Source organism: uncultured Aquimarina sp. (assembly GCF_947492405.1).
GTDB lineage: Bacteria > Bacteroidota > Bacteroidia > Flavobacteriales > Flavobacteriaceae > Aquimarina.
In genome coordinates this window covers 115,343-173,013 of record NZ_CANLMP010000006.1, presented here as the reverse complement: position 1 = coordinate 173,013, position 57,671 = coordinate 115,343, and the positions used below count along the sequence as shown (strand labels likewise).

The window sequence follows — 57,671 nt, the reverse complement described above, 5'->3', positions numbered from 1 at the left end:
GAAAATTAAAAATACTGATATTTTAAAAATAAGTTGAGTTTGATCCTTTGTCATAATTACAAAGTAAAAAGGAATATTGTTAACTGATTACAAATTCAATATTATTTTATTCATAATATATATGGATAAACATTAATTCTTAATTAAGAATTAGTTAAGGGTAGTTTTTTATTCATTTAATGAACTAATTTTATTAATTATAAACTAACTTTATAGAACCAACTTAATTATATTTTCATGAAAAGAATACTTACCCTTATTGTAATTCTTGTGGGATTACAAGTCACAGCCTCTAATGACAAGTATCGATTAACCTTACGAGGAAATCCAGCAACCTCTATAGTAATAGGATGGAATCAAATATCAGGCAGTAATCCTACTGTCTATTATGGAACAACTGATTATGGAACTAATTATAATAGTTACCCTAATTCTAAATCACCGGACAGAACGGTTTCCTATAAGAGCATGAACAATACCTTTGCCAGACTAACCGGATTACAACCTAATACAGCTTATTATTTTGTAGTAAGAGATAGTCAAGGTACTAGTGAACGTTTCTGGTTTAAAACAGCACCTGCAGATAAGAGTAGACTGTCTTTTATAGCAGGAGGTGATTCCAGAAATAATAGAACGCCAAGACAGAATGCCAATCGCTTGGTAGCTAAATTAAAGCCACATGCGGTTCTATTTGGTGGAGATATGACAGATAGTGATTCCAGTAATCAGTGGAAAACTTGGTTTAACGATTGGCAGTTAACCATAGCTTCAGATGGTAGAATGTTTCCTATTATTGCGGCACGTGGAAATCATGAGGATAGTAACAATAGTATATACCATCTTTTTGATGTACCCTCATCTAGTGTATATTATGCTATCACTTTTGGAGACAATCTAGTTAGAACTTATACTTTAAACACTGAAATCTCAATTTCTGGTAATCAAACAACTTGGTTACAAAATGATTTGAATTCAAATGCAAACGTCGTGTGGAAAATGGCTCAATACCATAAGCCCATGCGTCCACACGTATCCTATAAATCCGAAGGAAATAGCCAATATAGCAACTGGGCCCAATTATTTTATAATAAAGAAGTAAAGTTGGTAATCGAATGTGATGCACATACCGTAAAAACCACATGGCCGGTAAGACCTTCTACAGGATCAGGAAGTGATGAAGGATTTGTAAGGGATGATCAAAACGGAACCGTATATGCCGGAGAAGGATGCTGGGGAGCACCTTTAAGATCTAATGATGATAATAAAAACTGGACACGAAACTCTGCAAGGTTTAATCAATTTAAATGGATTTTTATTGATGAGGATAAAATCGAAACAAGAACTATTAGCGTAGATAATGCTTCGCAGGTAGGTTCAGTCTCTAATAACAATGTATTTCAGATTCCTTCTAATCTGGATATATGGAACCCATCTAACGGAAGTGTAGTGACCATAAATAAAGGAACAGTTGTCGATCCAGATCCAGATAACGGTAGCATTGAGGTGTCTATTACCAGTGGAATTGATGATGTAGAAGAACGACAAAATGGAGACGTATATACCAATAGTAGTGACCTGGAACTAGTGTATGATAGCCATAGTAATGCCGGAAATCAAACTATAGGATTACGATTTAGATCTTTAGCTTTACCAAAAAACGCAACAATTACTAGCGCGTATTTACAATTTACTGCGGATGAAAGTAATAGTGCTAATGCAGAATTAGAGATAGCTTTACACAATAGTAGTAATTCTCCCGCTTTTACAACTGCATCAAATAATGTATCCAATAGATCTGTTTTTTCTAATAAAGTAACTTGGGATCCTTCTGCTTGGTCCAGTGGACAAAATGGCTTAGCGCAACGCTCACCTGATCTAAAAAATATAGTTCAGCAACTGGTTAATAAAAGTTCATGGGTGTCTGGTAATAATGCTAGTTTTATTATAACAGGAAAAGGAGTAAGTCTAACGAATACATCTGCAAAAAGAGTGGCTGATTCTTATGAAGGAGGTGCAGGAAAAGCAGCAAGACTTATTATTAATTACACAACGGATGATAGTATTCCTGTGGATATTTGCGAAGGGATTTCTCCTTGGCAAAGTGGTATCAGTTATGCTACAGGAGATAAAGTGACCTATTTAGGTTATTTATACGAGCGTACATCATCAGGTTGGTCTAATTTAGGTGCTTGTGGAACACTACGAAGTAATACGGATGTATCCAAAATACAATTCCCACCATTAGAAGAAGAGGCTCACAACGATTTATTTTTTGTTCTATCTCCTAATCCTTTTACAGATCAGATTAGTATTACAACGTATTTATTTGAAACGGATAAAAAATATACTGTTAGTATTTATACCCTTACAGGAAAGGTAGTTCATAAAGAAGATGTTTCTTCTAAGTCAAAGAATAAGACTATCACGATTTCTCCCAAGATTAGTCAAACCGGAATTTATCTACTTTCTATTAAAGATGAAAACGGAAAGACCATACATACCAAAAGATTGATAAAACAATAAGGAATTACTTAATTATTTGGAATAAACAGCTTCAAAACCGTTAGCTTGTTATATTATATGTTAACGGTTTGTTTATATAACATTTTGATAATCATTAGATAAAGAGTGTTTTAGAATTAATTCGGAAATTTAAATACTAACTTTTAAAGCCATAGTTATTATGAAACTAATAAAGAAAATCATACTGTTATTTATACTGTGTTTTTCATTTTCTTGTGAAACAGAAACCAATAATATAGAAAATGATACATCATCAACTCAAGAGAAAAGTCAAGTAAGTTTTGATGTTGTAATCAAGTTAGTAGATGAATGGTCTGGTCAGGAAATTCCAGCAAGTACATTACCTGGATATGGAGCTACTAACTTAGAAACAGGTGTGATTTATTTTGATTCTCGATATGAAGTTGGGCTTTTCGAAAGTCTTCCAATAGGAACCTATAGATTTGATGCACGTGATGGTTATTTTGATGGAGCGTCTTCTGGAATTGTTGAAGTAAGTTCAGAAAATGAAACTCCGGAGGGTTGGATCGAAGTGACGTTACAATACTGGTCAGAATGATAGACTAGAAGATTTTAATACTTTTCATAATGATAAAAGGGAAGCACAGCCCTGTATTGCTTCCCTTTTTGATATATATTATTGTACAAAAGTAAAATATTCTGCTTTTGAGTTGTTTTACTTTTTTGAATATAACTTTTGTGCAAGTTCAATGTTTATAGAATGATCAATTGGTAAAAAATAATTCAGTTGCCATTTTTGAGTTCGCTCTGCCTGTTTATTTTTAGCTGTATCCCAAGGGGGATATACTCTAAAAGCTCTTTTCCCTTCTTTTTTATTTGTAGAAATAATTCCTTTTTCAATCAATTTAGATTTAGGGAAAACAAATTGACCAAAATGATCGTCATATTTTACATTCACTATAAAATAATCTATCAAATCTGTTTCTTCAAAAGGTTCAATAGGGCCATTTTTTTTACGCTTCCAAAAGGTAACAAACTGTCCAACTTTCTTTGGTGTTATTTTAGCATCCCTACAAACAATTTTAAGATCATTTAAATGAAAATTACAGGCTTTATATTCTTTACTTTCGGGCTCTATACTAAAATTTTTAATCGTTAGCATACAGGGATTGAATACGAATAGTTTTATGTCGACAAGTTCTTTATGAAGATGGTTCAAGTAATTTGTTTTAAAAGAATAATATAGTTGTAATCTGGTTTTAAATCAATGTCGTAATCACCTGCGTTTCGCTATGTAATGTTTTATGTACAGGACATTTATCTGCAATCTGCAGGATTCTTGCGATCTGTTTTTCATCTAGATCTCCTTCCAGTTTAATTTCTCTTTCGAAAGTATCGATTTTGGCAGTTGGGTCTTCACAATTTTCACAATCTTCCATATGTTTTTTATCATAACTAGTGTGTACTTCTACATTTTGCAGATCCCAACCTTTTCTAGCTACATACATTTTAATAGTCATCGCAGTACAAGCTGATAAGCCTGCAGATACGAGTTCGTAAGGAGAAGGTCCAAAATCATGGCCACCCACACTTTCAGGTTCATCTGCCACTATATAATGATTTCCTACTTTCATCTGGGTAGTATATCCTTCATCATTCCCTAAACTTGCTACCACATGATGTTGGCTTTTTAAACTAGGTTCTTCAGGAATATCAACATATCTAGATGACCATCCTGCAATTACGTTACCAGCATAAATAGAATCTTCTTTCCTCATTAATAAATGATCTGCTCCATTCAAGGTTACAAAACTTTTAGGGTGTTTTGCGGCGTGATAAATTTCTTCAGCATTTTTAATACCCACTGTGGTGTCCTGTGGAGAATGCATTACTAATAAGGCTTTATTTAAATTTTTTGCTACGGTCGGTAATGATTTAGTTTCTAGATCATCCAGAAATTGTTTCTTAATAGTGAAATCTCTTCCACTCAGATTTACTACGGCTTTACCATTTGCTTCAATTTCTTCTAAACCGCTTCGTAATAAGTGTTGTACATGAGTAGGATCAGAAGGGGCACCTATTGTAGCTATAGCTTTTATAGAATCAATTTCTGCTGCAGCAAATATAGCTGCTGCGCCACCCAGAGAATGTCCAATCAATAGAGAAGGAGCCTGATATTCCTGCGCTAAAAAATCTGCAGCAGTAACTAGATCTTCTACATTTCCCGAAAAATTAGTATCAGCAAAATCACCTTCACTTTCTCCCAAACCTGTGAAATCAAACCGTAAAACACCAAACCCTTGAGAAGTGAGTGCACGACTAATGTTACGAACAGCTCCCAGGTTTTTATTGCACGTAAAACAGTGCGCAAAAAGCGCAAAATTATGTGGATGTTGATCCGCAGGTAATTCTAAACGCCCAGAAAGTGTTTGACCTTCTGCGTTGGTAAAGGTAATTTTAGAAAGACTCATGTGATAGTTGTTTTTCCTAAATGTCGTTTTTTTCTAGCTTTTCTAACTTTTTTTGGAGGTTAAAAATGTGTTAAAGAAAAAAATGATGCATCATCTTACTATCATACTTCATTTGATGTAGGCGCATTCTTCGCTCCAGCGATTAGCATCCATAAGCAAATTCCGATTTCTCCAATTGCAGATGGTATTCCAATATAAGTGGAGACACCCATATCATAATATCCATCAATCATAAATCCACCGATAAATTCTATGATATATCCAATACATCCAATCATTAAAAAGATACCAAAAAACCTAGGCAAAATTTTGGATTTATATACAAGATACCCAAAAGGAAATAACCACAGCCCCCAGAATACCTGTGCGATCATTATTCCATTATCATATGAATCTAACAATAATATCACTTGAGTCTGTAACTGTTCGGGGCTAAAAACCTTTAAGTATTCTGCTCCACTGATTAAGGTTAGAATATCAAATTTATGGCTGATATTATACAAAGAAACGGGGATGCTAATTAAAGCAAAAGCTACCATCAAAACTGCTTGAGTTTTGTCTACATGAGCTAATAATTTGTAAAGAATTAATGGCAATACTAAAAATGTACTGTAGCATATCAATCCAGCTATGATACTCCATCGGAATAACAATATGCCATCTGTAATATTCTGTGTTGTGGTTGCAGGATCATCGTAAACTATTAATTCTAAAGGAACGTATAGCAAACTAAACATACCGCTAATAATGAGAATCAAGTATACTACACCAGCTAATCTGGCTGTTTTCCTATTTGAAGTCATAATGTGTTTTTACATTATCGACGAATGACCTTTATATTTGTTACGGTACTATGTATTGGTAAGTTTATATTATGATTAAAGAGTTTTTTAATAATAGTATTATAAGAATAAGGATATTGTTTTTATAACACGTAATTGTTAAAGAGAATATCTAATTCTTTTTGAGGGTTAAGACAGATTCCTGGATGTGTTTTTGAGCTTTGGATAATTGTACTTCTACAAGCTGTTAACCATCGAAATCTATCAGATAATTCTAGTTTTCCAATTGCTCCACCAGCTGGCTCACCATTACAGATGAGTTCCCAGGACTTTAGGTATTCTTGTAATAATTCCATATGAATTTCGCTAGAGAAAGCTTTTAATTTGTTTTGGTCAATTAAGTATTTAACTTTCAGAAATTTCTTTTGCTTAGAAAATACAATCACTCCCACATTAAAAAACTCTTCACGCTCTACTTTGGGAACGAATCGGATAATGGCAAATTCAAATGTACATCTATTTGGCATCTTCAGCTTCTTTTACTAGTGTATCAATTTTAGAAAGTCTAGAGTTTATAAACTCTATATATGCAATTCTCATTTCATCAGGTGTGAGTGATTCTGATTCATGAGTCAACCAATCCTGAGGTACTTTTGATACAATTTCGTTGATTTTTTGAGGGGTCATACTTTTTTTGATCTCTATAGCGGCTTTTGTAAGATGATTAGCACGTTCTAATAATACGTGATCTTTAATCGCAGGAAACGTTCTACTTAGATGATTTTCCCATTGTTCCCAATTATGGTGAAAGTAAAAACTGGCTCCATGATCGATAAGCCATAACTCATTTTTCCAGTTAAGTAGGTTTGTGTTTTTTGCAGTTCGGTCGATATTACTAATAATACTATCTAGTAACACAACTTTAGAGGCAGTAATAGAATCTGCAATAGAAACCAATGGATCATACATAATTGCCCCGGATAAAAAATGTAATCCTAAATTAAGACCCACGCTAAATTTAAGCAAGTCTTGGATTTCTTCATCAGGTTCTGTTTTACTAAAAGAATCATCCAGATTCATAAGAACCAATTCAGGAACATTTAATCCTATAGACCTCGCTAGTTCGCCACCAATAAATTCTGAGATCAATACTTTTTTGCCTTGACCAGCTCCTCTAAATTTTAGAACATACAAAAACTCATCATCTGCCTTAACAATAGCAGGTAAAGAACCACCTTCACGCAAAGGTTGTATATATTGCACTACATCTACAACTCTAATATCAATTGTGTTCATAGCGTCTAATATAATAAAAAGTTAAGGCTGTTGGTCTTACTTTTAGGTAGATTTTGGAATGTAAATTATACGAATTGTATAAGAACTAAGTTAAATAACACATGAAGTTAGATAAGATTACTTTCATGTTATACACATAGATTTTTATGCAACTTTCAATACCCTATCTAATACATCCAAATTTTTAATATATTCTGTTTTATGCTTCCAATTAGTGGCTAGTTCTGCCCAAATTTTTTGTCGATCAATTGCTAATTGAATTAGTGGTTTATTCTTTTTGTCAATTTTTCCTTCATCTACTAATTGACCAAATCCAGTTGCGATAACCGAAATGTCGACGGTGTAAATATATTGATGGTCATCAAAATTATCATCTTCTAATTGTTTTTTAACTAGTGTTCTGTCAATTATATTTTTGTTGTATTCTGATAGCTTTTTTTCAGAAACCCCTTCGATAGTCCACTTTATGCAATCATAAGTTTCTTTATACGGATTGTCTTTTTTCCAATTCCTAAATTCATATAAGGCCATATCTCCTTCGTCCGAACCAAATGGAGCTAATTCATCTATACATGACCAAAAGAATTCTTCGGGTATTAATTCGATAGCTCTTTGGTGAGCATTTTCTTTATCAATTCCGTAAGGTTCATTTTCTGTTTCTTGAACCGTTTTCTCTATCTTCTTTTTAGAAATTTCGTTTACTTCTTTCTTTTTTCCGAAAAGATTTTTAAAGAATCCCATAATTTTTTCTAATGCTTTACAATGATATATCACTACGAATATAACGATATCTATAAAGTGTTCAGGATAAGTGACTTTAAAATTTAGAAGTTCCTATGGTTGTAATTATAAGTTAATAGAAGACTTTAACTTTTTTCACTTCGTTTTCTGTATATCTTTAGTAGGTAATTCAGTCTTTGTGTACTTATATCAAGTTCGTTTATAAGTATTTTCTCATTCCTGTTTCTGTGATCGTAGCTTAGGTAATATTGTGATTTTACTCCAGTAGATGAAGGTTCAAAAATGATATTCTCGTTTATTATTTCAGACCATTTTTTAGTACGAGCACCTTTATAGCTAATGCCTTCTTCAGAGAGAGTAAGTTGAACACTTTTATCTTTTATAAGTTTGCGATTATTTCTTATTCCATAAACGGATAGCGTAATAAATCCAATTCCTATGAGATAGCTTAAAGAAAAAAATGCATAGATTCCAAAACCCAAAAATAGGATAGAAAATAGCATGTAGAACCTGCTATTAGATTTAGAATAGTAGATAGTCGTTTCTTTAGGAGCCTTTTTGTTTTCGGTGAATAGACTTTCTAGCATTTTTCTAAACTTACTTATAATGATATGCAATCACGAATATAAACATATCTCCAAAGTGTTCAGAATAACTCATAGTAAAATTTAGGAGTATTAATCGCTGTAAACTTTACATAACAGTGTTCGTGTAGATCAAAAGATCGAAACTCTTATTTTCTCAGAAATCTTTCCAGACACTATATTTTTAAGAGACTTATTGTCAGTCTGATATCTGTAATGTGCTAAACGTCTTATTTATAACGTACATTATGATATGTCGACTTTTTTCTTTTCAATTCATACACATAACAAACGGTATTGTCAAATTTTCTTTCTTCGATAAACTCAAATCCAAGTCTTTCATAAAACTTGTGTGCTTTAACATTAGATTTTAAAGGATCAATTAGAATGCTATCAACAACCTGATTCTGAAAACATCTTTGAATGGCTAGTCTCATCATAGTAGTTCCGTATCCTTTGTTTAGATTATATTCTTCTCCTATCCATATGTCAATTGCTCTTTTATTAGGTTCCACATCTTTCCAATAATGTGTTTCTTCCATGTATGGGTCAATTATCTGAATAAAACCTATAGGTTCTTTGTTTAACTCTGCAATCAACTGTTCTCTCCATTTGGGATCTCTTTTTAGCTCTACTTCCCAATTCCATTCATCATCAGGATCACAGTCAATGACATGCTGTTTAGTATCCCAGTATTTCACCAATTTAAGATCCTTTATTGAAGCTTGCCTTAATTTTATCACAGCCATAGTTTTTTTAATGGAAATTCTGTAATAATATATTTTGGCAGTATCACAGTATATTTTTGTTGTGTTGTTTTAATGTTTATCAGAATCATTAAACTGCCACAATACATTCACTAGTTGCCATTTTCCATTTAGTTTTACAATATGCATATAATCAATCCAATCATCTGCTATGAGTTTTACCGAAGCTGTTTTATCATAAATATCCAGTATGATAACTTCTTTTTTAGGATTCTTCGGAAACTTGTCTCCGTTTAGGTTATAGGTTTCGGAAAGCAGGATCATAGCGTCGGTAAATGTTTCTCTCAGATATTCTTTTCCAGTATTTTTGTTTGTCCAGAAAGTTCTTTTAACCATTCTAGGGTGGGCAGCACGCTCAAATTGTTCAGGTTTCACATTGTGCTGAGATTCTATATAATCCAAAGCAACTTGTCTAATGTCTAAAGAATCTTGTTTAGTTTGAGCCTTAGCATAAGATGTTAACAATAAAAACAACGATATTACTTGGATAATAGATAGTCTCATAAAAAAATCTCTAGGTTATTATTCAATTGCTACTCCAGAATTATCATATAATAATGCAATTCTGATTGCTTCTAAAGCATTATATACTCGAAATTTAAAAGTATCTTCATTAACTTTTAATTCATTAGAAATTGTTTGCGAATGCTGTAGCAGTATATTTAATTCTTCCTTTAGTGCTATTAATTCAGTTTTTTCTACATATAAATTTGAATCTAGTAAGGAATAAATCAAGAAACAGTTCAATTTTTCTAATAATTTAGTTCCCCATACACGAACTCTCCAGTTTTCAGGTCCAAACATATCATTATACGGTGATATACAAGATGCGCTCAAACCTTCTATTTCATTTGTTCTCTTATTTCTTCTATATGGATATACTAATATACTCATATCAATTAGTTACAACATTTCTAATATGTTCTATTTGCGTTCTGACGAGTATCTATGCAATATAGCAAAATGTTTCATGATACGATATGGTTAGAATTGATATCCGATACGTAAGTGTAGATTTATGGCAACTTCTCCTTTATCTTTTGTGAACCCGGAATTTTTAGAAAAGTAATGAATGTAACCAACTCCAATTCCGGTTTCATAGTTAAAATGCTTTCCTATATTTCGTCGAATTCCCCAAGTGGGAATTATAGATAAGTTAGATACTATTCTTGCGTTTTCATCATCTCCAAATTTGATAAGTAGATCGTCTAGACGTAAGGTAGTTTTAAGAGCAAAGAAATTACCGCTATTATTATCTATTCGCTTCGATTTATTGCTACGCTTATTTAGGTTATAATACCAGCGTGGTTCTATTGAAGTAGTTGTTACTAATAAGAAACCTGCATCAGGATAAAAATCATCATTCTCATAAGCGTCCAAGCCCAATTCAGTTCGGAAAGCTATTTGATTAGATAGTTTAAATTCATTGTAAATCCATAATCCCGCAAATCCTGTTTGAATACCGAAAATTGATTTTTCTACACTTGGTTCTTGTTGTTTATTAGTTGCATTTTGTGATTTTACGCCTAGTGTAAGTGCACAAAAAAATAAGGTCAATACGATTTTTTTCATCATTGTTGTTTTTTATAAAGTTGACCACAAATCAATGAATTTATAAGGATTTAGATTGACCAATAGAAGCAATGGTATGTTATAATATGTTAAAAAAGATAGTGCTACCTTTCTGGGATCCTTTTTTATACTCAGAAGGAGAAAGTCCAGTTTCTTTTTTAAAAATTCTATTAAAACTAGTTCTTGATTTAAAACCACATTCGCAGGCAATTCCAAAGAGGTTGTAATTTTTATATGTATCCAGATGTATTTTTTCCTTTACGGCTTGCACTCGATATTTGTTTATTAAATCATAGAATGTAGTATTCATATATTGATTTAACATCGTAGAAAGTATTTTATCTGTCGTAGAAATTTTTTGCGCTAATTTTCCTAATGTTAAATCCTGATCTAAATGAGTTTGATCAGTATCTAAAAGAAACTCGAGTTTGTTCTTTAAGGTTTTGAATTCTTCTTTTTTTGTTGGTGAAATTATTTTGTTTTTTGCCTTACTAATTTCAGCTGTTATTTCATTATTTAATAAAAAGGAGGGTAATAGTACTTTAGATTGGTGTACACCGTAATATCCTAAATAAATAACTAAAATAATCATAGCCAATACAGATAGATAGTCAGCATTCCATCTAAAATCACCATAAAATGATTCATATATCTTGATTCCTAAATCCATACTAATAATGCCTATTGCCGAGATAAGCATAATCCTAATCCAATTAAAATCATGATGTGTTAGGTTAGAATATTTATGTTTTGTTAGCTTTCTGTATTTTGATAATAATCTTAACGAAAGAAATAGATATAACAGAAAATATAGACTATCAATTCTTATAATAGTGCGAATCCAATCAGTATGCGTGTATGCAAGTTCATCTATCTTGAAGATATTGAATAGTATTGTTGGAATTGTAATACTAATGGCAAATAAGAAAGCAGGTATAAAATGGACTAGTATATTCTTTACTAATCCATCTTCCTTTAGAAATAAGGATTTTACATAAAGAAATAATAAAGGGCCTAAAGTTATGGTAGTAATGTCATTAGGAAAAAACAGAAGCCTTATCAGCCAAACAATATTATGTAACAATGCATAAAAATAGAAAGCAACAAAAAAGAGAAGAAAAAAAATTACAATCAATATTTTTTGGGGTAATTCTTTGCTTTTTACTTTTAGTAGTTGGAATATAATCATAGAAATGATAAAGATGCCTCCCACAAAAAAGAAATCTAAAATTAAATCCATAATGTAATATTTATCCTTTTAAATATTAGAAAACTCATTTTGATTATTGAGCTCCTGTAGATATGTTTTCATAGTATACAAGTCTCAAGTTTCTATTTTTTCTCTGGTTCAATCTAATATATCTTCTTCGATGAAATTATATTCGTTATCAATTAACTTCTTTAAATAGGTCTCAAAACTATCAGCGATTACTTTAAATTCATCAGGGTCGTGCAAGAATCTTATAACTTGCCCTTTCTTTCCATTAGTTGATGGGCTAAAATCTATAAATAATTGCGAAGTACCGCCATTATTCATACAATCAGAAAAATGAAGCCATTTGATTTTATCTACTTCATTGGTGATTTTATCATCTATCGGCACCTCTTCATATTTTCTTTCAATATAATCCGAATAGTATTTAATGGCTAGATTCTGATTTTCAATCATCTGTTTGGAAGATAATAGATAATATGGATATTCATAAACGTCAGAACCTAGAAAATAAAAAATGACTTTCTCTCCGGCATACTCTCTCCAATATGTTCCATCCACATATTCCATCATGCTTACTAATTCATCAGGAATATCTTTATATACTTGTTTAAGTTTTTTTATATCCTCTTTACTCGCACCATCTTTAATTTTTTCGAAATGTTCCCACGATTCTTTCGAATTGTTGTCAAAATATGCTTGCTTAAGACCTATAATATATTTTTCTACTGTAGTATTCATTTTTTTAAATTACTATTTTTCATTGTAAAACGTCGGTAGGAAGATGTCGTTCATTATCGCAAAAGGTAATTTGTCTTCTTGTGAATTGTAAGCGCCTCCTGTAAATACAACAACCATATCAATCTCAGGAATTACCATAATATATTGCCCGCCATTTCCAGTTGCTGTTTTGGAAACAATAGTTTTTTGGTTAACGTTAAACGGAATATTCCACCAAAAATAGCCATAGTCAATTCCAGTAATTTTTGTTTTCGGCGTGGTAGCTTCATTCACCCATTTCTCGGACACAATTTGTTCTCCTTCCCAGGTTCCTTGGTTAAGAATCAATTGTCCGATTTTAGCCATATCGCGTGAGGTCATATACAATCTTTTTCCAGAAGGAATAATGTTTTTGTTGGAAGTATGTCCCCAGTTAACATTTGTAATTTCTAATCGACTAAATAAATAATTCTCAGCAAATTTATCAATGGTCATTCCCGAAGCCTGACTTATTATTTCTGCGATCAAAATTGCACCCATCGAACAGTAGTTAGATACTGTTCCAGGATCATTGATCATTGGTAGATCAAGTGTATATTGAAGCCAATCTTTTTTTCTATAAACTTTATCTTCTTGTCCTTTTGATTTTTTATTCCAATCATTACAATCAAGTCCACTGGACATAGTTAAAAGATGTTTAATCGTAATCAGTTCTTTTCTTGTGTCAAGATTTTTGTTTGGTATTGGGTTTTTAAGGTATTTTGATATTGGATCATTAACATCCTCAATGAATCCTTTATCAATAGCTATTCCCATTAAAATTGCTCTTATACTTTTAGTTGTAGAGCGCAGGTCATGTGGTTTATCAACAGAGTATTCTTTAAAGTACTCTTCAATAATGAGTTGGTTGTTTTTTACCAATAAAATACTATGCACTTTATTTTCTCTATTTTTCATTTGGTTGAATAACTTGTAAATCAATACAGTATCGATGTGCTGTGATTTCAGGTCATTTATTTCCCAACCATCCCCAAGTTCTTTTGGGGGATAATATTCATAAGTGTTTTGTCCATAGCAGAGAGTACTTATGGATATTGATAAAATTATTAAGTTTACTATGTTTTTCATAATAAGATTAGTGCGAAACGACAAGTTTTTATTCTCTTTTAGTAATAATGATTTCTATTGATTCATTATAGTTAAAGGCTTTTAACTGAAATTCATACCCATCCCAAAGTAGCGAATCATAATGTCGGTCTGGTTTACCTTCAATTCCATGAATAGAAAGTGATTTTTCTTCAGTTAGTTCGTTTTTAGAGAGTGTTAAATATGCTGTTGCTTTGGTTGGTCCATTTACATAAGGACGTTTATGGCTAAAATATTTTAAGATTATTGACAAACCATCTTCCAATTGTATTTCTTTATTAATATCTAGTTTTATGTTCGTGCCGTATTTGTAATCCATTGCTACTATGTTTTGATTATTATCAGTGGATTGGCAATTGATTGAAAAGATTATAAAAAAAAATGCAAGTAAAAAAAGACCTTTCTTTGTCATTATTTTCTGAATCTTAAAATCGAAAGTTTTGATACTCTTTTTTGGTTGGGTATTCATCAGCTTCTTATTTGTATAATCTATAATGTTAGGTATTGTTCTTTTCTTCGATAGGGTTTTCTGTCACTTCTTTGATGGATTTTTCCTGATAATCAATTATATCGCCATGCAAATTTTCTCCAGCAGAAATAAAAAACAATTCAATGAAAATCCCCCAATATTTGCCCCATAATGTTTTTGGTTTCCACGCAACTCTCGGTATTTTTTGTGTTTCTAATTCCTTCTCAATATCAAATATTTCATCCCAATTTCTAATATGCAAACGACCGATTGTCTTAAAAATCAGTCCTTTTCTTTTTTTTAATTCAATCTCGGTTTTGTGTTTGTCAAATTTTCGTTTTCTAATGGAATATTTAAGATTAGAATAGTTGATTTTGTTTTGTTTTCGGTTTTTATAAATTATAGTAATCAAATTTTTATCAAATTTCAATTCAGTTATAATAGCCTTTTCTTTTCTGAAATATATAAAGTCAAAGATCAGATTAATTATTAATGGAAATGAGAAAAGAAATTTTGAAATAGGATGCCAATTAGAATACTTGTTAATATAAAATAATATAGCGAACCCAAGGATCATATATATAATCCATTTTAACTGATCAGTTTTGGTGTCGGTTGCTTTGAATTTTACCATTCTGTTTTAAATAGTATGTAACAATTGTTATACAATTACGAATATAACCATATCAGTAATGACAATAGAACAAAGTTATTATAAAACTTGTTGGTTATTTATCGTTCATTTTAGTCAATGAATATAGAAGTAAAAGTAATTTAGACATCCTTGAGATTGAAAAAAATGTTCTTACAGTTGACATAATTACAGGAATAATCAAACTTTTCGTCGCGGGAAAATATCGCTACGTCGAAATAGTAGTCTTGTTAGGGTTTGTGAACGTTATTTTTGATATTTTCATCTCCGGAATACCAAATTATCACGCCTATGGCCTTTCAGGCAAAACTATTTATTAATGACGAAGAGCGAAACGTGCTGGATAGTACGTTTTTGTACCAACAACTGATCGATAGCAATGGTCGCCCTAAAACGAGTATACAGGGTGGCAAAATCAGTTTACTTATAGAATCCACTAAGAACGATGAATTGTTCTATGACTGGATGTTTTCTACCCATACAATGTACAATGGATATGTTCGTTTTTATAAACGAGATGGATACAGCAAGCTGTTTGATTTTGAGTTTGCCAATTGTCATTGTGTTCACTTACAAGAGAAATTTAATGCAGAAGGTAACAGTCCGTTAAAAATGGAGTTGGTACTTTCTCCAGGGATACAGCGAGTACGTGGTCAGATTTTTGAAAAAAACTGGAATCCTAGCAATCCTTTTGAGAATGCAACTCCGATTACGGAGCGGGAGGAGAATTTGGAGCCTGAGATAGAGGATATGTATTATACAGATATGAATGGAGAGAAGATTCCAGATGATGAATTACAATCAGGAACTGCCGTATATCTTGTTTTAAAAACGAAGAATGGTGTTGGTAAGGATGTTGATATAGATCTTGATGATAATCAGAATGATTTTAAGTACAATGGAGAAGTTTTAGCAAACGATATTATAGAAGACTTAACGATCAAATCTGATACACAAAAAATAAAATTGGAGATTATATCTCAAAAAAAATAGATTATGCCTACGTTAAAATTTAAGGATTTTCCCAATATATTCAAATCAATTCCGGCTATTAAGATTATAAGACCACAAGTAATCAAAGCTTATTTTGCTGAGGCTACTATTGAAGAAGTTGAAGTAGAAAGTGAATCTGGCGCAGAAGATAATGAAAAATATGTGGTAGAATCTGGTGACACACTAGGAGCGATTGCCACTAAAAAAGGTACTACTGTTGCAGCCATTATAGAAAGTGATCCTATAATTACTACAGCCAATCAGAATAGTCTGAGTATTGGGCAGGAAATTATATTGCCAAGTACTGTTCCTGCTAAAGAAAAGAAACAGAAAATAACCTTTAAAAAAGCTGATACTGGTAATCTGGGGAAAGAAATCTATGTTATTGTTGAGACAAAGTTGTTACAAGGGAAAACTATGTCGATCAACATTAGACAAGGAAAAGAAAAAGGTATAGAGGAGCAAGATGAAAATATAATGCTCAAGGATGATCAAGGCAATTATAGTACAATGGTAAAGACTACTATTGGAGGTATGTGTGAGACTGAGTATCTAAATAAAGATGATTTTACAGATCAAGCTATTTTCAAAATTAGTATTGATACCAGTAATGATGATAAAAAGAAAGCCTGGACCAAGGCTATAAAAGATGCCACGGATAAAAAGACCTTGTTATATATACTTACAGATGCACACACCTTAGAAGGACAAACGGAACTAAACATTCAATATCTGGGTGATACTGAAGAAGGAGAAATACGTGGTGAAAAAATTACCAATAGATGGTTAGATAGCGATGGGCAGTGGTTTGAGTTAAAACAAGGCCCTAAATTCCCAATAACTCCAGAGCAACTACTAGAAATATTTCCAAAATCGAAAAAGACTCGTAGGGAGGAAGTTGCCAAAGCAATTAACAAAAATAGTGATGAATTCGAAATTCACAATCTAGATAGGATGTCTCATTTCTTAGGTCAAATAGGTGCTGAAACCGGTCAGTTAAAAGCTTTACAAGAAAATTATAATTATACTGCACAAAATGTTTACGATACCTTTCTTAGGAAAGTTTTAATTTCCCACCCAACAAAATCTGATAAATACACTTTTAAATATCACGATTTAATTGAAGGATATGATGCTACATTAGAATGTGAGTATACTAACCCCACTACTTCTTATCAAAAAAAGTATGGTCATAAAAGAGATGTTGAAGATCCAATTGAAGTAACAAGAGTTCTTTTAAATGGCAAATATGTAGCTTCTTGGAATTATACAGAATTCAACGCGTTATATACTGTGAAATCTTCATATACTCAAAGTAAGACGCTATTTGATTATGTTTATGGTTGTAGGATGGATAATGGGAAGAAGTCAACAGAGGATGGTTCCGATTACTTTGGTGTAGGTTTTATACATTTAACAGGAAAGGATAAGTATAAGGCTTTAGATGATAAATGGAAAGAATTATACCCAGATGATGCCAAAGATTTTATGGGAGATGATATATCTCTTCTGAAAACGGATGTAGAAGTTGCTATTAAGGCTTCAATGATTATATGGACTCATGTACAAAATGGAACCAATAGTAAGGCTGATCAAGGCAATAGCGATTCGACTATAACTTCTGTCACTCTTGATGTAAATGGAGGAAATAATGGATTAGATGATAGAAAGAAGTATACTAAAAAAGCCTATGAAGTTTTAGATAAATAAAAATTAGATGAAAAATATAATTTATTTAGTAAGTATTTTTTTTTCCTTATTATTAGGTTTATCTTCTTGTAAACATAATGATAATAAAAAAATAAAGATTGAAGAATCTTTAAACGAAGTTTCAAGTAAGGTTATTGATCAATTAGACCAAAGAGAACTTAAACATTCAATTAAAGATTTTCAAGGAGTTTGGATCAGTTTCTCTTCTTATTTAGAACACGAATCCGCATTTAAGGACTATAACCAAAATAAATATTTTAAAATAGTTAATAAGAAAAAGACTCTAGATATCACTTTAGTGGATCATCAAGAAAACAACATAGAGTTCAATCAAGGATACTTAGGTTTTTTAGATATTGATAATTCTATTTCTTCATCAAGTGAAGAAACTTTAATTAAAAAATTAAAAGAATCAGGAAGCCGATTAATTAGATTTAAGAAAGGACAAGAAAAATACGATAAAACTAATATTGAAATAAGTTCTGGCTTTAATAGATATTTTGATGTTACAGAAATCTTAGAAGACGGGTTCGATTATAATGAAAAAGACAAATTTGTTAGTTTTAGATTAGTTTCGTCATTACCAATGGGGATTTTCAAGATTTTAAAATCTAAGTCGAAAAAGGAGGGGATTGATTACATAAAGGAATATAATCTCCAAGAGTTATCATCAAAAATCAAAGTAACCATTGATAAAACCTTTTTCCATACTGAAATGTCGGAAGCATCAAAAAGGAAAGCTTTTTTGGTTAAAGGAGATATTGCATATCTTGAAGAAATAAATGATGATTGGGCCAAAGTGTATTATGACGGTAACGTAGTTTCGGGGGGATATATAAAACGATCGGATATAGATATTTTAGAATGACTCCAAAAAACCATTTATTCTATTAATAGGCTTTGAGAAGTTTAAGGTCATTAATAATTGGACACAGTGAAAAAAATATTCTTATTTATTATTTCATTTTTTTTAATAATATCCTGTAAGAATAAGGATCATAACTCTATGGATGATACTACTAATATTTCTTTAGAAACTTCTGATTCTAATAAACAAGGTGTCAATAAAATTCAACACACCAAAAGTGCGGTTTTAACTAATAAACTATTAGAAAAGGAACTTAATGACCAAAAAGATTATAGTGGTAGATATGAAGCTACTGGTAAAAATGATTGTAAATTGGTATTATTGATTGATGGTTTAAAATATGAAGCAAAAACAAATAAGCGAACCCAATCTGGAACTATAAAGGTGGTAAAAGAAAATACAGATACATTTTTTTTATTTCAGGGTTTATTGGGTGATGATCGGGGAAAAGATATACAAGGTAAATATGAAGATGAAACGATTATTATTCAAAATTATGGGAATAGTATGAATCCGTATACCAGAATCGGCGAATGTGAAGGTAAATATTTACAATTAAAAAAAATCAATAACAAATCTGTAAAGGAAACACCAGATTCAAGTAAATATGCATTAGACTCTTTAGCCTTTCTAGAAAAAAAATCTACTTTGAATATTGAGAGTAATTATAAAATAATTTGGGAAGATTTAAAAGTGAAGATTTATGCTAATCATTCAATTATCAAAGAGGGAGAGGAAAGATTAGTTATATATTCCAGTAATAAAGATACATTATTGAACTTTTTACACGATGAAGGAGGCAAGATTGCCTTTCCTTTTGCAATTAATAATAAGGATGAAGTTTTTATTAATTTTTTTGAAGTTTGGGGAGGTAGTGGTTTTTTGAGCGAAAAACATTTTTTTCATTTGGACAAGCACAAATACACACTAAATAAAGTGAAAAATATTAATATTAAGAATGTTTTAAAAGCAGTAAAAACAAAATTTGATATTACTGATAGTATATATATTAAAAAAGGAGAGTTCTATAAAAATTTCGCTTTCGATAAAACTTGTTTTAATGAAAATGGGGAATTGCCATTTACTATGATACTTTATAATTATGATAAACCAAAACTCAATAAAGGTTTAGAAGGTTTCAAAACAATTAATGGGGTGTATAGATTTGAAAAATTAAAAAGGTATACTTTAAAACCAACTAAAATTGAATTGAAGGATTGACCTATAATCCGCAGTGATATCTTCTTAATGAAAATAGAGACCTATTATTATAAATTCTCACCAGATCAGTAAAATCAAATCAAATAGAAATCTACATTGAAAATAATATATTCATTTTTAGTCCTACTTTTACTTATTTCCTGCAACTCTTCTCCAGAAAACAAGGCAAATGCAGGAAATAATTTGATAAAAAGTGATAGTCTATTATCTTATAAAGATTTTGCAGAAACAATTGAGAATATATCAGATGTAAAATATGCTGGTAATAAATATTCTGATTGGATGACGAATAGGGGAGGTTTCGTAGATAAATTATTAGAATTGAAGATTACTGATTACTCTATAGAAACTAAAAGTTATTCTTACAAAGATTCTTGTGTTTTTTATATACACAATCTTTCACATAATGATAAACAAATATCATCTATTAGGCCTTTTTTAATAAATACAATTGGCAAAACAAGTTATAGTAAACTAAGTGAACGAGTTTTAATTTTTGCTCTGAAAAACGAGAAAGAAGCTAATTTTATTGATATACCTCCTAATTGGGGTTATTCTACAATTCGCGCCGAACTCATCGAAAATATTTATAAAAACACCAACACGGTTGTTATATCCTGTGATACAACGAAAATTTGTAAATTTAAAGATCTTAGAAATTAAGTTTTATGCGATCTTTGGTTACGTTGTTTTTTATATTTTGCTCCTGTATAGCCTTGTCTCAAAATCAATTCACTTTAGATAGACTGGAGAAAGATTTCTCAGAATGTAGTGACTGTAAAGGTGATTACATATATTTTAATTCTTGTCAGGCCATTAACAAAATTTCGGATATAGAAAATGAACATCTTATAGATTTCAATACAGGAGCGAGTAGGTATTATGGTACCATCTGGAGGCAACAGGCTGAGGCAACTAAATTAGAAATCGGAATTTCTCTTTATCAATCTTATCTGGAGGAAATACAGCCCTATGTTAAAAAACCAGATAGTATGCATTGCACTATTTACGCATACGAAGGACTAAAAGCTGGTTTAAACCAGATACAACAAAAACGATTAGAAAAGATTCATAAACAAATCTGGAAATCAAGAGAACACGCTGGATGGAGTATTGGGTATATTTTAGTAAAATATTTTGATTGGAAGGCATATTTAATTATTCATCCCGATGCTAAAGAATATAATCACTGTTTGGAATCTTATAAAAAGAATAAATCATATCCCGTCTGGAAACAACCGGATATTCCCTTAGAAGCCTTCTATATTATAGGATCAGATGATGAGGTTGTTAATGATTTGTTGGTAGCTAATGAATTTGGATGGGGATTTAGTGAACAAGGGATTCATACTTGGCTTACCAGATATAAAGAATTAAAAGAGTGTAATTGGTTAGGCGCACCTTCCAAAAAATATCAGGAATATGATAGTGATAAGCCTCTTTTTATTTCAACTAAATTTGAAGATTATAAAGACTATGATTCACACGTTATGATTTTTCCTCCTAAATGATTTTGTGTTGCTAAAAGAAAATGTTTTTCTGTGCGAAAATAGAAATGTATAGCTTGATAATCACAGATTGTATGTCCTAGATAATATGGCTTACACTACTTCGAAGTCACAAATTTCGAAGAGTTGATTATACAACCAATCCTATAAATTCTTGAGCTTTATAAGTAAACGCTTATTCTTAATTCCTTTTAGCTGTTTATTTATTTCTTTTAATTCTTCATACTCACTTTTTGGAATCATATCCCTAATGATTTTGTAATTAGATAGTAAGTTTAATTTATTCTTAAATACTATTTTTGAATCAAAAAGATATTCTCCAAACTCATTTTTAAAGTTTATTTTATTATTGTCCAAGCCCAATAACTCAATATCACAAGGGAATTCCAACATGTACTCTAATTGATCAGTATAACTATAATCTAAATAATAATCTAAATCTATAGTATCAAGATCACTTTCAATTTGTCTATGCTGTATTAATTTATCTAAAGAAATACTTGCGATACTATCATTTAAAAAAGTGAGTGCCTCATTAATTGTTCCTTGACCAATAACGGAATATGTATATGGGGCTGTACGCTTTAATTTTGTTGAGATGATAGAATCAACCTGTATGACATTTTCGTTTCCTTCAAATTCTGTCAAGGCGTCATAGAAGTCACTCATCTCCTTATTTTGCTTAAGTAAATCGTAAAAACTTCTTATATCAGTAGACAAGCCACCAGATATTGAAAACCTATATTTAAAAGAGGTATTCTTTTCTTTTATATCCACATTACCATAATAATATTGTTTCATATAATTATGATCAACACTCATACCCGGTAACTTTATGAGATTCACTTGTACAGAATCCATTTCTGCGAATTTAAAATCATAGCCTACAAACTTATCACGTTTCTTAATTTTTCCTGTTAAATAAGGCTTTGCGATAACTGCTTCCGTATTGTATAGAGAGGTGGGAATTTCGTTGATTTGATATTTATAATGTACTTCACTTGGATATAGTAGATTTAAAGAACCACGGTCATTATTATATGCAAAAAAGATGTGGTCATATTCTCCTCTTCTAATGTAATAAGGATCAATATTTCCAGCTCTTTTGCTTCTGGCAAAGACTGCAGAATATTCAATTTCTAAATCTTCTAATACTTGTCGATATAATCTACGGATACTAAGCGGATTGAGTCGTTTCTCTTTAAGAAAATAGCCATTTGATTTAATGAGCTCCTCTAATTTGCCTGGTTCCATCTTAAAATTAGCCAGTATATCCTTATGCAGTAGTTCAAACTTATAATATTTGGAGCTGTCTTTAGCTTTGCCAATCACCCTTTTTTTCCACCGTCGATAATAAGATGATTTCTCGCGGTCTATTAAAACAGGCTGAGTAAAGATATTAAACTCCTCATTATATACATCCTTCCATGTTCTGACCGGGGTATTAACGTTTTCTAAGGAATAATACACATAGGGTAATTCACACGGTACGCATATATTTTCATTTTCGGACAAGCCTTTTATTTTCTCCATTTTAAAAGCAGAATATAAAAGGGTGTCATTAGATACTACTTGTGGTTCCGGAAAATCATTGTATGTTTTATACCGTATTAAAAGATCTGTTTCACATCTAACTGTATGTTCTGTATTTAAACTAGGAACTTCTGAATATAGGTTTACAAAACTCATTAACATGTTTTTCTCAACGTATTCATTATAGATATAAGAAGTTTCTATAGTATCTCCGGGCTCAACCGCAGGTATAGGATAGTTTATGGGACCGAATTTTTCGCGTTTGGATTTACGTCTAAAAACAAGACTTGAGTCTAATTCCACAATAGTACCGTCAGCTTTTAAAGTTCTGACTTTTATTTCCTCTAAATGATTACTGATAAACTCGGTTAAATTTAAAAATGCATATTTTTCAACACCTGCACTATTGTTTATAACGAGTTTATTCTTAATAGAGGTTTGCTTTTTAAATTTCGACCATCGTCTAGCATAGGCAACATCTGTATAGGAATGCAAGAAATACGCATCTGATTTTTTACAATGTTCAAGGAACTTATGATCCAGAATACTATCATTGGCAAATAAACTACTCATAGATAGTAGTATAATAAGTAATGTATAGTATTGATTAACTTTTCTTTTGTAAAATAATAGGGTCATTAATTATTTTTTTGAACGATGTTAATAGCTTATTCGCAATTTCCAGATTTTCTTTTTCAACAAAGATATAGTCAAATACGAATTCGTAAGTACACTCAATAGTGAATTCTGATGGATTAGAGATTTTTACAATAAGAGAAGCTCCTTCAAATGAAAACGAATGTTCTATCGGATTAAATTCCTGAAAAGGTTCACTCATTTTAATTGTTGAGCTTACTTTTTTGCTGAAAGGACTACCTATATGCGTTCCTTCTAATAAAGTTTCTCTGTCTTCTGTTTCAAAGAGCTTAGGTAAAAAATCAATAAAAAAGAACTTTTTATCTCCATCCTTAAATATTTTTCCATTTGCAGATATTTTTCCTTCAGACTCAATTACTCTGGACTGATGATTTATTTTTAAATCAGAAATAGATTGATTTCCAAATACTGATTCGTAGTGCTTTTTTGCCAATTTGTTAGCTTCTCTATCACTTGAATACATGAATCCATACTTCAGAAAATTCCCTGAAATTCCATTATAATTGACTTTAAATTCTCCATCCATAACCATAGTATTGGAGTTTGCTTCTAAGTCGATTTCATAACTGATCACATTTTTTTTTGGAGAAAAACCAGGAACTTTATAAAATTCTCCACCATCCGGGTTGATAATCAAAATGGAACGTTGTTGTATACTCTGAACAGGTGTTTCTGATAAGTGAATAGGATCGGTGGGATCTAATAAAATTGGTTTGCCATCTATATATGCTAAGCAGATCACATGATTAGCCGAACTTAATGATGGAAAATCACAATCACTTATATGATCAAAGGTTGCAGCCAAAGCGATATAACTTTTAATCCCTTTATAGTTTAGGGCTTCAGAAAGAAAATTAGATAAGTCTTTACAATCACCTTGTTTATTAGTAAATACTTCGTTTGCATGAGTAGGAATAAATGCTCCCATTCCTATCTCAATAGCAACATATTTAAAATTATTGTGAACATACTTATAGAGAATAGTCATTATTTTCTTTGGATCTGATATCCCCTTAGTTAGTTCATCAATTTTACGAATAGCAGCGTAGTTCAATCCCTTTTTTGTTTCTGCTTTCTGAAGATACCAGTCATTCAAATATTTTCTTTCATTCCCTTCATACGTTTTAGGAATAATTAGGGTTCTCATTAATGGTTCTCTAATATTTTTATAAACCCTAAAAAACAGTAAAGGGTCTGGTTTTACTTTTACTGGCACTACTTCAATGTTCCACTTTGTATGGTTATCCGACTTAATCGAATCAATAGTCATATGTTTAAGAGAATCCTTATGAATAGTATTATGTATAAAACGGAATGTATTGGGGACCGATATTTGATATTTTAATGAATCTATTTCGTTGTAAGAAAAGAAGTGTAAGTCCGAAAAATACATTAATTCCTTGCATTTGATTGAATAAACAATTTTCGTTTCGGATTGATAAGGAAGAGTGATTGATTTTATTTTTTTGCTGGCGATATAGTCAAGCTCAACATCTTCTTCATTGATAATCGTATTCTTTACGAGCTTAAACCGCTTCCCTTTTTTTACATATACTTTAATATCCGTTATTCTCTCTAGTTCTGTATCGTAAAAAATGGGATAGGTAATTGTTTCTTTATTCTCTTTTAATAAAATAGTTACAGTCTTTGTAAAAGAAGAGTCTTTATGTATTAAAACATGCTCTGATCTGGTTTTTATAGCGATGTTTTGAGCCACTCCTTGTGTCGAAAAAAATAGATACGTAGCTAACAGAGTTAATTTTATAAAGGAGGTTTGCATATATGTTTATTTCCAGATGTTGGGTGCTATTATATATATGTGTCTTTAAAGCGCAAAATGTTACCCAACAATCGACACATTTATATTGATACTTGATTTAGTTGAGTGTAAGTTACCCGTTGTGCATTTTGATTTTTATATTCAAAATTACTCGAATTGATGCTTTTCTTTAATATTTTCTTCAAAATGCACAACAGGTTAAAATATGTAAACTTTTTTGACACTACTTCGAAGTTACAAACTTCGAAGAGTTGAGAAATAAAAAGAGCTATAAAAACTAAATTTTTTGATTCATATTTTTAGTTCAAGAATTCAGTTAGTCTAATTTTTCGATTTTTGTTTTCCATAAAATTTGACTAGAAACTTCCCAAATATAAAATACAGACAAAGAACAGTAATACCACCAATTAAATATCCATTATTGAGTAATTCATTATAGCCATAATTAAAACAAAATAATAAACAGCAAAGGAGAAATTGGAGAACAGCATACGTAATATTTCCTTTAGGGCTATATCCAAATAATCCAAGAAAATGAGTTTTAGTTAGTCCGAAAATTAGATGAGGCATTGCATTTACTAATAGTGCACCAATAATGAAGTCTATACTATTCATTTTTTTAATAAAATTAATTTAGGTGTTAAAAGGCCAAATAATTCTTGTTTTTTAATTACTGCCAACTCCAAATATATGAATTGGGGCAAGTGAATTCTCTGTAAATACTAGGCTACCGCAAATATACTAGAATCGATTATTACCTAAGTGTTATGATGGTTACCAAAATAAAAACCGAGAATGCTTTTTTGTTTTTATCAGGATTCCGTTTTTATCATAATATTTAAATTCTCCGATTTTCTTTCCTTTTTTATAATTTCCTTCCTCTTTTATAATATGATTAGGATAGAATTCTTTCCAATATCCATTTTTTACACTTTTATAATTGGATACTCCACCAAAATTAATGGTGTAAAATCCGATTTTGCGTTTTGAAACATAACAATTTCTATGTATTTCTGTTTTTGGTGCGAATAATGGAATTCGGCAACTATCTTCAAAATCAACATTCATTAGATCTCTAATAGGGTTTAAGATGATAGCTTTTATCAAACGATTTTCTATTGCTGTAAATTCGATTGGATAATTTTTGTCAGATGCTAATCTCGTAACTAAAAACGAAATATTATCATTCTTGATAATCCAGTATTTTTTTCCATTAGTGGATGTAAGACGTGATTTTGGGTACTGTTTATATATTTCTTTTACAGTCGTTTTTCCTAATGCTATATTTTTTGAAGTATCAATTTTCCCTTTAAAAGGGGCATACAATAAAACTTTATGTATTAATTCTCCTGTTTGATAATTTGCCTGAAATACCATTCCAAGTTTTTTGATAAAGAGAGAATTCAATTCGCCATAAATGGATTTTCCACATTTGTCTGTATGTGGACAATTAGGCGTAATTGTGTCAGTAATTATTTCTGATTTGTACTGTTCTCGAACATCCGAAAGCGTAGAATATCCGAATTGAAATCGATCAAGAGATTTTCCAGTTACAATCATATGTTCTTGACTAAAACATAGTAAAGGAATTATAAAGAAAAATATAAAACTGAATTTCATTGGTTTCATCTAATTACTGGCGATATTACATATAAGTGTCGTAGTGGTACAAAATGTTACCTTTTCTTCGGTTTTTCCTGCACATTGATTGCTAGCTTTTACTTGTTGCAAGTATTGTGCCTTCATTAATATATGACAACTAACCGATGGATTATTTGACTGTTACGACATCATATATGTTGTCCTGCACAGTTTTTATTCAGCTTACCCAATTCCCAAAATTTTCTTTTTCAATCCATGTACCATTTATATATTCATAAATGCGTTCTTCTCCACCACCACAGAGGCTACCACATACAGTTCCGATTTGTATATATGCTAAAGTATAATTTTCATTGAATATAGGTTTAGAAATCGAGCTATATCCATCAGAGCAATTGTTTTCTAACCAATCCCAAAACTTAAATTCTCCTAGTTCAGATTTTCGTTCGAATTCTTTAAATTGGGATTGTGTAAGAATATTTTTTCCTTTTGCAATATCAGAAGTCAGAACGAATTTTTTATATGATTCTAATTGAAGGTTATAATGTATGGAGTCTTTAATTTTGAGATGGTTTTTTACATATTCATCAAAATCAGAGACCATTGGACGATTAACGCCTCTGGCTTTTTCGGTTATACAATTAGTGAATAAAAACCCCTTTTTTTCATCTTCAAAAATCTGAGTTATAAGCTCAGTCGTTTTTTCTACATCTAGACTTTTCAATTCAGTCAGTCGGACTTTTGATTCATCTTTACAAGAGATAAAAATCAAATTTAGAATTAATATTTTGAGTAAGTTTTTCAAATTGCGTAGAACGGTTTGTGTATGAAATATGGCATATAAAAAGACACTAACTTTTCGGTTTAACACAGAGCCAATTTTTTATATTTTGATTTAACTTCTCAGTTTTAAAGCCAAATTAAAAACTTGGCGGCTTTCGCAAATAAACACGAACCTTTCAGTCTAGAATTTATTCGCTATGTTTTATACACCGTGTTACCTGCTGGCTTTTTACTCAATTTAAATAATCTATGACTGTATCCAATACTTGCTTTGTTCTCAATATACGAAAATGCCCAGTTCCTTCAACTTCTCGAAATTCAGATGCAGCCCAATTTTGATGTACATTTTTCGACCTTGAAATTGGAATAACTTTATCATTTTTATCATGAATGATAAGTGCTTTTTGGACATTTATAGTTTTTACAAATTCACTAACATTTAGGGTTTCAATAGGTATTCCTGTTTCTTTTTCTAATCGATTAATCAGTTTACTTTTGACATTGTCATTAATTCCAACCATTTCTGAAACGTCATCTATTCTTTCGGTAAACTTATCTGGTGTAGTTAATAAAACGTACTTTTTGATGCTTAATTCTGGATTGTTAAACAAAGCATATGTTGTAGCGACTCCACCAAATGAATGACTTACTAATGACTTGACATTGTATTTTTTAATTAGAACACCAACCAATTCAGAAAACTCAAATAAACTTGTACCTCCTTTGCTACTAAATCCGTGTGATGGAGCATCAAATGAATGTACTGTATATCCATTTTCTAAAAGTATAGCTACTAAATCAGAAAAATTTCCTGCCTGACCTTCCCAACCATGAATGAGAAGTACTTTCTTTTGGCCACCTGTCCAAGTGTATAGTTTTATATTAAATTCCTTAAACTTAAAGTCTTCTTTTTCAGACTTATCTAAAGTATTCAATTCGTTTTTTCGAAGTTTACGAACTTGAGGATTGGTCAATTGATTATATGCAAATGAAGCAATGGCACTTGGAAACAAATTAGATGCTATTCGGACTAAGTCTTTTTTCATATGCGTGATGTTTTTTCAGCTTGCAGGTAACATGCTTATATAGCTACCAAGGTAATTATATTTTGAATAAATAAGCATATGATTAGGATGATTTCACAAGCTCTCTTGCTTTCTGTGATCATCATTGTATATACACATTACTTTTTTATGGCGCAGCGGTATCAGAATACCCTTCCGCGGATACTTTGTGTGTATTATTATATATATAGTGTCGATCAGCGGTAGTGTTGGGTCGTTCCCGAGGGGTGTATGAGCTGTCCGCAGAATTAAAATATCGACCAGCGGTCATTTTTGGCAATTCTGGATAGGTGTATACGTAATCCGCGCACCTTTTTATCCGATCAGCGGTAGGCTGGGCAAATATAAAGGTGCGCGGAAGCATCATGGCATTAATGTGTATCATTGTTTATATCGGCTGATATATCCTCTATAGCGTTCGGCATCTTTACGGAATACATATTTACCCGTAGCACGAATTTCATCCATTGCTTCTTTAAGATGGGTAAAGGCACGATCTCGCATATTTTTTGCTTTGGTATTATCGAGCGTGGCACCATTGGCTTTGGCACGCAGATCTGCCAATTCATTGGCACGAACCGCCACGGTATCTAGTTGGGTAAGATCAAAATTAATAGCCGTTAGTTCCTGTGGATTGGCTTTGCCTAGTACGCTGATATCACTAAGGTCCTGGATCATATCCGCATCTCCGGTACCATCGGCAATGGCACGTACTCTGGATAAGAGATCTTGTCTTTTGCGATAAGCAAATCTAAAATCTGCTAACAGATCATTACGCAATTCATAAGCTTCTGGAGCTACTTCTCTCCATTCTTTGGCAGCTTCTTCTTGGGTATAGCGCTCACTCATCCAGATAGATTGTGCGTGTCTGGCGGCTCCTGTACGTATCGGGAGATCGATTACATAGGTGTCCCATTCTAGTCCTTTTGCCATCAGTAATTCCTGATCCTGCTGTATCCATACGTATTGATCTTCTGCCTCCTGGTAATATACATCTGTAGGGACTTTAGGAGCTTTTACTTCTTCTGGTGATAGTGCCTCTAGTGTGCTTACTTTTGCGTCATAATGTTCTTTTGACATACTTTTTTTGTTTTAATAGTTATCGCAGTACTCATTACTGCTTCTATTGGTCATGTGTCAAAAGAGCAAAATATGTTACCAGTGGCTTGAGATGTTTTTTTTGAAATTAAAAGTTTATAGAGTATCGGATTGTAAATTAGCGCTATCGGGGTGGTAAATGTTTTACAACAGCTCTCGTGTATGAGAAAGTACCAATCTTTATAGCAGCTATGTTTTTATACACCTTGTTACAGAACGTATTTTTAACCATTCTACTTTTTACTTAAACATAAATTACATTTACTTTTTGATTATTTTCCTGGTATAATATGTTGAGTCAGTTTCTATAACTACAAAGTACATTCCATTACTCAAATTACTCATATCTACAGAATATTTTTCATTAATAGAATCATCTATTTTGACATGGAATTGGGATCCTATACTGGAAATAAGTGAAATATTTTTTATATTTTCTTTTGTGCTGATAACTATTTTTGAGGTCGTAGGATTCGGAAGAATAGTGAAATCATTATATTGAAATGTGTCATTGGATAAAGTAGCCGTGTCAAAAGAGAACCCTGTAGCTGTATCGGTAGCTATTGGGTTACCAAGTGAATCTTGATATTCTAGCGTTATATCATAAGTGCCATCTGCTAAACTGTTTGAGCTAGCGACAAGAATTTCTGGAGTTGACGCAAAATTTAACCCGTCAATGTTTCCACTAAAAGAAGTTGCATCAGATAGTAGTAAAACAGTATCATTATTACTAGCGTCTGTAAAAGTTAATGTAACAGAGCCTGCAAGCGGTTGTTCAGGAAGTGTATATTGTAAATCTATTAGAGAACTACCCGGTGTGGTAGAAGCGTTATCCGCAGGACTAATAAGTACTGGAGGTAAGGTAACAACATCACCAAAGGAGAATCCTGTCGCTGTATCCGTAGCTATTGGGTTACCAAGGGAATCTTGATATTCTAGGGTTATATCGTAAATACCATCTGCTAAACTGTTTGAGCTAGCGACAAGAATTTCTGGAGTTGATGCAAAATTTAACCCGTCAATGGTTCCACTAAAAGAAGTTGCATCAGATAGAGTTAAAACCGTATCATTATTACCAGCATCAGTAAATGTTAATCTCACAGTTCCTGCAAGCGGTTGTTCAGGAAGTGTATATTGTAAATCTATAAGAGAACTACCCGGTGTGGTAGAAGCGTTATCCACAGGACTAATAAGTACTGGAGATAAGGTAACAACATCACCAAAGGAGAATCCTGTGGCTGTATCCGTAGCTATTGGGTTACCAAGGGAATCTTGATATTCTAGGGTTATATCGTAAATACCATCTGCTAAACTGTTTGAGCTAGCGACAAGAATTTCTGGAGTTGATGCAAAATTTAACCCGTCAATATTTCCACTAAAAGAAGTTGCATCAGATAGTAGTAAAACAGTATCATTATTACTTGCATCTGTAAAAGTTAATGTAACAGAGCCAGAAAGCGGTGTTTCTGGAAGTGTATATTGTAAATCTATTAGAGAACTACCTGGTGTGGTAGAAGCGTTATCCGCAGGACTAATAAGTACTGGAGGTAAGGTAACAACATCACCAAAGGAGAATCCTGTGGCTGTATCCGTAGCTATTGGGTTACCAAGGGAATCTTGATATTCTAGGGTTATATCGTAAATACCATCTGCTAAACTGTTTGAGCTAGCGACAAGAATTTCTGGAGTTGATGCAAAATTTAACCCGTCAATGTTTCCACTAAAAGAAGTTGCATCAGATAGAGTTAAAACCGTATCATTATTACTAGCATCTGTAAAAGTTAATGTAACAGAGCCTGCAAGTGGTTGTTCAGGAAGTGTATATTGTAAATCTATTAGAGAACTACCCGGTGTGGTAGAAGCGTTATCCGCAGGACTAATAAGTACTGGAGGTAAGGTTACAACATCACCAAAAGAGAACCCTGTAGCTGTATCCGTAGCTATTGGGTTACCAAGGGAATCTTGATATTCTAGGGTTATATCGTAAATGCCATCTGCTAAACTGTTTGAGCTAGCGGTAATAATTTCTGGAGTTGACGCAAAATTTAACCCGTCAATGGTTCCATTAAAAGAAGTTGCATCAGATAGTAGTAAAACAGTATCATTATTACTAGCATCTGTAAAAGTTAATGTAACAGTTCCTGCAAGCGGTTGTTCAGGAAGTGTATATTGTAAATCTATTAGAGAACTACCCGGTGTGGTAGAAGCGTTATCCACAGGACTAATAAGTACTGGAGGTAAGGTAACGGAATCATAAGTAATATTAGTATTGATATCACTAAGAAAAGGATTCCCTGTTGTATCTAAATACCCTAATTGTACAGAATAGGTGCCATCCGGCAAAAAAGAAGAATTACTAGAGGCAACAGAAGGACTGTTTATGATATCAGAAACATCAAGAGTTGTACTGTGTTGCCCTGCATTCTCAAAGGTGTTATCAAAGGTAACTACGACTGTCATTGAACCTATAAATGTTAACGTTACGCTTCCTGGCATTGCATCTAAGGGTAATATAAAATCTACAAAAATATCATTAGCAGTAGAGAAATTGGAAGGAGGAGAATTAAGGGCAGGAGTACTTAAAGCCATTGAAGTACTAAAACAAACAGGATTTAATGAGATATGTTCAAAACTATTTACTTCTCCCGATGTGTTGTAACTTCTACCCAGAGGATTGCGATAGTCATGCGCTTGAGTAAAAAACCAAGAAAATAGGATCATAGAAAAAGTAACTATTTTTTTCCATTTAAAAGTGTAGATTTTTTTCATGTAGATTTTTTTTATGGTTTATAAGACTTACTACAAGTGTCGAAAAAAGGCAATTATACTTATATCATTATACCTCTCCGCTTATTTTTATATTTTATTCAATTTATAAAAATATAGTGTATTGGCAAAAATTAAAAGACCTTATGATCAAGTATCAAACATTTTGCTTCGATCAAATATATAGTTTTACAGAATATGTTTTTAACCATTTTACTTCTCACTCAAACCCTTAGCAAATTCTTCTTTAAAATGGGTTCGATTTTTGAATTTTCTTGATGAGTTCATTTTATCGTCAAAAAAAAATAACACACTATAGAGTATGAATAGTACCGCAGAAATTATTATTGTTTGTAGTTATAAAATTGCTTCGAAGTTGCAAACTTCGTAGAGCGGGACAAATTACATTTTTTTAATAAATTTTCCTTTTCCTAAATCAATAAGTTCAAAATCAACGTCTTTAGTACAGGCTTCAAAAGTATTTTCAGATTGATGAAATGAAGAAAAAATAATAGATTGAGTACTATGATAATTGCCTAATCTTTTTAACAAAAATTGAAGGTCATTATCTCCTGCTTCTTGTTGCCCCGGTTCGTCAAGTATGAAAAGTTTAGGATGATTGCAATCAAATTTTTCAGAAGTTTCTTTTAATGCAATCGTATAACTCCAAATAGCCCGAGTAAAGTCACTTGCTGATGAATCAAATTTCAAAGAGTATCTGTCTACCACAGGCATTAAAGTATCTCTTGATATACTTATGCTGTCAATTGTTTTACTTCGATAGTGAAATTCACCAAGTAGTTCTTTAAAAATTCTTTCTAACTCGGATATTTTTTTGTAATCGAATGCAGAAAGTGATTTAGGTAATTTCTTTTCTTCACTTAATATTTGCACCCATTCGTCAGATAAACTTTTAAAATCTTCTTGAAACGAAGCTAACTCCTCATATTTTCTTCTGTACAAATCCAATCTTGCTTTTAATTTCAGTCGTTTTTCAATAAGTTCAATTGAAGGCAATCGGTTGTCACTAGTCAATTGAGTTTTAAGAGTTCGAATATCACTTCTAGTTTCTGAAATTTTTATATTGTAGAGGTCAATGCGTTTTTCTAAATCTGAAATATCATTTTTGTGATTTGAGATATAAATTTTAATTAAATTAATTTGTGATTTAAGATATTCTAGATTTTCCTCTATCTGCATTGGCACGATTTCAATATCTTTAGGAAGTAATGAGTCATTTAGACCTTGACTGCAATAAGGACAGTTGTCATGAGCGATTGCAAAACCTTGTTCAGCACCTTTCTTTTTAACTTTTAGATGATATTCGTTTTGAATCTTATCATTTTCTAGTTCTAAAAGTCTTTCCTGAAAAGATTTATACTTGCTGATTGCTAAATTCTTTTTATTAATTGTTGATGAGAGATTAATGGAATAATTACTTAATTGTTCATTTAAACGATTAATTCGTAATTCGGATTTTTCTGCTTGGTCGCCTACATTTGGAACTTCTAAATCAACCAATTCTTCATATTCCTCTTCAAGTAGGTTAATATATTCTAATACATTGTATGTTTTTTCCTCTGTTACATAAACTAAATAAACTGAATTAGTAGAGTTTATAATTTCAGGTTGATTTCCTACACCTCTTATTTCACACGCTATTTGGTTGGCAAGAGAATTAAATTCGTTGTATCTATTTTTCCAATCAAAGATTAAATCATTCTTGTCTTGTTTTAATTTTGATTTTCGTTGTTGTATTTTCCAAGAATCTAAATTCAGAAGAAACTCTAACGCTCTAGTTTCCTTGTCTAATAAAGCATAATAGGGAATGGTTGCTAAAAAATCTGTCCAACCTGCTTTTTGTTCAATAATGAAGCTAGGAAAAATATTTTGAAGATATAATTTCCTAAAGCTTCCATCTTTGTACTGCACTTGCGGTAATTCCCAACCCATCAATTTCTCAAGAAAAGAATGGAATCCGAAAGCATTTTTATTATCAGCTGCTCCTTTGTCGTGAACATACATTGGAACATAGTCATACTGTTTATGATCTGTTAAAAGTGGTCCATTAAAAACTTCAACCAATCCTGATTTTTTTGATTCACTAGAAATATATCTTTTCACTGTTACGGTAGTGGTGCCCTCAATTTCTAAAAGAATATTTGATTCAATTACATTAGCTTCAATCTTATTCTCGTTATTAAGTATTTCACTTTTAAGAACAGATTGCATTGTTTTTTCGTTTTTTCCTCCAATAAGCTCTTCTAATCCTAAACAAAATAAAATTGACTGAAACAGAGTACTTTTTCCTGTTGAGTTGAAACCTTTTATTATTGTTAAACTATCACTAAACTGAAGAAGTGGTGTTCCGTAAACACCTTTATCAGTATTGATTGTTATTTTTAAGGCTCTTATTTTAAGCATTCTTCCATTGATTTATTAATCCGTTAATAATTTTTTCCGGAATTTTCTTTCCGATTAATTTCAAAACTTGTTTTTCATTTATGAACAAAGTTTCATCTTCATTAATTTGTTCTACAAACTTGCGTCCTTTTTCTAATAGCTTATAATTACCTTTGTCAAAGTCAACCAATTTTTCAGCGTAGGCTAAATTTAAAGCTCTATTTAAGGTTGACTCAATTCCAAAAAACTGAAGCTCTTTTTGGTAATTTGACGTTACAAAATCTTTAAGAGTATTTAAATTTTCATATGATTTTAAAGCCCAAGAAAATAAATGAAGCTTTAATAAACTTGCTTTACCTGCATATCCATTGAAATAAAGAATTAAAAGAATCTGGGATACCTTGTACATAGGTCGATAATTTACGTACAAAGGCATTTCTCTTTCGGTAAATGATATGTATTTGTTTTCTTTCATTTAACTAAAATCTAGTGAACATTCTAAAATCCAAAAAGAAACCAAATACGCTGTAAGTTCTTCTTTATTAGATTCAGATAAGAAATGAAATTCTTTATTAATTAGCGTCTTTACAGTACTGTTTATTTCTTTTAACTTTTTTCCGTTATCATTTACAGGGATAAGGCTTTCTTTTTCAACTTTTTTTCCAAGTGAACCTCTAACCCGAACAAATTTTTCGTAAAGCTTGTTATTGAAATTTGACCACTTCTCTAGGATATCTTCACCAATAAGAAAATCTCTAATTTGTAAATCTGTGAGCCCAACTATATTTTGTGCATAATCTTTTTCAGGATTTTTTGGAAAAAGCTTCGCGTTTTTTCTTAAACCATTTTCAACAAAGGTGTTATTCTCATATACAGCTTTGAAGTCTTCTATGGTTTGATTAGTTGGTTCATCACTCGTAAAGTCTATTTCAGGATAAGTAATAGGTTTTAATAATCTACCTGTATCAATTATGCTAGGGATTTCAGGAAGGAAATATTCGTAATCTTTTAATCCAACTTCAAAGTCATTATCTATAAAGTCCAAATCCCAACTTTTAACTAAATTTTCCTTTGCATTACAATGCAAAATTAATTCCTTGGATTTAATCAAAGGTGTAGTGAAATGCCAAATTTTTATTTTGTTACCATTGAGTATTTTTCTCAATTTAACTCGATAATCAAATAGTTTTTTTATGTCAGTAGTTATTTTATGTCTTTGATGCTCGTATAGTTCCTTATCAGTATATTCTTTTTCTGGGCAATAACATTGATAAGCGTCACCGATTGAATTATAACCATCAAGACCATAATCACCACCTGAATCCGCTGGGACAGATTTAAAATTATGATGTTGGTGTTTTATCTTTAAGCAACTTTGACAAAATGCTTCCCATTCGTCTCCATCTGTAAATGTTAATCCAATTTCGGTTAGTTTTATCATTATTCAATTATTACTTTTCTGGCGTTGGCTTATGTATCGGCAAAAAACCAAATGTGTTGTTCGTGCGTTGGCGTTTTTAGTTCATAATGTTCAATTTCAGCGCAATTTCCCAGATTATGCACAACAACGTGTTTATATAGTTGCCAACGTAACCATATTTCTCATCTATCAGAAACAAAGTTACCATAGGATCCTGTGTCTTCTTTACGGAAAACCACAATCGTTTGGATTATATTTTATGTTATTAAAAAAGGGGTAAGACTTCTAAACTAGATAATTATTTTGTAAGAAAAAAATACAGGAAGGTACTAGTGTGTCGGGAGTATTCCCTCTATTAATAGCTTAGCCTTTGTGATTACTGATAAAATAGGGTGGAGAAGTGGTGGGGAAAATTTATTGAAAAACTTTTGGTTTTTTGTTTCCTCTCCCTCAGGGAGAGGATTAAGGTGAGGGTTTTTATTTGATTTTCTCACTACTTTTGTCATTCCAGTGTAGACTGGAATCCATAGTATGTTTTGTGATAGATTTGGATTCCCTCTATAGAACGGAGTTTATACGTTATCTGTTTGAACATTCTGATTCCGGAAAATAAGAATGCTTAGGATAGTACCAACTGCGTATCCTACTAATAGATAAGCGTCAAAATTTAGGTGTTCTAAACTAACAGAGTTTTCAATTCCTGGTTTTACATTAAATTCAGATAACCTTTTTAATCGATAATTAAGTAATATGACGCTGCATTGCCAACTAAGAATACCACCAGCAATGATAAGAAGGTATGTGAGTATTTTTTGTCGAAGATGTTTAGGATTCGCAAAATATCGAACCCATAAATAAAATAATGGTATAACACCTATAGAAATAGCAAAGAACAGCCGTGCAGAAAATTGTCCACTCATTGAACTACTGAAAATGCTTACATCTCCTTTGTTTAAAAATAAAAAGGAAAGGTTCATAAAATTGGGATACAGTACAAAGCCAACAATAGTTAACGCAATTACTGCTCCTGAATACACTAAAACTTTTTTCATTTTTATACTACTAACGATGTCAAATATACAAGGCATCAGAAAATATATTGCTACCTAGAAATGAATAGGCGGTTTGTAAAATATTACTTAACAGCCTGTAGCATATCTTCTGTCTGTACAACCGTAGCAAACTCATCCTTGAGATTTGCAATTTCTATATCATGAACTATTTGGGCATCATATCGTTTGCCATTAGCACCGATTTTATCAAAAGCGGCGACTCCATCTTCCATCAAAAACACATTAAATCCATAGTTAGAAGCCATACGAGTGCTGGTAGATACACAATGTTCTGTAGTGAGTCCTACAATCACTAGATTTTGGATGCCGGCATCTTCTAACTGTGTTCTCAGATCAGTACCGATAAAAGCACTATTTACATCTTTTTCGATCACAGGTTCATTAGGCTGCGGTATAATAAAATCCTGGAAGTCATTCCCGGGTTTTCCTTTAGCTAATGGTGATTCTGGATTGGTAGAGCAGTGTTTTACGTGATATATTGGTAGCTCTTCTGTTCTCCATTTTTTTAGTAAGGCCTCTATATTTTTTTCTGCTTGTGGATTATTTCGTTCGGTACCGTAATATCCAGGACTGTTGATGCCTTTTTGCACATCTATTAGCAAGAGTGCTGGATTGTCTTTTTTGGTCAATATCATTGTCTATTTTTTATTTAAGAGCTCCCTTCTTTTTTAAAGAGGGGAATAAATCCGCCCAAAGCGGAGAAAGGGGAGTTAAACCCTCCGTCTCAAACTGCGTTTGAGCCACCTCCCTTTTTAAATAAAGGGAGGAGCTTTTTTTAATTTATGTTTTAAAATTATCTTTTATTTCTGCTAAAACAGAAGGTAAATGATCGAAAATCATTTTGTTTTCGAATCTTATTACGTTAAACCCTAACTCATTCAGTCGTTTTGTTCTTATTTCATCTTTTTCCTGAGCTTGGGGTGTATTGTGAACTTCACCGTCTAGTTCAATAACCAGCTTTTCTGAAGCACAATAAAAATCCACTATATAATACTCAATACTATGCTGCCTCTGAAAACGTTTCCCTTCTAGTTTCCTCGCTTTTAATTCTTTCCAAAGAAAAACTTCTGCGGGAGTACTATTTTTTCTTAGTGTCCTTCTAAACTCTTGCAGCTCTTTTTTAGAATGAATTTGTTTTTTATTTAGCATGGTTTCTTTATGGGAACATTTAGATTGTCAGTTTGACAATAATAAATTTCTTTTTAGACCTCTTACTCTAATTATTCATTTTTCCTAAAGTCGGTATTATAGATGATACCTAACTGTAATCGATCAAAATTCGCTCCTGTAAAATGATTTTTCAGATACCCTAATTGAATACTGAAATTAGACTGTACATTATACCCAACAGCTCCATACAATCGATTCTGACCAAATATAGGTTCTTGTAGATTGATAAAAACTTCGTCGTATACATTCAGGAACCATTTATCATTAAAAGGGTAGGTGAGTTGCAGTCGATATCGTGCACGATGCTCTGTAAAATCATCAAACTGAGTGCTGATAAAACGTTGTTCTAATCGATATCGATGTTCGAATTTTACTTTTCCTACGATGTTCTTAAGAATAAACTGCTCAAATATTCTGTGTTCATTACTGTTTTCTTCATCAGGGATATCCGCAAAAGTTCCATCGGTATTGATATATCCATATCCAATGGTAGCAATTGCATTTTCTGTGAGATGATAATTTAAACCAGTTCGCAGTAATAATTGATTAAACGTACCTGCCACCTCATAGAATCGAAACTGTGCTTCGGAATGAATACTTAGTTTATCTGTTATTCGATTGGTTCCAAAATACATATACCAGGCTCCCCATTCATCTTCTCCGGTTTCCTGTGCTTTGGTGTTTGCAATAGTAATGGTAGTCAGTATTACTGCGAGGGCAATGATTTTTTTCATATATAAAAGTCCTATTTTATTGTAAAGGTTTTTATTTCTTTAAAAGGAGAAGTTTCTAGTTTCTCTATAGATTCCTGATAAGGTTTCCAATCACTTGTAAAGAACGCATTTGTTTTTTCTAATGCATCCATTAGCGCGTCTTTAGCATGTTTTATCAAGGTTTTCTCCGTAGTAGTCAACCCATTCTGTCTGCTGCCTGTATACCAACCAGCGGTTCCTAGACGCTGCATTACCGTTACTTCAGGATTACGAGTGATTCCTTGTCTTTTGTCCTCTTTTCCTAAATATATAGCAACGGTAGAATCAATCTTTTTGATAATGTTTTTAGAAGCTTTAATCTGATCTTTAAATTTCTTTTTATCCAGTTTTTTCAATTCATTTTGATATTTAGAAGCTACTTCTTTACTTTCTACCAATTGCTTCACAGCATCTGCAGCGGTTTGTGTCATAGCTTCCAGGTTTTTAGAAGCAGCGTATACTTCGTTTATATTTTGTGGAGAAACTTGTAATCTAGGATCTGATTGTATCTGTATACTGGTTTCGGATTTCTGATCTCCGTATTCCATCACTAATTTATAGGTTCCTGGTTTTACTTCTACACCGCCTGGTTCTTGTTTACGTTTCTGAATTTCTCTAGACGGTCTATCAACACCTTTCTCATCCATAAACCAGCTTATTTTATGAATTCCGGTGGAGTCAGGAGTTTTTTGCTTTAATGTTCTGATGAGTCGGTCGCCATCATACACTTTTAGGTGAATAGAATCCCATGTTACTTTCGTTTCTTCTTTTTCATCGTCCGTAGTATCTTCTTCTTCTTCTTCTTCTTTGTCTGCTTCTTTACTATCTTCTTCTTTTTTAAACGCTTCTTTTTGTTCTACGGTTACGAAATAAGAGATATGAGCTCCAAAATCGCGATTCTCGCCATTAAACAAAGCATCTCCACCAAAACGACTTCCGGTAGGTTGCTGATAAGCAGCTTGATATCCAACTGGAGGATCGAATACTTTTAATTTTTGACTTAAGATGCTTTTGTTTTTTGCTAAAGCACGCAATGGTCTTATATCATCCAATACCCAAGCGGCTCTACCAAAGGTGCCGATTATCAGGTCGTGTTCTCTTGGCTGGATCACTAAATCTTTTACCGAAACGGTAGGGAAACCTGATGTCCATTTGGTCCATTTGTTTCCTGCATCCAGAGAAATATACAATCCATCATCAGTTCCTAAGAATAGTAAATTTTTCTCTATAGGATCTTCTACAATACTCAATGCATAGCTTTTTACATCACTACCATCTACAATGCGTTGCCATGTTTTACCATAATCCACCGTTCTATACGCGTATGGTGTATAATTAAATCTTCTGTAGTCATTGGCTACCAATAGCGCTTCTCCTTTTTTCTTATTAGAAGCTTTGATCTGTACAATCCAACTACCAGTCGGTAATCCTTTAATGTTTTTAGAAACGTCGGTCCAGTTTGCTCCTCCGTTTTGAGTGATATGAACTCGCCCATCGTCCGTCGCTGCCCAAAGCATATTTTGCTCTAAAGAAGAAGGTTCTATGACTAAAACGGTACAGTGGTTTTCGGCTCCTGTAGCATCCATCGTTAAACCACCGCTTTCTGCTTGTTTTAGTTTTTCTGGATCATTAGTGGATAAATCTGCGGATATGATCTCCCAGGTCAATCCTTTGTCTGTACTTTTATGTACAAACTGACTTCCAAAATACAAGGTGTTATTATCAAAAGGATCAATATTGATCGCTGCATTCCAGTTAAAACGTAGTTTTATTTCCGGATCCGGGTGCGTAGGTCTCACCGTGTAGTTATTACCAGTCATCCAATCATAACGACTTACAAATCCTTGTTGACTCATAGACCATCCATATCTGGAATCATCTTTATCCGGTACTACATCGAATCCATCTCCAAAAGAAATCTCTTGCCAATATGAGTTTCTGATTCCCTGGGCTTTCCAAACATATGCTGGTCCACGCCAGCTACCATTATCTTGCATACCTCCGTATACATTATATGGAAACTCATTATCTACATTAATATGATAAAACTGTGCTACAGGTAAGTTTCCGATAAATCTCCAGGTTTTTCCTCCATCACGTGTAATATTTAGACCACCATCATTACCATCAATCATAAAATTGCCATCTTGTGGATGTATCCACCATGCGTGATGATCTGGATGGACACCATTGTCCACACCATATGCTGGCATTAATTGTTTAAAGTTTTTACCACCATCTTCGGATACATTTACATAGGTAAATACAGAATAAACTCTGTTTTCGTTCTGCGGATCTACATATATTTCAGAATAATAGAATGGACGATTACCTATATCATTTTTATCATTTATTTTTTTCCAGTTAAAACCTCCATCTTCTGATTTATAGAGTGCATTTTTTTTAGCTTCAATAAGTGCGTAGATAATATTTGGCTTATTTCTGGAAATAGCAACGCCGATACGTCCTAAATCTCCTTTAGGTAAGCCATCTTTATCCGTTCGTTCTTCCCAGGTTTTTCCTCCATCGTGAGTAATATATAATCCAGAGCCTTCGCCTCCGGACTTAAAAAACCATGGATCACGTTTATGTTCCCACAAAGCGGCAATTAATTTATTAGGATTAGAAGGATCCATAATTAGATCAGCAGCACCAGTTTTATTATTTGCAAAAAGTATTTTATTCCACGTTTCTCCTCCATCTGTAGTTTTAAAAATACCTCTCTCCGGATGTTCTCCCCAAGGTGAGCCTATCGCAGCAACATATACAGTATTTGGATCTGTAGGATCTACAATTACTCTATGGATATGACGGGTTTTTTCTAATCCCATCAGTTTCCAATTTTTGCCACCATCTAGTGATTTATAGATTCCGTATCCTCCATTAAGGCTGTTTCTGGGATTACCTTCTCCAGTTCCTACCCATATCACAGAAGGATTGGATTGCTGGATTGCTACTGCTCCGATAGATGCGGTAACTTGTTTGTCAAAAACAGGTTTCCATTTAATTCCGCCAGAAGTAGATTTCCAAAGTCCTCCAGAAGCGGTTCCTGCATACATAATATCCGGATCTGAAGTAACTACATCAATGGAAGTCACACGACCACTCATTCCACCAGGTCCTATATTGCGTGGATTTATTTTTTTTACATACTCCATTGAAAATTCCTGAGCAGAAATTCCGGAAACTAGGATGAGAAATAGTAGAAATAGTAATCTTTTCATGTTGTAATAATGAGTTAATTATAGTTGTATTTGTTGTTCTAGTGTTGTTAAGAAATGTATGTTAGGATATTTTTCCATCATCTCCTGCAACTCTTGTTGCTTTATTCTTGGTGATATATGTGTTGCAATAATTTGCTTAGGATTAATATGCTTAGTAATATGCTGGGATGCATTATTTTCTAAAAGCATCCAATAAGGTAGAATTGCAATATCAATATTTTCATTGGTCAAATCTAATTGATTAAAAAGATTGATTTCCTCCATCCAATTAGTATCTCCGACATGTAGAATTCTGTGTGTACCCAGATCTACAATGTATCCTACATTCTCTACTCCGATATGTCTTTTGCCAACGTGATTTATTTTTAGTCCGGTAATTCTAAAATCTTTAACCTTGATCGTTTGTTTGCTATAATCAGTTGTAGCTATGGTAAACAATCGATCTTTAGAAGTTTTAATTTTTTTGGTGATTTGATTGGATCCAAATAAAACAGATTTTTTGTTAGATGCCAAATACTCATTGGCTAAGGATTCACTAAAATGATCTCCATGATAATGGGTAAATAGAATAGCATCTGGTTGTAATTGTTGATGTATCTTATGTATTAAAGAAGTAGTTGGAAAAAGATAATCCTCACCGTATTTAGTATGTAAACCATCAATTAATACAGAAGAATCTCCATTTGATATATAAACACCCATATTTCCTGTGTAAACTAAAGATAATTTCTTTTGTGAAAATCCAGAAATACCTATAAAAATGAGCGTTAAAAGGAAAAATCTTTTTAACATTTTTTGATTGATTATCTAATTGTGCGCTTAAAGTTAAGAAAATGAAAATGCGAAACTCTTAAAGGGGTGTTAAGGTGAAAAATAGGTACATTTGAAGGATGAAAACTAGTGCCATGAAATATATAGAACTTACTTTAAAGAATCATACAATTGTACACGGTTTCGACGCCAGGAATCAGGAAATTACTGAGGAAGTTGTTGTAGCATCAGCATCAAAAAAGTTGGTAGCAGTGGAAAGAATACTATCTGTTAGTGAACAATATATTTTAATCAAATATGGGTATGATAGAATTATATATTGGGAGTATTTAGAGGAATATAAAAATGTAAAAGCTATGTTGCTTAAAGACTCATATTAGGGAATCATTATTTTAGTTTTTTTACTATTTCTAGCAGAGATTAACTTAAACTCTTTATTCACTTTAATTATTATAATGTTTCCTGTATGTAGATTAATCATTTTCCATCTAAAACCATATGAAGTTTCGAAAATAGCTGAACGAGCCGTTTTTCTTAAATCGATTTTATCTATTTTTTCGATAACTTCTGCAGCTAATATGTCAAGCCCTCTTTTCTGAACTTCTTCATCAGTAAGTTTGCGGTCTATTTGATTTTGAATAATTCCAAATGTAGGTTCTGTAAAAGAGTCGATTGAGTGTAATATACAGAAAGGGGATAATAAGAAAAATAGTATATATGTTTTCATAATTCGTTATTTATTAGAACTATATACTATGCGTGTTACATATTATATAGTTACTAGATTATTAATGTTGTAACCATATTATTGTAATTGCTTGAACTAAAATTTGACATTCTTAAATTAAGGGGTGATAAAATTAATTCATATAAAGTCTATTTAAGGTATAATTTTGTTAAAAAAAAGTGAATAAATCATAAAAAATGAAATTTAGGAAGGTGTTTATTGATTTTTTTTGAAGAATTATTAAAAAAATCTACCTTTTTAAGATGAAATTATTTATTCCGAAGCTTTTCGGCATTATAGATTTCTCTTCCTAATTCAGCTAGAAAAGGAATACCTATTTCATCGTATTCATAGTGATCATCATTAAAAATTCTATTTTCATTTACATGTATTGTAGCAGATAGTATAAACTCTATATTATTTTTTGTATCCTTAATATATGCGCAGTCTGTAAGGTATCCATACGCATATCCAACCTTATTATAGATTTCTATATGTTTTGGGATGTCTTCTTTCGTATCTCCGAACATAAAAAACTTTACATAACTATCATAATATCTTTTGGTTTTGTACCCTGCATCTGATGGTAATATTTGCATGGTATTAATTATGAAATCCTGATCATCTTTTGTAATATTAAAAAGATCATTTTCTGAAAATGAACCAGGAAACTGAATGCGTTTCATCATCTCATGCAAAGATCGTAGTGGAAGGTAATTTTTTTCTGAGAAATCTTTTGGTTTACTAAGCAATGTATCGTTATAGATATAGGCTGTACCTTTTAATACTTTGTTCAAGGGTAATTTTGGTAATGGTCTATTTTCTATACTTTCTTGTTTGTGTGTAGTAATACTATCTTCTACGTTTTTTTTAAAAAGAATTGATTGAGTTTTTAAATTATGAGAATGAAATGCTGACAACCGATGCGAAATACGACCTTTAAGATTTTTAGATTGTAATTTTTGATTAATATAATCCTGTCCAAGAAATTCGAATAGTCGATTATATGCCTGATTATCGCTTACAGCGAAAATTTTTAAGATCTCTTTTTCTATAGTAGTGTAGAGCGTATCCCGCTCTAGTATAAAATTAGTTTTTCGATCAATAGAAATTCCATTTTTTTGAAGCTCTTTTAGTTTCTCTAAAGCAATAAGTGCTATTGGAAATTTAACAGCGCTTGCAGGATAGAAATAGGTGCTATCGGATATATTAAACTCATAATCTGTAAAAGTTACCTTTTTGTTTTCGTCTTTGTTAATTTGACTATATAATATTTGTACTTCGTGTTTTTCAATATGTTGCATTACATTTTTGATGTGCGGTACATCAGAAAACAGTACTTCTTCTAACGGATTTTTTTTAATACAGGAAGTAGTTAAAAAACTTAGTATAAGTATGGATAAAATATATTTCATAATGCTAAGAACTTATTGAATAAATCAGCGTTACTTTCTGTTGTATAATTTTTTACCTGCTTCATAATACTTATCACCTTCTACCCAAAAAGGAGTTTCTGGATTGTTGGCAATATTTCTGCAAGCCAATACATAGGATTGAAAGAACTTTAATAAATAATCATAATCTAATGTATCTGGATTATCGGTAACCTGATGATAGTATTTGGTTATTTCTTCATCAAAGGCGGTAAAACCCATACTGAATGTTGGTGCAGGAATTCCTTTGGCAGCAAAATGTACATTGTCTGATCGATCAAATAAACCTTGTTCGGGAGCAGGGTCATCAATAGCCTTTAATCCAAAAGGTGTTGCCGCACTTTTAATATCTTCTGCCGCAGTTGTTCGCTCCAGACCCACTATGGTTGCTATGCTTGTATCGTTATATCCTCCATTATCACTATTGAAACAATATACCATTTGATGTAAAGGTAGCATAGGATGATTTACATACCACTTACTACCTAATAACCCTTTTTCTTCTCCAGTAAATAGAATAAATAGTGCAGATCTTTTGGTTGGATACTTAGCAATATTTTGTGCTGCAGATAATACGGTTACAGTTCCTACGGCATTGTCTCTTGCACCATTATAAATAGAGTCATTATTAATAGCTTTTCCGATACCAACATGATCATAATGAGCAGAATAAATAACAAATTCATCCTTTAGTTTAGGATCTGTGCCCTCGACCATTCCAACTACATTTTGTGATACGACGGTACTTTTCTTAATACCTTGAACTTCTATCGTGGCGCTAACCTCATTTTTCTCTTTAAAAAATTTACTGATCTCTTCTTTTTGATCATTGATCCATAAATAAGTGAAGCTATTAGGTTCTTCTTTTTCTTCAGAAACACTCATTTTTTCTCCATTAAAACTATGGTCTAATTGTGACCAGGTTTTATCATCTATACTATTAACTTCTATAATTCCGATCGCACCTTTTTCTTTGGCTACAGCCATCTTTTCCTGCATTTTAGAAAATGCAAATCTAAGGTTGCTATTCTCTTTTGTTCCGGAATATGTAACTACTATTTTTCCGTTTACATCTAAATTTTTGTAGTCTTCAGCTAAACCATAATTGACAAATACTAATGACCCTGAAAAGGATGTGTTTACTTTTTTTAATGTTACTATTTTAGAAGTCGTAAAATCTCCTATATTTAATGATGCGTTCTCGAATGGTGAAGTAGCATTCAGCATAACTTTCTGAAAGTAATCATTATTTTTTGTTGCTGGTTTAACACCGTATCCACGTAACATATTAGCCAGATATTGAGCAGCTATTTTGTTTTCGGGAGTACCTGTTTGTCTTCCCTTTAACTCATCTGATGCTAAAAAATAAATGTGACCTTCAATTTCACTTTTAGAAACAGTAGATGTTACCTTTTTGATATCATCTTGCGCAAAACTGATAAATGGTAAAGCTACTAATACTGATAAAAAAATATTTTTCATAAGCCAATTAAGATCTTTTGTTATTATTATGTCCGTAATTCTTAGGATACAGATTAAAAGTATGCCTGACTTCTCAAAGATAAGAATTGTGTAGCGTTTATAGGATGAGAATAAAAAGAGTTGTTATATGAGGTCAATTCTCCAAAACATTTGTTAATTCTATGTGATTACCTTCCAGTTCGGTCGGTATCTTTTGCAAAATGTGTTAAATTTATATAATGAAAGAGAAAAAGGGAATTTTTAAAAAAGGATTTGCTTTTAAGCATTATGAAGCTCCAGAACAATCTCCATTTGATAAACTTTTTGATATTTTTCAAGAGATTATTACTCATACTTCAGGGGATCTGGATGAAGCCTTGGATTGGATGCGAGAGCTGGATAAAGAATACGAGCTTACAAGTGAAGACTACACGCTAGACGATTTTATTGAAGATCTTAAGAAAAAAGGATATATCCGAGAAGAAATCAAACCGGATGGAAAAGGTGGTATGTCTATAACTTCAAAAACAGAACGTGCTATTAGACAAAGAGCATTGGATCAGATTTTTGGAAACTTAAAACGTAGTGGATCTGGAAATCATAGAACCAAATATACAGGACGAGGCGATGAGCATGCTGGCGAATATAGAAACTATCAGTATGGAGACGCTTTAGAAAGAATCTCCATAACGGAAAGTTTGAAAAATGCTCAAATAAACCATGGAATTGGAGAATTAAATCTTACCGAAGATGATCTTGTTGTAGAAGAAACACAGTTCAAGGCTCAGATGAGCACCGTTTTAATGATCGATATTAGTCATAGTATGATCTTATACGGAGAAGATCGTATTACGCCAGCTAAAAAAGTGGCAATGGCACTTGCAGAACTCATTACAACACGGTATCCTAAAGATACATTGGATATTCTTGTATTTGGTAACGACGCCTGGCCAATTGCGATTAAAGATTTGCCATATTTACAAGTAGGCCCGTATCATACGAATACAGTTGCAGGATTACAATTAGCCATGGATATGTTGAGAAGAAAACGTAATACGAATAAACAAATTTTTATGATTACAGATGGTAAACCAAGTTGTCTTAGAATGCCAGATGGTCAATACTATAAAAACAGTAATGGATTGGATCGTCAAATTGTAAACAAGTGTTATATGATGGCGCAACAGGCCAGAAAATTGCATATACCTATTACAACTTTTATGATTGCGCAAGATCCATACCTGATGCAGTTTGTAAGAGAATTTACATATGCCAATCAAGGAAAAGCTTTTTATACAGGTTTAAAAGGATTAGGAGAGATGATTTTTGAAGATTACGAAACCAATAGAAAAAAAAGAATCAAAGGATAAAAAATAGTATATATTTAGAATTTTGCTTAAAAGAAAATATGAATACAAATACAATAAAGACATTTGGACAATTAAAGGAATCGGGGTATAAAAGTAAAAGCATAAAAGATGAGCTTAGAGATAATTTAAGAACTAAGATTAGTAATAAAGAAGTTACTTTTACAGGAATCCATGGATACGAAAATACTGTAATTCCAGAGTTGGAACGAGCAATTTTATCACGGCATAATATTAATTTGTTAGGATTAAGAGGTCAAGCAAAAACCCGATTGGCTAGACAGATGATTAATTTACTGGATGAATGGATCCCTATTGTAGAAGGATCAGAGATTAATGATGATCCATATCACCCGATATCCAGATACGCTACGAATTTAATTAAAGAAAAAGAGGATGAAACTCCAATAAGTTGGATACATAGAAATGATCGTTTTGCAGAAAAACTTGCAACACCAGATGTAACTGTGGCTGATATTATTGGCGATGTAGATCCAATTAAAGCAGCGAATCTAAAACTGAGTTATGCAGATGATAGAGTAATTCATTTTGGGATGATTCCCAGAGCTAATCGTTGTATTTTTGTAATAAATGAATTACCTGATTTACAAGCTCGTATTCAGGTAGCACTTTTCAATATACTGCAAGAAGGTGATATTCAGATAAGAGGATTTAAGCTTCGTTTACCATTAGATATGCAGTTTGTATTTACCGCTAATCCAGAGGATTATACCAATAGAGGTAGTATTGTTACACCGTTAAAAGATAGGATTGGTTCTCAGATCCTTACGCATTATCCAGAAACTATAGAAATAGCTAAAACGATTACACAGCAAGAAGCGCAATTAGATTCTAGACAAAGCAATTTAGTTCATGTACCGGATTTGGCTAAGGATTTATTAGAACAGATTAGTTTCCAGGCTAGAGAAAGTGAGTTTGTGGATTCTAAAAGTGGTGTGAGTGCCAGAATGAGTATTACAGCATATGAGAATTTATTAAGTACAGCAGAATATAGAGCATTAAAATCCGGGGATGAACATACATTATTAAGACTAAGTGATTTTATGGGGGTTGTTCCTGCAATTACTGGTAAAGTAGAACTAGTGTATGAGGGAGAACAAGAAGGTGCGGCATCTGTAGCACATAATTTGATTTCGGATTCTATTAAAACATTGTTTCCCGAATACTTTCCTAAAATCGAGCGATTAGAAAAAGAAAGTGAAAGAAGTCCTTATCAAGAATTGATTGATTGGTTTTTTGAACAAAGTGGTTTTGAGCTTTTGGATGAAATTTCTGAAGATGAATACATAAAAAAATTAGATGAAATTAAACCACTGAACGATCTTATTAAAAGCTATCAGGAGGATATAGATAAAAAAGACAGCTATTTTATGAAGGAGTTCCTGTTATGGGGATTGGTAGAACATAAAAAACTGAGTAAATATAGATTGTCTGAGGGATTCAGATTTAAGGATTTGTATGGTAGTTATATTAGTGATTTATAACGGATATAGTTAATGGTTGTTGGTTTTTTTTAACCTTAGCTATAGTTATGCTGAAAAAAACAAACAACCATCAACTTAAAAATCACCACCAGACAATAAAACATTTAGAAAAATCATCTTCATTACTTTGGATAAAAAGTAATGGAGATTTTTTTTTGGTAAGTTCAGTATTCAAGTCATCAGAAATGGATGCAAATGTATGCCAGGTTTCATTGTGTGTAGGATCTGTTATCCAGTCTTTTTTCTTAGGAATATAATAGCGATAAGATCCGTATTTCTCTTCTGTAAATTCTTCTGCGTGGATCCAATATCCAACAATGCATTCATTATTAAGATGAGAAATTTTCTTATTTTCATGTGATAATGGAACGAATAAATTTCCAAAGAAACATACTTTTTGTACGATATCATTAGGTCTGATATCTAATTTTTGTAATGTAGTTATGGTTTCAGAGCGATAGAGTAGAGGTAATTGTTTTTCTTTTAACTTGGTTACTTTTTCTAATAGACTGTCATTACGATTAGGACCAATCCACCTTTCTAATACTACTTCACTTCTTTTAGGATCATAGAGATAAAACTTATAAATTAATTCTATATGGAAAACTTGTTTTCGCTGTAAATCTTCTAATAAAAAATCTAATTCTCCGATGGTTATTTTATCCTTAAATATCTGAAGATTTTTTAAGATGATCTTATAATTTTCACTGCTGTTAACGAAGTATTCGAAAAAATGTTCAATCCTTTTACCTAAGACCTCATTTTCGGAAATTTGAATAGGTAGCTCCTTCTCATTAGGTATAAAACCATCAGAAATCTGTAAGTCAAATTGTGATAGTTCAAAAAGAGAAACGCTTTTCCATAATAGCTTGCTGTCTAAAAAACCAGCATATTGTTTTTTGATAGACATTAAGGGTATTATTAATTTCTAAAAATAGAAATATATTTATCTAAGATAGGTCTTAGTATTTTTCTATCCACTGGTTTAGCAACAAAATCATCACATCCGGCTGCCAAAGCTCTTTCTATATCTTCTTCTGTAGAATATGCTGTTTGTGCTACTACAGGGAGATCCGGACGCATTTTTTTAATACGTTTTGTGGCATCATACCCATCCATAACGGGCATTTTGATATCCATTAAAACCAAATCAATTTTGTCATTGTCTTCACATATTTCAACAGCTTCTTTGCCATTTTTAGCACGATATATAACAAACTCGAAGTCGATCATTTTTGTTAATACGGTTTTTAAAAATAAGAAGTTTATTTCTCCATCTTCGGCTATGAGTACCACGTGTTTTTCTGGTATGATATTTCCTTCTTTATTTGTAGATGATTCTGCGTTATTTTGCATTGGGGTATAAGGAATTTTTAATAAGAAGGCACTACCTTCATTTTCTTTACTTACAAAAGAAATTTTTCCTCCGATTAAATCTGTGTATTGTTTAGCAATAGCCAGACCTAAACCAAGGCCTCCAAAATTTTTAGAAATCTCTTTTTCTGATTGAGAGAAACTCTTGAAAATAATATCTTGATCCTTTTGTTTAATTCCGATTCCTGTATCCTTAAGAGATATTTCAATAGAATCCTCCACAAGATAAGAAAAGATTGTTATTGAGCCAGCATTAGTGAATTTTATACCGTTATCGATTAGATTATTGAGTATTTTGTAGAGTTTTGATTTATCCGTAATGATTATATTTTTTTCTTCTGGAATTTCATTCTCTAAATGTATTGTAAGATTTTTTTCTTTTGCTTTGTGGATATATTCAGATACTAATTTAAGAAGGAGCTCATTTAAATTAGTTTCTGTAAATCGAAGTTTACTTTGTTTAGTCTCGAGTAAAGAAATTTCTAAGATATCATCAACAGAAGTAATTAGATCTTTACCACTATCAATTATAATTTCGGTGTACTCCTTTCTTTCTTCGGGAGTTAAAGAATCTGATTTAAGCAGTTCTGAGAACCCCATAATTCCATTCATTGGAGTTCTGATTTCGTGAGATATATTTTGAATAAAATTGGTTTTTATCCTGTTACTTTCTTCCGCTTTATCCTTTGCAATTTGAAGTTCTCTGGTTTTTTGTTTGATTATAAATTTTAAATAAAAGTGTATAAGAATAATACTTGCCAAAGCGGTGAAAAAAATAATAGATGAAATAACCCAGAATTTAGGTTTTTTATAAAAAGGTTTCACCGTGCTGAATAACCAATTATCTAGGATCGCCTGCTTTTCTTTGTTAGTGATATTACTAGTTGCTTTAGCAATGATATCATTAAGAACTTTGTTTTCTTTATGTACGGCAATGCTTGGAATATAATTATGATTTATTTCTGTAATAACTTTTAAACCATCAAGACCTTCTGTTTTTATTAAATAATTTGCTAGTGCTTTTCCTCCAATATACGCGTCAGATTCTCCAGACTGAACGCTGAGTAAACACGCTATATCATCGGGATAGTTTTTTATATTCAGATTAGGATAATTTTTTTTAAGGTAGTCATCAATAGAATAGCCTGTAGGTGATGCTATTTGCTTATTTTGAAAATCTTTAAACTTTAATGAAGTGTCAACTTCTTTTTTGGCAACCAGAACAAATGGGGTTTCAAAAGATTTGGTGTAGAAGTTTAGAAATTTTTGTCTTTCTACAGTTTCCTGCATTTCCAAAACAATATCAATTTTTTTAGTTTTAACGTCCTCCAATAATTTGGTCCAACTTGTATAATATTTTTTTTGGAAAGTATAATTGATTTTGTTTTCAATAAGACTAAAATGATCTACTAAAATGCCATCGATACTATCTTTTTTATTTATAAACTGATAGGGAGGGTAATATGGATATACGGCAACATTAATAGAGCCTTGTTTTTGTAGCCAGTCTTTTTCAGTTTCATTAAGAATATCATGATTGGAGCAGGATGATATTCCAATAATTAGACATATGAAAAGAAAAGTGTGCGTTATCTTGTATTGCATATGTTATTTTGAGTTGATGGTCTTATTTCTATTTTTTTTAAAAACAGGAAAATATTTATTTAATATTGGTTTAAGTATCTTTCTATCTACAGGTTTGGAAACAAAATCATCACAACCAGCATCTAGTGCTTTTTGCACATCCTCTTCAATCGAATAGGCGGTTTGGGCTATCACAGGTAAATCGGGCCTCATTTTTTTGATATAAGAAGTAGCATCATATCCATCCATAATTGGCATTTTAATGTCCATAAGAACCAGATCAATGTTATCATTTTCCTGACAAATAGTTACCGCTTCCTGACCATTTTTTGCTCTATAAATAGTAAAATCATAGTCGTTCATCTTAGTAAGGATTGTTTTTAAAAACAAAAAGTTAGTTTCTCCATCCTCGGCTATTAGTATGATATGTTTCTCTGTTTTTAAGAGGTTTTTATCCTTGCTAGGATCTTTATTTGTTTTGTTTTTTGTGACTGGATTAAAAGGAACCTTTAATGTAAATGTGGAACCCTTGTTTTTTTCGCTAAGTAATGTTATTTGCCCTCCAATAAAATCAGCATTTTTTTTCGCAATAGTTAATCCAAGTCCCATCCCATCATATTCTACAACTGTATTTTCGGAGTTAGACGCCAGGCTTTCTTTTATTCTGTTTTTATTTTTTTCATTAATACCAATCCCAGTATCTTTTATAGAAATAAGTAAAAAATTATCTTTTAACGTATATGAAATAGTTATAGACCCATTATTTGTGTATTTTACTGAATTATCAACAAGAACATTGAGGATTTTATTTAATTTAGGGCGATCCATCCATACTAAATTCTGGGAATTTGTTAGATTATTCTCAATAAAGAATTCAATGTTTTTTTCTTCTCCTTTTATGCTATAATTAGATACCAGAGATTGTAGCACGTTACGAAGATTAATCTCTACTAATCGTAGTGTAAATCTTTTGGTTTGTAATTGAGAAATTTCTAGAATATTATCGATAATAGACAATAATTCTTTGCTATTTCCAATAATCATCTGAGTATATTTTTGTCTTTCTTCTGAGGTTAAATCTTCTGCATTCAAAAATTCCGAAAGTCCAATGATTCCGTTCATTGGGGTTCGTATTTCTTGAGGGATGTTATTGATAAAATTCGTTTTTAATCGATTGCTTTCTTCTGCAATATCTTTGGCAATTATTAGCTCCTTTGTTTTCTGTTTTATTTTAAATTTCAGATAAGAATTGAAAGCTATAACTGCTATAAAGGATAATAAAGTGATTAAAGATATTAATATCCAGAATTTGGGAGTACGATAAAAAGGAATAACATTACTATAATACCAACTGTTTATGATAGATTCTTTTTCTTCTTTTGTAATGCTTGCCAGTGTTTTAGAAATAATACCATCAAGAACAGTGTTCTTCTTATTGATAGCTAATCCAGGTTTGTAATTTAAATTAATACCAGGCTTTATTTTTAGGTTATCAAGTTTTTTCAACCTAATATAATAGTTAACCAAAGCTTTAGGACCTATATACGCATCATATTCGCCAGAATTTAATTTTGTTAAACAGGTCAGTTCATCTTTATTGGTTACAATGTTAAAATCGGTATATGTTTTCCTTAAGTTTTCAGTTATAGCATAGTCTTCAGGAAGTACGATCATTTTGTTATTTAAGCTTTCAATGTCATCACCGAAACGCGCTCCTTTTCTGGTAACAATTACATGGGGAGATTTAAAAAGTGGGGCATAAAATTTTAAATAAGATTTTCGTTCTTCGGTCTCCTGAATTTCCAGAATGCATTGTGCTTTATTATCTTTTACATCCTGAAGTAACTTTGACCAATCGTTATAACGTTTTGTTTGAAATTTATAACCAATTTTCTGTTCAATTAGTTTGAGGTAATCTATAAAAATACCATCAATTTCATTTTGTTCATTAACAAATTGATATGGCGGGTAATACGGGTATATAGCAACTGTAATACTATCATTTTGCTGTAAAAACTTTTTTTCCTGATCACCTAATACTAAAGGTTTTGTGCAAGAGGATATCACAAAAAGTAGTGTGAAGATAGGGAGCAAGCATAGTAGTTTTTTTAGCATATAAGTTCATCATTTAAACACTTAACTTTTTTTCCCTCAAATAAAGATAGTGTTTTAATAGTAGTTTTGAAAGGGGGAATTTTCAAAAACCACCAGTTAGATGGTGTAAATATTTGAATATTAAAAGCTTATGTGTTTTTATTAATTTCAGTCCCATCTGGATATAAAGCAAAGCGTCCTTTAGATTTTTTATGAACATGATCATAGCTAGGCCAAGGCCAACCACCGAATTGTGTTTGTTGATATTCTTGAATAGCTTCTCGGATTTCGGATTGACTATTCATAACAAAAGGTCCTTGTTTTACCACCGGTTCATTAATCGGCTTTCCTTGTAGTAGTAAGAAATGAGATTCGGTAGTACCATTTTTAATGGTTAATTCTTTATGGGAGTGTGTAATGATTTGATGATTTACCGGAATCGTATATCCTTCACTTTCGATTTCATTTCCTTTAAAAAAATAGATGGAACGATTTATTCCTTCAGAAGCATTCGGAAATGTAAACTCAGCATTTGGTGCCATTTTTATTGTCCAAATAGCAACTTCATTTTTTGGATTGGCAGCCCAAGAATCCGGAGCAGGATCTACAGCGTTTTTCTCTTGCAGATTTCCGGCGATTATAGTAATCTCGGTAGTATTACCATTTTTATCAACAGAAGTAACTGTAGGTATTTCTTCGTTCCAAAGCATTTTAAAATGAGGAGGTACCATTTTTTTGTTTTTTGGGAGGTTGAGCCAAATCTGAAATAATAAAAAAGGATTTTCTTCTTCAGTATTTAAAAGTGGGAACATTTCTGAATGTTGCACACCTTTGCCAGCGGTCATCCACTGAACATCACCATTACCAAAACGACCTGCAGCTCCTAGAGAATCAGAATGATCAACAAGTCCTTTTTGTACAATAGTTACAGTTTCAAATCCTCGGTGCGGGTGTGCCGGAAAACCAGGCACTGTAGTACCATGATACATTCTCCAACCATCTTTCGGAGTGAAATCCTGACCTATGTTTCTCCCAGCTAGAGAAGAGGTAGGACCTAGTTGCTCATTTCCTTTGGGATATTGATCTTCGTGATATGCACAAAAAAGGAAGGGATCGCTTGTTTCCCAGATAAACCCCAATGGTTTAATTTTAATAATGGCATCCATAATTTGACTTTTAGTTTCTGAAAGTAAGGCACTCTAAACAACTGTATTCTGTCATTATTTTTTTAGGATCATAAACTTGATCACCTTTAATTACTTGATAAATATCCCGAGTGTTTTTAATGTTTAATAGGGGATTACTATTTAGAATTACTAAATCAGAAACTTTTCCGATTTCTATAGTACCAGTGATTTTATCTTTTTTAAGATAGTTAGATCCATTATAAGCTGAGGTTTTTAGGGCTTCTAATGGTTTTAATCCTGCTGAAACCATTGCTTCTAATTCACTATGTAATGAGACCCCTGAATAGGTATATGAATTATAAGCACCACTATCAGATCCAGCGAGTAATTTAACATCAGCCTCTTGTAAAGACTTAGTGAGTTTCTTAAAAAAGGTATTGAGTTCTTTTCTTGATTTTTTAGCTTCATCAGATGCCGTAAGTGCTCGTTTGATACGTCCGTCATAGGTTTTGATAATTCCTTTCCCAATGATTTTTAAGTAAGGATCAGCTGTATGATCTACTTCGTCAAGATAACTTAATACGTTACCAATATGTAATGTAGGAACGACATAAGTGTTATTATCTTTTAATAGCTGGAAAGTTTTTTGAGCGGTTGTATCATTATAGGAAGAAATTAAGCCATCCATTGCGTTCCAAAAAGTAAGTTCTTTATTAATAATAGCTTGTGTAATCTCTTTTTCATTATCGGAGCAACCTTTCAGAACATAATATAGATGTTCTATTGCACCAATTCCCGAATTCACTGCTTCATTCAGTTCTACCGTAAATGGCATGTGGCCGGAAGAGATGATACCTCTTTCTGTTGCTTGTTTTAGTATTTCTAAATAATTTTCTCTAGAAATTCTACTATCATATATTTTTACAAAATCAGCAGGAATTTTTTCTAATGAGTCCAGTGCTTTGATAACGTCTTCAGAGGATTCTACGGCTATGGAGCCTGCCCAAGTGGCATTTGCTCCATCTAGTTTCGGACCAGAAGTATAAATAGTTGGACCGATCAATTCATTGTTTTTAATTTCTTCTCTCCATTTTAAAACTTCATTCGTAAGATCGCCACCTGCATCTCTTACCGTTGTGACTCCATTTGCTATGAATAATGGCAATAAGCTTTTATTTTCTTCAATTAATGAATCTCCTCCTCTTAAATGAATATGATTATCCCAAAATCCAGGAAGAAGGAATTTATTGGTACCGTCAATTTTGTTTTTAGCAATGTAGGTGTCAATACTATCGACAGTTGCTAGTTTTACAATTTTTCCTTTGTTAATATATACTGTGTTTTTGGAAATATTTCCATTTTCAACTTGAATCAGGTTGATATTTGAAATCACAATATCGTATTGCTCCTTTTCTTTTTTGGAGCAACTCAAGATACTAATACATAGCGATGCTAGTACTATTATTTTATAACTTTTTATAATTGATTGCATCATCTGTTGTGAATTTACTTTTAAATGAAAAAGCGTAAGGAGTTTCACCATGTTCTTGCAGATAATACAAACGCTCTTTAGCTTCTTCTGGAGAAGGTTCATGTCCATTTTCTACATACCAGAAAGCCATATGCATTCTAGGCATTTTATGAAACCATTCTTTTTTTCGTTTTAGGATTTCTACGTGGTCAGTTTTATAAGTAAAATTGAATAA

General features: G+C 32.1%; 55 protein-coding genes (2 of these 55 running past the window's edge). 11 read left to right on the top strand and 44 right to left on the bottom strand.

The features are described 5' to 3' along the window. Window positions 1-54, bottom strand: partial view of a DoxX-like family protein gene (locus Q0829_RS20275; protein ID WP_298546369.1) — the 5' end (the start) only. Its footprint begins 828 nt before the window's first position; the window shows 54 of its 882 coding nt (coding positions 1-54); it begins with the start codon at window positions 52-54; the stop codon falls past the left edge of the window. A gap of 183 nt (window positions 55-237) precedes the next feature. Here Q0829_RS20275 and Q0829_RS20270 point away from each other — a divergent pair, with 183 nt between their 5' ends. Further along, complete coding sequence (locus tag Q0829_RS20270; RefSeq protein ID WP_298546368.1) at window positions 238-2,523, top strand: fibronectin type III domain-containing protein; 2,286 nt, start codon at window positions 238-240, stop codon at window positions 2,521-2,523. 160 nt (window positions 2,524-2,683) lie between these two features. Further along, a complete protein-coding gene (locus tag Q0829_RS20265) occupies window positions 2,684-3,082 on the top strand; it encodes a hypothetical protein (protein WP_298546367.1) in 399 nt (132 codons plus the stop codon). 117 nt (window positions 3,083-3,199) lie between these two features. Here Q0829_RS20265 and Q0829_RS20260 read toward each other — a convergent pair whose 3' ends face one another. The 16 genes from Q0829_RS20260 to Q0829_RS20185 form a co-directional block, all read right to left on the bottom strand. Continuing rightward, complete coding sequence (locus tag Q0829_RS20260) at window positions 3,200-3,703, bottom strand: MepB family protein (RefSeq protein ID WP_298546366.1); 504 nt, start codon at window positions 3,701-3,703, stop codon at window positions 3,200-3,202. Window positions 3,704-3,743: 40 nt separating this feature from the next. Then, window positions 3,744-4,955 (bottom strand): bifunctional alpha/beta hydrolase/OsmC family protein, encoded by a 1,212-nt coding sequence (locus Q0829_RS20255; protein ID WP_298546365.1) that lies wholly within the window; start codon window positions 4,953-4,955, stop codon window positions 3,744-3,746. Window positions 4,956-5,056: 101 nt separating this feature from the next. Continuing rightward, on the bottom strand, window positions 5,057-5,758 hold the full coding sequence (locus Q0829_RS20250; RefSeq protein WP_298546364.1) for a DUF4386 domain-containing protein: 702 nt from the start codon (window positions 5,756-5,758) through the stop codon (window positions 5,057-5,059). 122 nt (window positions 5,759-5,880) lie between these two features. Beyond that, window positions 5,881-6,264 carry a DUF3037 domain-containing protein gene (locus tag Q0829_RS20245; RefSeq protein ID WP_298546363.1) on the bottom strand — a complete coding sequence of 128 codons (384 nt, stop codon included), beginning with the start codon at window positions 6,262-6,264 and terminating at the stop codon, window positions 5,881-5,883. Beyond that, window positions 6,254-7,033 (bottom strand): HipA family kinase, encoded by a 780-nt coding sequence (locus Q0829_RS20240; RefSeq protein ID WP_298546362.1) that lies wholly within the window; start codon window positions 7,031-7,033, stop codon window positions 6,254-6,256. The genes Q0829_RS20245 and Q0829_RS20240 overlap by 11 nt, the downstream gene beginning before the upstream one ends. 144 nt (window positions 7,034-7,177) lie before the next feature. Then, the gene (locus tag Q0829_RS20235; RefSeq protein WP_298546361.1) at window positions 7,178-7,774 is read right to left on the bottom strand and encodes a hypothetical protein; all 597 of its coding nucleotides are present in this window, start codon (window positions 7,772-7,774) and stop codon (window positions 7,178-7,180) included. Between the two features lie 125 nt (window positions 7,775-7,899). Next, window positions 7,900-8,361 carry a hypothetical protein gene (locus tag Q0829_RS20230; protein ID WP_298546360.1) on the bottom strand — a complete coding sequence of 154 codons (462 nt, stop codon included), beginning with the start codon at window positions 8,359-8,361 and terminating at the stop codon, window positions 7,900-7,902. Window positions 8,362-8,588: 227 nt separating this feature from the next. Continuing rightward, the gene (locus Q0829_RS20225) at window positions 8,589-9,107 is read right to left on the bottom strand and encodes a GNAT family N-acetyltransferase (RefSeq protein ID WP_298546359.1); all 519 of its coding nucleotides are present in this window, start codon (window positions 9,105-9,107) and stop codon (window positions 8,589-8,591) included. 69 nt (window positions 9,108-9,176) lie between these two features. Beyond that, on the bottom strand, window positions 9,177-9,629 hold the full coding sequence (locus tag Q0829_RS20220; protein WP_298546358.1) for a nuclear transport factor 2 family protein: 453 nt from the start codon (window positions 9,627-9,629) through the stop codon (window positions 9,177-9,179). Between the two features lie 18 nt (window positions 9,630-9,647). Next, window positions 9,648-10,019, bottom strand: coding sequence for a hypothetical protein (locus tag Q0829_RS20215; RefSeq protein WP_298546357.1), 372 nt, complete (start codon window positions 10,017-10,019; stop codon window positions 9,648-9,650). A 90-nt stretch (window positions 10,020-10,109) separates the two neighbouring features. Further along, the gene (locus tag Q0829_RS20210) at window positions 10,110-10,697 is read right to left on the bottom strand and encodes a hypothetical protein (RefSeq protein ID WP_298546356.1); all 588 of its coding nucleotides are present in this window, start codon (window positions 10,695-10,697) and stop codon (window positions 10,110-10,112) included. 79 nt (window positions 10,698-10,776) lie between these two features. Beyond that, the gene (locus tag Q0829_RS20205) at window positions 10,777-11,937 is read right to left on the bottom strand and encodes an AraC family transcriptional regulator (protein WP_298546355.1); all 1,161 of its coding nucleotides are present in this window, start codon (window positions 11,935-11,937) and stop codon (window positions 10,777-10,779) included. A 108-nt stretch (window positions 11,938-12,045) separates the two neighbouring features. Beyond that, on the bottom strand, window positions 12,046-12,651 hold the full coding sequence (locus Q0829_RS20200) for an SMI1/KNR4 family protein (RefSeq protein ID WP_298546354.1): 606 nt from the start codon (window positions 12,649-12,651) through the stop codon (window positions 12,046-12,048). A gap of 12 nt (window positions 12,652-12,663) precedes the next feature. After that, window positions 12,664-13,758 carry a serine hydrolase gene (locus tag Q0829_RS20195; protein ID WP_298546353.1) on the bottom strand — a complete coding sequence of 365 codons (1,095 nt, stop codon included), beginning with the start codon at window positions 13,756-13,758 and terminating at the stop codon, window positions 12,664-12,666. A gap of 28 nt (window positions 13,759-13,786) precedes the next feature. Next, window positions 13,787-14,095: a hypothetical protein gene (locus tag Q0829_RS20190; RefSeq protein ID WP_298546352.1), complete on the bottom strand. Its 309-nt coding sequence runs from the start codon at window positions 14,093-14,095 to the stop codon at window positions 13,787-13,789. Window positions 14,096-14,273: 178 nt separating this feature from the next. Then, complete coding sequence (locus Q0829_RS20185; protein WP_298546351.1) at window positions 14,274-14,879, bottom strand: hypothetical protein; 606 nt, start codon at window positions 14,877-14,879, stop codon at window positions 14,274-14,276. Window positions 14,880-15,188: 309 nt separating this feature from the next. On the opposite strand from Q0829_RS20185, the gene tssD reads away from it, so the two are divergent. The 6 genes from tssD to Q0829_RS20155 all read left to right on the top strand — a co-directional run bounded on the left by tssD (window position 15,189) and on the right by Q0829_RS20155 (window position 21,200). Then, window positions 15,189-15,890 (top strand): type VI secretion system tube protein TssD, encoded by a 702-nt coding sequence (gene tssD, locus Q0829_RS20180; protein ID WP_298546350.1) that lies wholly within the window; start codon window positions 15,189-15,191, stop codon window positions 15,888-15,890. Between the two features lie 3 nt (window positions 15,891-15,893). Then, the gene (locus Q0829_RS20175) at window positions 15,894-17,600 is read left to right on the top strand and encodes a LysM peptidoglycan-binding domain-containing protein (protein ID WP_298546349.1); all 1,707 of its coding nucleotides are present in this window, start codon (window positions 15,894-15,896) and stop codon (window positions 17,598-17,600) included. Window positions 17,601-17,607: 7 nt separating this feature from the next. Beyond that, window positions 17,608-18,468, top strand: a complete 861-nt coding sequence (locus tag Q0829_RS20170) for a hypothetical protein (RefSeq protein ID WP_298546348.1) — start codon at window positions 17,608-17,610, stop codon at window positions 18,466-18,468. A 66-nt stretch (window positions 18,469-18,534) separates the two neighbouring features. After that, window positions 18,535-19,689 (top strand): hypothetical protein, encoded by a 1,155-nt coding sequence (locus Q0829_RS20165; RefSeq protein WP_298546347.1) that lies wholly within the window; start codon window positions 18,535-18,537, stop codon window positions 19,687-19,689. A 96-nt stretch (window positions 19,690-19,785) separates the two neighbouring features. Further along, complete coding sequence (locus tag Q0829_RS20160; protein WP_298546346.1) at window positions 19,786-20,352, top strand: hypothetical protein; 567 nt, start codon at window positions 19,786-19,788, stop codon at window positions 20,350-20,352. Window positions 20,353-20,357: 5 nt separating this feature from the next. After that, a complete protein-coding gene (locus Q0829_RS20155; protein WP_298546345.1) occupies window positions 20,358-21,200 on the top strand; it encodes a hypothetical protein in 843 nt (280 codons plus the stop codon). Window positions 21,201-21,341: 141 nt separating this feature from the next. On the opposite strand, the gene Q0829_RS20150 is transcribed toward Q0829_RS20155, so the two are convergent. From Q0829_RS20150 to Q0829_RS20065, 18 genes are all read right to left on the bottom strand, one after another. Further along, the gene (locus tag Q0829_RS20150; protein WP_298546344.1) at window positions 21,342-23,369 is read right to left on the bottom strand and encodes a DUF3857 domain-containing protein; all 2,028 of its coding nucleotides are present in this window, start codon (window positions 23,367-23,369) and stop codon (window positions 21,342-21,344) included. After that, window positions 23,338-25,167, bottom strand: a complete 1,830-nt coding sequence (locus Q0829_RS20145; RefSeq protein ID WP_298546343.1) for a transglutaminase-like domain-containing protein — start codon at window positions 25,165-25,167, stop codon at window positions 23,338-23,340. Before Q0829_RS20145 ends, Q0829_RS20150 begins: the two co-directional genes overlap by 32 nt. Window positions 25,168-25,488: 321 nt before the next feature. After that, window positions 25,489-25,782, bottom strand: coding sequence for a hypothetical protein (locus tag Q0829_RS20140; RefSeq protein ID WP_298546342.1), 294 nt, complete (start codon window positions 25,780-25,782; stop codon window positions 25,489-25,491). A 159-nt stretch (window positions 25,783-25,941) separates the two neighbouring features. Beyond that, a complete protein-coding gene (locus tag Q0829_RS20135; RefSeq protein WP_298546341.1) occupies window positions 25,942-26,787 on the bottom strand; it encodes a hypothetical protein in 846 nt (281 codons plus the stop codon). A gap of 199 nt (window positions 26,788-26,986) precedes the next feature. Beyond that, entirely contained in the window at window positions 26,987-27,574 is a 588-nt protein-coding gene (locus Q0829_RS20130; RefSeq protein WP_298546340.1) for a hypothetical protein, read from the bottom strand. A 211-nt stretch (window positions 27,575-27,785) separates the two neighbouring features. Next, window positions 27,786-28,598 (bottom strand): alpha/beta fold hydrolase, encoded by an 813-nt coding sequence (locus Q0829_RS20125; protein ID WP_298546339.1) that lies wholly within the window; start codon window positions 28,596-28,598, stop codon window positions 27,786-27,788. Between the two features lie 145 nt (window positions 28,599-28,743). Continuing rightward, complete coding sequence (locus Q0829_RS20120) at window positions 28,744-28,983, bottom strand: hypothetical protein (protein WP_298546338.1); 240 nt, start codon at window positions 28,981-28,983, stop codon at window positions 28,744-28,746. Between the two features lie 14 nt (window positions 28,984-28,997). Next, complete coding sequence (locus Q0829_RS20115; protein WP_298546337.1) at window positions 28,998-29,696, bottom strand: hypothetical protein; 699 nt, start codon at window positions 29,694-29,696, stop codon at window positions 28,998-29,000. A 279-nt stretch (window positions 29,697-29,975) separates the two neighbouring features. Further along, entirely contained in the window at window positions 29,976-32,483 is a 2,508-nt protein-coding gene (locus Q0829_RS20110) for a T9SS type A sorting domain-containing protein (protein ID WP_298546336.1), read from the bottom strand. Between the two features lie 399 nt (window positions 32,484-32,882). Further along, entirely contained in the window at window positions 32,883-34,904 is a 2,022-nt protein-coding gene (locus Q0829_RS20105; RefSeq protein WP_298546335.1) for a hypothetical protein, read from the bottom strand. Beyond that, window positions 34,897-35,358 carry a hypothetical protein gene (locus Q0829_RS20100; RefSeq protein ID WP_298546334.1) on the bottom strand — a complete coding sequence of 154 codons (462 nt, stop codon included), beginning with the start codon at window positions 35,356-35,358 and terminating at the stop codon, window positions 34,897-34,899. Before Q0829_RS20100 ends, Q0829_RS20105 begins: the two co-directional genes overlap by 8 nt. Beyond that, window positions 35,359-36,324, bottom strand: coding sequence for a hypothetical protein (locus Q0829_RS20095; RefSeq protein WP_298546333.1), 966 nt, complete (start codon window positions 36,322-36,324; stop codon window positions 35,359-35,361). Between the two features lie 551 nt (window positions 36,325-36,875). After that, window positions 36,876-37,355: a hypothetical protein gene (locus tag Q0829_RS20090; RefSeq protein WP_298546332.1), complete on the bottom strand. Its 480-nt coding sequence runs from the start codon at window positions 37,353-37,355 to the stop codon at window positions 36,876-36,878. Window positions 37,356-37,438: 83 nt separating this feature from the next. Next, on the bottom strand, window positions 37,439-38,011 hold the full coding sequence (locus tag Q0829_RS20085) for a cysteine hydrolase family protein (protein WP_298546331.1): 573 nt from the start codon (window positions 38,009-38,011) through the stop codon (window positions 37,439-37,441). 145 nt (window positions 38,012-38,156) lie between these two features. Next, complete coding sequence (locus Q0829_RS20080; protein ID WP_298546330.1) at window positions 38,157-38,525, bottom strand: endonuclease domain-containing protein; 369 nt, start codon at window positions 38,523-38,525, stop codon at window positions 38,157-38,159. Between the two features lie 71 nt (window positions 38,526-38,596). Beyond that, a complete protein-coding gene (locus Q0829_RS20075) occupies window positions 38,597-39,280 on the bottom strand; it encodes a DUF2490 domain-containing protein (protein WP_298546329.1) in 684 nt (227 codons plus the stop codon). Window positions 39,281-39,291: 11 nt separating this feature from the next. Continuing rightward, entirely contained in the window at window positions 39,292-42,522 is a 3,231-nt protein-coding gene (locus Q0829_RS20070) for a hypothetical protein (RefSeq protein WP_298546328.1), read from the bottom strand. Between the two features lie 18 nt (window positions 42,523-42,540). Further along, complete coding sequence (locus Q0829_RS20065) at window positions 42,541-43,314, bottom strand: MBL fold metallo-hydrolase (protein ID WP_298546327.1); 774 nt, start codon at window positions 43,312-43,314, stop codon at window positions 42,541-42,543. 113 nt (window positions 43,315-43,427) lie between these two features. Between Q0829_RS20065 and Q0829_RS20060 the strand changes: the two genes are divergently transcribed. Continuing rightward, the gene (locus Q0829_RS20060; RefSeq protein WP_298546326.1) at window positions 43,428-43,673 is read left to right on the top strand and encodes a hypothetical protein; all 246 of its coding nucleotides are present in this window, start codon (window positions 43,428-43,430) and stop codon (window positions 43,671-43,673) included. On the opposite strand, the gene Q0829_RS20055 is transcribed toward Q0829_RS20060, so the two are convergent. From Q0829_RS20055 to Q0829_RS20045, 3 genes are all read right to left on the bottom strand, one after another. Beyond that, window positions 43,670-44,020 carry a hypothetical protein gene (locus Q0829_RS20055; protein ID WP_298546325.1) on the bottom strand — a complete coding sequence of 117 codons (351 nt, stop codon included), beginning with the start codon at window positions 44,018-44,020 and terminating at the stop codon, window positions 43,670-43,672. The genes Q0829_RS20060 and Q0829_RS20055 overlap by 4 nt on opposite strands. A 269-nt stretch (window positions 44,021-44,289) precedes the next feature. Next, window positions 44,290-45,435: a serine hydrolase gene (locus Q0829_RS20050; RefSeq protein WP_298546324.1), complete on the bottom strand. Its 1,146-nt coding sequence runs from the start codon at window positions 45,433-45,435 to the stop codon at window positions 44,290-44,292. Window positions 45,436-45,465: 30 nt separating this feature from the next. Beyond that, window positions 45,466-46,935, bottom strand: coding sequence for a M28 family peptidase (locus Q0829_RS20045; RefSeq protein ID WP_298546323.1), 1,470 nt, complete (start codon window positions 46,933-46,935; stop codon window positions 45,466-45,468). Between the two features lie 218 nt (window positions 46,936-47,153). On the opposite strand from Q0829_RS20045, the gene Q0829_RS20040 reads away from it, so the two are divergent. Together Q0829_RS20040 and Q0829_RS20035 are read left to right on the top strand one after the other, a co-directional pair. Beyond that, window positions 47,154-48,284, top strand: coding sequence for a VWA domain-containing protein (locus tag Q0829_RS20040; protein WP_298546322.1), 1,131 nt, complete (start codon window positions 47,154-47,156; stop codon window positions 48,282-48,284). Window positions 48,285-48,322: 38 nt separating this feature from the next. Continuing rightward, window positions 48,323-49,786 carry a magnesium chelatase gene (locus Q0829_RS20035; RefSeq protein WP_298546321.1) on the top strand — a complete coding sequence of 488 codons (1,464 nt, stop codon included), beginning with the start codon at window positions 48,323-48,325 and terminating at the stop codon, window positions 49,784-49,786. Window positions 49,787-49,868: 82 nt separating this feature from the next. Here the strand turns inward: Q0829_RS20035 and Q0829_RS20030 are convergent, their stop codons facing one another. From Q0829_RS20030 to Q0829_RS20005, 6 genes are all read right to left on the bottom strand, one after another. Further along, window positions 49,869-50,696 carry a DUF1853 family protein gene (locus tag Q0829_RS20030; protein WP_298546320.1) on the bottom strand — a complete coding sequence of 276 codons (828 nt, stop codon included), beginning with the start codon at window positions 50,694-50,696 and terminating at the stop codon, window positions 49,869-49,871. Between the two features lie 11 nt (window positions 50,697-50,707). Beyond that, window positions 50,708-52,765, bottom strand: coding sequence for a transporter substrate-binding domain-containing protein (locus Q0829_RS20025; RefSeq protein ID WP_298546319.1), 2,058 nt, complete (start codon window positions 52,763-52,765; stop codon window positions 50,708-50,710). Between the two features lie 3 nt (window positions 52,766-52,768). Then, window positions 52,769-54,838, bottom strand: a complete 2,070-nt coding sequence (locus Q0829_RS20020; protein WP_298546318.1) for a transporter substrate-binding domain-containing protein — start codon at window positions 54,836-54,838, stop codon at window positions 52,769-52,771. 149 nt (window positions 54,839-54,987) lie between these two features. Then, a complete protein-coding gene (locus Q0829_RS20015; RefSeq protein WP_298546317.1) occupies window positions 54,988-56,004 on the bottom strand; it encodes a pirin family protein in 1,017 nt (338 codons plus the stop codon). Between the two features lie 10 nt (window positions 56,005-56,014). After that, window positions 56,015-57,460 carry an amidohydrolase family protein gene (locus tag Q0829_RS20010; protein WP_298546316.1) on the bottom strand — a complete coding sequence of 482 codons (1,446 nt, stop codon included), beginning with the start codon at window positions 57,458-57,460 and terminating at the stop codon, window positions 56,015-56,017. Then, window positions 57,432-57,671, bottom strand: partial view of a DUF3291 domain-containing protein gene (locus Q0829_RS20005; protein ID WP_298546315.1) — the 3' portion only. 222 nt of this gene lie beyond the right edge of the window; 240 of the gene's 462 nt are visible here — the last part of the coding sequence; its start codon lies beyond the right edge, outside the window; the stop codon is at window positions 57,432-57,434. The genes Q0829_RS20010 and Q0829_RS20005 overlap by 29 nt, the downstream gene beginning before the upstream one ends.

Bases quoted from the DNA above. Each gene is read 5' to 3' on its own strand.
- tssD (WP_298546350.1), top strand. From the start codon at position 15,189: ATGGCCTTTCAGGCAAAACTATTTATTAATGACGAAGAGCGAAACGTG.
- Q0829_RS20055 (WP_298546325.1), bottom strand. From the start codon at position 44,020: ATGAAAACATATATACTATTTTTCTTATTATCCCCTTTCTGTATATTA.
- Q0829_RS20195 (WP_298546353.1), bottom strand. From the start codon at position 13,758: ATGAAAAACATAGTAAACTTAATAATTTTATCAATATCCATAAGTACT.
- Q0829_RS20205 (WP_298546355.1), bottom strand. From the start codon at position 11,937: ATGGATTTAATTTTAGATTTCTTTTTTGTGGGAGGCATCTTTATCATT.
- Q0829_RS20045 (WP_298546323.1), bottom strand. From the start codon at position 46,935: ATGAAAAATATTTTTTTATCAGTATTAGTAGCTTTACCATTTATCAGT.
- Q0829_RS20155 (WP_298546345.1), top strand. From the start codon at position 20,358: ATGCGATCTTTGGTTACGTTGTTTTTTATATTTTGCTCCTGTATAGCC.
- Q0829_RS20170 (WP_298546348.1), top strand. From the start codon at position 17,608: ATGAAAAATATAATTTATTTAGTAAGTATTTTTTTTTCCTTATTATTA.
- Q0829_RS20250 (WP_298546364.1), bottom strand. From the start codon at position 5,758: ATGACTTCAAATAGGAAAACAGCCAGATTAGCTGGTGTAGTATACTTG.
- Q0829_RS20150 (WP_298546344.1), bottom strand. From the start codon at position 23,369: ATGACCCTATTATTTTACAAAAGAAAAGTTAATCAATACTATACATTA.
- Q0829_RS20230 (WP_298546360.1), bottom strand. From the start codon at position 8,361: ATGCTAGAAAGTCTATTCACCGAAAACAAAAAGGCTCCTAAAGAAACG.
- Q0829_RS20175 (WP_298546349.1), top strand. From the start codon at position 15,894: ATGCCTACGTTAAAATTTAAGGATTTTCCCAATATATTCAAATCAATT.
- Q0829_RS20125 (WP_298546339.1), bottom strand. From the start codon at position 28,598: ATGAAAAAAGACTTAGTCCGAATAGCATCTAATTTGTTTCCAAGTGCC.
- Q0829_RS20140 (WP_298546342.1), bottom strand. From the start codon at position 25,782: ATGAATAGTATAGACTTCATTATTGGTGCACTATTAGTAAATGCAATG.
- Q0829_RS20060 (WP_298546326.1), top strand. From the start codon at position 43,428: ATGAAATATATAGAACTTACTTTAAAGAATCATACAATTGTACACGGT.
- Q0829_RS20010 (WP_298546316.1), bottom strand. From the start codon at position 57,460: ATGATGCAATCAATTATAAAAAGTTATAAAATAATAGTACTAGCATCG.
- Q0829_RS20095 (WP_298546333.1), bottom strand. From the start codon at position 36,324: ATGATAAAACTAACCGAAATTGGATTAACATTTACAGATGGAGACGAA.
- Q0829_RS20185 (WP_298546351.1), bottom strand. From the start codon at position 14,879: ATGGTAAAATTCAAAGCAACCGACACCAAAACTGATCAGTTAAAATGG.
- Q0829_RS20075 (WP_298546329.1), bottom strand. From the start codon at position 39,280: ATGAAAAAAATCATTGCCCTCGCAGTAATACTGACTACCATTACTATT.
- Q0829_RS20135 (WP_298546341.1), bottom strand. From the start codon at position 26,787: ATGAAATTCAGTTTTATATTTTTCTTTATAATTCCTTTACTATGTTTT.
- Q0829_RS20015 (WP_298546317.1), bottom strand. From the start codon at position 56,004: ATGGATGCCATTATTAAAATTAAACCATTGGGGTTTATCTGGGAAACA.
- Q0829_RS20085 (WP_298546331.1), bottom strand. From the start codon at position 38,011: ATGATATTGACCAAAAAAGACAATCCAGCACTCTTGCTAATAGATGTG.
- Q0829_RS20225 (WP_298546359.1), bottom strand. From the start codon at position 9,107: ATGGCTGTGATAAAATTAAGGCAAGCTTCAATAAAGGATCTTAAATTG.
- Q0829_RS20035 (WP_298546321.1), top strand. From the start codon at position 48,323: ATGAATACAAATACAATAAAGACATTTGGACAATTAAAGGAATCGGGG.
- Q0829_RS20115 (WP_298546337.1), bottom strand. From the start codon at position 29,696: ATGTCAAAAGAACATTATGACGCAAAAGTAAGCACACTAGAGGCACTA.
- Q0829_RS20110 (WP_298546336.1), bottom strand. From the start codon at position 32,483: ATGAAAAAAATCTACACTTTTAAATGGAAAAAAATAGTTACTTTTTCT.
- Q0829_RS20145 (WP_298546343.1), bottom strand. From the start codon at position 25,167: ATGCAAACCTCCTTTATAAAATTAACTCTGTTAGCTACGTATCTATTT.
- Q0829_RS20120 (WP_298546338.1), bottom strand. From the start codon at position 28,983: ATGATGCTTCCGCGCACCTTTATATTTGCCCAGCCTACCGCTGATCGG.
- Q0829_RS20255 (WP_298546365.1), bottom strand. From the start codon at position 4,955: ATGAGTCTTTCTAAAATTACCTTTACCAACGCAGAAGGTCAAACACTT.
- Q0829_RS20080 (WP_298546330.1), bottom strand. From the start codon at position 38,525: ATGCTAAATAAAAAACAAATTCATTCTAAAAAAGAGCTGCAAGAGTTT.
- Q0829_RS20220 (WP_298546358.1), bottom strand. From the start codon at position 9,629: ATGAGACTATCTATTATCCAAGTAATATCGTTGTTTTTATTGTTAACA.
- Q0829_RS20235 (WP_298546361.1), bottom strand. From the start codon at position 7,774: ATGGGATTCTTTAAAAATCTTTTCGGAAAAAAGAAAGAAGTAAACGAA.
- Q0829_RS20240 (WP_298546362.1), bottom strand. From the start codon at position 7,033: ATGAACACAATTGATATTAGAGTTGTAGATGTAGTGCAATATATACAA.
- Q0829_RS20190 (WP_298546352.1), bottom strand. From the start codon at position 14,095: ATGGATTACAAATACGGCACGAACATAAAACTAGATATTAATAAAGAA.
- Q0829_RS20200 (WP_298546354.1), bottom strand. From the start codon at position 12,651: ATGAATACTACAGTAGAAAAATATATTATAGGTCTTAAGCAAGCATAT.
- Q0829_RS20265 (WP_298546367.1), top strand. From the start codon at position 2,684: ATGAAACTAATAAAGAAAATCATACTGTTATTTATACTGTGTTTTTCA.
- Q0829_RS20215 (WP_298546357.1), bottom strand. From the start codon at position 10,019: ATGAGTATATTAGTATATCCATATAGAAGAAATAAGAGAACAAATGAA.
- Q0829_RS20030 (WP_298546320.1), bottom strand. From the start codon at position 50,696: ATGTCTATCAAAAAACAATATGCTGGTTTTTTAGACAGCAAGCTATTA.
- Q0829_RS20210 (WP_298546356.1), bottom strand. From the start codon at position 10,697: ATGAAAAAAATCGTATTGACCTTATTTTTTTGTGCACTTACACTAGGC.
- Q0829_RS20050 (WP_298546324.1), bottom strand. From the start codon at position 45,435: ATGAAATATATTTTATCCATACTTATACTAAGTTTTTTAACTACTTCC.
- Q0829_RS20025 (WP_298546319.1), bottom strand. From the start codon at position 52,765: ATGCAATACAAGATAACGCACACTTTTCTTTTCATATGTCTAATTATT.
- Q0829_RS20070 (WP_298546328.1), bottom strand. From the start codon at position 42,522: ATGAAAAGATTACTATTTCTACTATTTCTCATCCTAGTTTCCGGAATT.
- Q0829_RS20270 (WP_298546368.1), top strand. From the start codon at position 238: ATGAAAAGAATACTTACCCTTATTGTAATTCTTGTGGGATTACAAGTC.
- Q0829_RS20065 (WP_298546327.1), bottom strand. From the start codon at position 43,314: ATGTTAAAAAGATTTTTCCTTTTAACGCTCATTTTTATAGGTATTTCT.
- Q0829_RS20090 (WP_298546332.1), bottom strand. From the start codon at position 37,355: ATGAAAAAAGTTTTAGTGTATTCAGGAGCAGTAATTGCGTTAACTATT.
- Q0829_RS20245 (WP_298546363.1), bottom strand. From the start codon at position 6,264: ATGCCAAATAGATGTACATTTGAATTTGCCATTATCCGATTCGTTCCC.
- Q0829_RS20105 (WP_298546335.1), bottom strand. From the start codon at position 34,904: ATGCTTAAAATAAGAGCCTTAAAAATAACAATCAATACTGATAAAGGT.
- Q0829_RS20100 (WP_298546334.1), bottom strand. From the start codon at position 35,358: ATGAAAGAAAACAAATACATATCATTTACCGAAAGAGAAATGCCTTTG.
- Q0829_RS20040 (WP_298546322.1), top strand. From the start codon at position 47,154: ATGAAAGAGAAAAAGGGAATTTTTAAAAAAGGATTTGCTTTTAAGCAT.